The following is a 55,881-nucleotide window of genomic DNA, read 5'->3' on the forward strand; positions in this document are numbered from 1 at the left end:
TCGCCGCCACCATCGTCACCGTGGTCAGCCTGATCGGCTATTCGGCCATGGCTGGCGCCATCGGCGGCGGCGGCCTGGGCGACCTGGCGATCCGTTACGGCTACCAGCGCTTCCAGTCCGACGTGATGGCCGCGGTGGTCATCGTGCTGATCGTGCTGGTGCAGCTGATCCAGAGCCTGGGCGACCGCTACGTGCGCCGCATCTCGCATCGTTGATCACACCGAACATTCTTCTCCTCCTTCCGACATCCGGGAAATTCGCAACATGAGCATCAAGGTTTTGAAGTCGCTGGCCGCGTTCGCCCTCGGCGCCGCCGTATTCGCCCAGCCCGCGCTGGCCCAGGACAAGCCGCTGAAGGTTGGCGTCACCGCCGGCCCGCACGCCCAGATCTTCGACGTGGTCAAGCAGGAAGCCGCCAAGCAGGGCCTGAACATCCAGGTGATCGAGTTCACCGACTACGTGCAGCCCAACGTCGCGCTGGCCTCGGGCGACCTGGATCTGAACAGCTACCAGCACCAGCCGTACCTGGACAACGCCAACGCCGACCGCGGCTACAAGCTGGTCAGCATCGCCAAGACCGTGATCTTCCCGATCGGCATCTACAGCAAGAAGATCAAGTCGCTGTCCGAGCTGAAGGAAGGCGCCCGCATCGCGCTGCCGAACGACCCGACCAACGGCGGCCGCGCCCTGTTGCTGCTGCAGGCCAATGGCCTCATCAAGCTGCGTCCGGAAGCCGGCCTGAAGGCCACCCCGATCGACGTCATCGAGAACCCGAAGAAGCTGCGCTTCATCGAACTGGACGCCGCCCAGCTGCCGCGTTCGCTGGACGACACCGACGCATCCGCCGTGAACACCAACTTCGCGCTGGAAGCGGGCCTGAACCCGGCCACCGACGCCATCGCCCAGGAATCGCCCAACTCGCCGTACGCCAACGTGCTGGTGGTGCGTGAAAAGGACAAGGACCGTCCCGAGTTCGCCAAGCTGGTCAGCATCTATCACAGCCCGGCCGTGAAGCAGTTCATCGAGACCAAGTTCAAGGGCGCGGTGGTGGCTGCCTGGTAATCGAGCCGCGGTTTCCGCCTAGGGAGAGACGGCCGCGCAAGCGGCCGTTTTTTATGCGACTCGTTAAGGGCTCGACCGAGAGTGAGCGCTGGCGCGCCTGGCGGGAGAGGCCCGGATGTTGCGGCATTGAAGCGGACCCCGTCTCTATTTTTTGACAAGGTCTGCGAAATCAGCCATAATTTCTGGCTTCGGTCGGGCTGATAGCTCAGTCGGTAGAGCAGCGGACTTTTAATCCGTTGGTCGCGAGTTCGAGTCTCGCTCAGCCCACCACTCATTTCTGGTTCAGCGTTTGCTGGATCAACCGATGTGCAGATGTGCAAAAAAGCCCCTGGTTGCAAAACCAGGGGCTTTTTGTTTGTGGTGGCGTACCCGGGGGGGACCCAGCCCGGATACGTTCGAATTCGTGGCTGAATCAAAGCGGCAGCAGCGCTGTCGCTTCGATTTCCACCAGCATTCCGTCCAATGCCAGCCGCGGCACCGGGATCAGGGTGCAGGCGGGCGCCAGGTGGATGCCCCAGCGCGACTTGATCTCGTTGGAGAATAGCGCCAGGCGTTCCTGGCTGTGGTCGACCACCAGTACGGTCAACTTGGCGACATCGAACAGGGTGGCGCCGGCCGCCTGCAGGGCGGTCTGGACGTTATCCAGCGCCTGGCGCACCTGGGCCAGGAAGTCGGGTGAAAGCTCGCCCCGGGTGTTTTCGCCGCCCTGGCCGGCGGCGAACACCAGCCGGGCGGGCGTGTCGGCCACGGCGACGTGCGAGTAGCCGTTGGGACGGGGGTCGTACAGGCCGGGCGGGTTGATGAAGGCAAGCGAGGACAGGGCGGGGGTGATGCGGGACGACATGCGAAGGCTCCGTGGACAAGCGTATTGACGAAGCCGCAGTATCGAACCTCAACCATGGTTGAGGTCAAGGCGGCGGCCGCCGCCATCACTGGTCGGCCGGGCCGACGGATCAGGACAGGGTGCGCGGCGGCATCGCCGACAGGTCGGCCAGGCTCAGGCCGCAGCCCCGGGCGCGCTCGGCCAGGGTGGCGCTTTGTTCCAGCGCCCGCTTGCTTTCCAGCAGCAGCACGTCGAGCTGTTCGTCCAGCGATGACGCCATGGCCCAGGCCCGCTCGGTGAATTCGACGGAGAAGGCGTCGACACAGGCCTTGCAGATGGCCGTGCCGTTCCGTTCCAGCAGCGGGGCGCCTTGCGCCAGCGTCGAGAGGCAAAAATGACAGGCGAGGGCGCGGCTCATGCGGGGGGCTCGTGGTCGGGGGAAGGCCGGCCGCAGGGGAGCGGGGCCTGACCTTCTGGACAACGGCCGATCGGGCGCAGTCTTAAATCGGCGCGCCCGCGTCATTGGCCCTTTCAGTTCACGTAGGCCGGCCGCAGCGGCGCGGCGATGGCCTGCGGCGTGACGTCGATCACCGTCCCGGCCGGCAGCTTGAAGAATGCGGCGGTGGCCGCCAGGCGCTTGGCCTGTTCCTCCAGTGACGAGGCCGCCGCCGCCGCTTCCTCGACCAGGGCGGCGTTCTGCTGGGTGACGTCGTCCATCTGGGTCACGGCGCCGTTGATCTGGTCGATGCCGACGGACTGCTCGGTCGAGGCTTCGGTGATTTCCGCCATGATCTGGGTGACGCGCTGCACCGAGGCCACGATTTCCTGCATGGTGTCGCCGGCGGCGCGGACCTGTTCGGCGCCGCTTTCGACGTTGCTGGAGGACTGTTCGATCAGGTCCTTCACTTCGCGGGCGGCCTGGGCGCTGCGCTGGGCCAGCGTGCGCACCTCGCCGGCGACCACCGCGAAGCCCTTGCCCTGCTCGCCGGCGCGGGCGGCCTCGACCGCCGCGTTCAGGGCCAGGATGTTGGTCTGGAAGGCGATGCCGTCGATCACCGAGACGATCTCCGAGATGCGGCGCGAACTTTCCGAGATGCGGGTCATGGTCTGGACCACCTGGCCGACCACCTCGCCGCCCCGCAGGGCGATGCCGCGGCTCTCGGCCGCCAGGGTGTTGGCCTGGTGCGCGTGTTCGGTGTTCTGCTTGACGGCGGTGGCCAGTTCTTCCATGGATGCGGCGGTCTCTTCGAGCGAGGCGGCCTGTTCCTCGGTGCGCGCCGACAGGTTGGTGTTGCCCGAGGCGATTTCGGCCGCGCCGGTGTTGATCTCGGTGACGCTGCGGCGCACTTCGCTGACGGTGCGGGTCAGGCTCTCCTGCATGCGCTTGAGCGCCGTGAACAGCACGCCGATCTCATTGTTGGAATTGACCGTGACGCGCTGGGTCAGGTCGCCGGAGGCGATGCGGTCGAAATGCACCGCGGCGTCCCTGAGCGGTTGCAGCACCTGGCGGCCGATGAAGCGCCAGCAGCCCAGCGCCAGCGCGGCGGCCAGCGCCAGCATGATGATCGTGGACAGCTCGGCCCGTTCGTAGCGCAGGTCGGATGCGGAATTGATCGCGGCGCTGCGGCGCTCGGTGTGCGCCAGGAAGGCGGCCACGCGTTCGGCGAAGCGGGCGTCGGCGCCGCGGGTCTCGACCACGGCGGCGGCATAGCCGTCGGCGGATTGTTTCTGCAGCGCCTGCTCCAGCGCCTCGATGCTGCGCACATAGGCGGTGAAGACGGCGTCCAGTTCGCTGGCCAGCTTCAGGCCGGCCTCGGTGCTCTTGGGCACGCTCTGGTAGATGGCGAAGTGCTTGCGCGCTTCCCGCAGGTGCTGGTTGGCCTGGTCGATGCTGCCCTGGGATTGGCTGCCCTTGCCGGACACGATGTCCAGGTAGGCGGCCACCAGGGTCAGGCGGCTGCGCAGCAGCAGCGTCTGCGTCTCGTACAGCGGCCGGGTCTGTTCGGCGGCGACCGCGTTCAGGTCGTCCACCGCGATGTCGGCGTCCCTGGCATACAGCCAGCCCATGCCGGTGGCGGTTGCCAGCGCCAGGACGAAGATGGCCAGGACGGCCAGCAGGCCGGTGCGGATCTTCAGGTTCTTCAACATGGTGGGAGCTCCTGTGTGTGTCTTGGGGCGACCCGTCAAAGCGTGGTCTCGGAAAATCCGCTTGACTGTAAATTTAGATTACATATTTAACAATTGATCATTTTTCACCGGGGCATTCTGGTTTTGGCAATGCCCGGGTCTAGAACGGTTGCGGCGCGTCGCTGCGGATGAAGCGCAGGAAGCGATGGGCGGCATCCGACAGGGGGCGCGAGGCGTGGGTCTGGAACTGAAGTTGACCCGCGTTGAGCAGCGTGTCGTTGATGGGGCGGCAGATCAGCCGGCCGGTTTCGAGCTGGTCGGCGACGGTCAGGCGGGCGCAGAGGGTGATCGCGTCGCCGGTGAGGACGTAGTGGCAGGCGGCGTCCGGCTGGTTGGACGTGAAGGCGGGCGACAGCGTGATGTTGTACAGGCTGCAGGCCATGTCCAGCACCTGCCGCAAGGCGCTGCCGCCATGGGGCAGCGCAAGGGGATAGGCGGGCAGCTGGGTGATGTGCAGGGACTCGAAGGCGGCGAGGGGGTGGCCCGGACGCATCACCGCGACGATTTCGGCGGGATGCGCATGGATCACCGCGATGTCCTTTTCGGCGGTATGGCTGTAGGTCACGCCGATATCGGCCTGCGCCGAGCGCACGCGCTCGGCCACCAGGCCGGCATCGAGGATGTGCAGGCTGAAGCGGACCGAGGGGTGTTCGGCCTGGAAGGCGGCGAATTTGCGCGGCAGGGCGTAGGCGGCAAAGCCGGGGGCGCCGGCGATTTTCACGGTCTGGGTGTAGCGGCCATTCTGGCCATGGATTTCGGCATAGGTGCGGGCGGCGTCGGCTTCGACGCGGCGCGCGTGGTCGGCCAGGATGCGGCCGACCTCGGTCACCCGCATGCCCTTGGGATGGCGTTCGAACAATTGGTTGTGCAGGCGCTGTTCCAGGCCGGCGATCTGCCGGCTGACGGCGGAACTGACGACGTTGAGGCGCGCGGCGGCGCCATTGACGGATCCAGTGTCGACGACGGTGAGAAAGTAACGAAGCGCGGTGCTGTCGAATTGGAATCGCTTCATTGGTATGAGTGCCGTAAATCGCAGTGTCGAGTCCGGGCGGCGGGCGACCGCCGCAAACGGCGCGGGCGGCGGCGGCCCGGGGGCGGCCGCGTGCCGTGGCGTCTTGTGGACGCCGTGGCCACGGCGTTGGGCCACGGAAGCGAGGGCGGTTTGCGCCGCGGGGGACAGGCGCGCCATCCGGTGGGCCGGTGCGCCGGGATGCCCGCCCCGGGCCTGCGGGACAGGCGATGGGCCAGACGTGGAATTTATTCCAGCAACACCTTTTGCCACAATCGCAAATTTATCAATATTGCATTCTAATTTCGGCAATAAGGCGCGAGGCGGGCCGCTGCGGACGGGCGGGGCGCGGCGGCGAAAAAAAAGCGCGCCGGCAGGCGCGCTCGAGAGCGGAGGGAAACGGCGTCGCGCGGCTCAGTCAACCACGAAGCCGCCGGGCCCGGTCTGGCCGAGCAGTTCGCGCGCGCATTGCACCGCCTCATGGGGCGTGGCCACCGCCAGGAACGGCATGCCGAAGGCGCGCGCCATTTTCTCGCCGCGCTTGCGGATCTTGTCGAGCGCGCCGGCGTCGCGTTCGACGGCGATGAAGGCGCGGCAGCGGGCCTTCAGGCGCGGCATGTTGCTGGTCTGCCATTCGATCATGGCCTTGCGGTCGTCGTGGCTGGCCTCGCTGCGCATGTCCGGCACCACCATGACGAAGGTCTGCGGGTTGTCGACCAGCATTTCCATCTCGCGGATCCAGCTGGCGGAATAGCCTGCCGGGGCGCTGCCATGCCTGGCGGTGACGATGGGGAATTGGGACAGGTCGTGGAAGAAAAACTGATCGCGGTTCATTCGAATTCTCCAATGGAAGGGGCGGGCGTGTCCTTGCGGCAGCCGCAGCCGCCGTAAAGCACCAGACTGTAGGAATCCAGCGCGAAGCCGCTGTCCCTGGCGATCTTGCGCACCAGTTGCGCCATGGCGGTGTCGCTGGACTCCTGGATGCGGCCGCAATGGCGGCAGACCAGGTGGTCGTGGTGTCCCTTGTCGTTCAGTTCGTACACGGTCGAGTGCGAATCGAGCTGAGTACGTTTGAGCAGTCCGGCGTCCTCGAGTTGCGTGATGACGCGATAGACCGTGGCCAGGCCGATGCTGCTGTGTTCCGAGATGAGGTTGCGGTAGATGTCCGCCGCGCTCAGGTGCTGGTCCGCATGCTGGTGGAAGATGTCCAGGATCTTCAGGCGTGGGAAGGTGGCCTTGATGCCGGCCACGCGCAACCGGGTGTGGTCCATGATGATTCTCCATTCCGGGGCTGATGCCCGAATGATGAGAATGATGTACATTTTCAAAAAGCCCCGCTAACGGGAACCCGTCAACCTGTAGCTCAAATCTGCCAACCATGTCCGACATGGTCGTGGTCCACCACGCTCTCCCCGACGTCCTGCTGACGCCTTTCAGCATCCAGCATCCGCGGACGTCCAAAGGCATTTCCGTGCCAGACCATGCCCACGACGAGGGCATGCTGGTGCTGGTGCATGCCGGCCTGGTGCTGGTGCAGGCCGGCAAGCAGGTGTGGACGGTATTGCCCGGCAGCCTGGGCTGGATTCCGCCCGGCGTGCAACACGCCGCCCGCTGGTTCGGCGAGGCGCGCGGCTCGTTCCTGTACGTGCGGGCCGATGCCTGCGCGCGCCTGCCCGATCACTGCCGCTCCTGGCCGTCGTCGCGGCTGATCGACGCCCTGGTCGAACGTTTCACCACGAGTCCGTCCGGGGCGTTGTCGGAGGCTTACCTGGAACAGCTGTTCGATGTCCTGCTGGCCGAGATCGCGCAGCGCGAACACGCTTCCGTACTGCTGCCGATGCCGGCCGATCCGCGCCTGCAGGACCTGGCCAATTCGCTGCTGGGCACGCCGGACGACACCTCGGGCATCGACGAATGGGCCCAACGCCTGAACATGTCGTCGCGCACCCTGATGCGGCGCTTTCGCCAGGAAACCGGCGTCACGCTGGGCCAGTGGCGCCAGCAGGCGCGGCTGCTGCGCGCGCTGGAAATGCTGTGCCGCGGCGGTTCGGTGACCGAAGCCGCGCTGTCGGTGGGCTATGAAAGCACCAGCGCCTTCATCGGCAGCTTCCGCACCACGTTCGGCATGACGCCGACGCGTTACCTGGCCGGTCGCGAGTAAGCACACGCCAGCGCGCCGGCCGGCAGGCAGGCGTGGCGGGTCCCGAAGGACCCGCATCCGGGCCGGCGGAGCGCCTCCCCAGCCTTTACGGATCTTCACTTTTTCCCGACAGATTTGCGGATCTTCCCGCGCGCCCCTTGCCTACCATGGCGCCAGGGTAGGACAGGTCTTCTCGTCCCGCCCTCCATGCATCAAGGGTGTTCCATGACTTGCCAATCATTCCTCGTTCTCCCGCCGGCCGGGAGCGCCGGCGGCGCCGTGGCGCCGGCTCCGGTTATCGCTTTCGCCCAGATCCTGGCGCGCCTGCTGGCGGCCACGCGCAGCGCCTGGCAGCTCGATGCCGTGGCCGGGAGCGCGCCGTGACGACGCCCCGCACCGGTGCGCTGCTGATCCATGGCCTGGGCGGCACCGAATTCGACATGGGCTCGCTGCACAAGGTGCTGGCGCGCGCTGGCGTGGAAACCCATGGCGTGACGCTGCCCGGGCACGCGGGGCGGCCGGAGGACCTGCTGGACGTGCGGGTCGAGGATTGGATGGACGTGGTGACCCGCCGCTACCGCGAGCTGTGCGCGCAGTACGAGGTGGTGCATGTGATCGGCATGTGCCTGGGCGCGCTGCTGGCGGTGGAACTGTGCAAGCGCGAGTCGCACACCCGCGGCGCGCTGGTGTCGCTGTCGGCGCCGGTGTTCCTGGATGGCTGGAGCACGCCCTGGTACCGGGCGCTGCGTTATCTGCTGTACCACGTGCCGGGCGTGCCGCGCCGCATCCGCGTCGAGGAAGAGGATCCCTACGGCGTCAAGAGCGAGCTGGTGCGCGCCTTCATCAAGGCCGGATTCGCGCGCGGCGACGGCTTTCACTACCAATGGGTGCCGCTGGCCTGCGTGCGCCAGGTCGACCGGCTGCGCGGCATGGTCAAGCGCGGGCTGGAGCGCATGCGTTGCCCGACGCTGGTGATGCACGCGGTCGAGGACGAACTGACCAGTCCGCGGTCGGCGCGGCTGCTGGGCGCGCGCATTCCCGGGGCGTCGGTGGTATTGCTGCGGGACAGCTATCACATGATCTGCGTCGACCATGAACGTGAGCGTGTGATGCAGAACGTGCTGGCCTTCCTGGGCAAGGATCCGGGCATCGTGCGGGTACGGCGACGCGTCGGCGAGCCCCGGCGCGAGCGCGGCGAAGCGGCGCCGGTCGAGGCGGACGGCCTGCTCGCGGCCGCCCGCTAGCGCGCGGTCGATCCGGACAGGCGCGGCGGCGCGCCCGTTCAGGCGGCGGCGGGCTGGTCGGGCTGGTTGGGGTGGGACGGGCCCTGCGGGTCGTTTTCGGCGTCTGGGCGCGGCGGCACCGGCGCCAGGCCCAGCGCCAGCCGCAGGCGCTGGCAGTCGGGGTTGGGCGAGCCGTCAGGCTGCCAGATGTCGAATTCGCGGCAGGGCGTGGGGCGGTTTTCGTAGATGGCGCAATGGATGCCCGGCCGGCCCAGTTCGCCGCGCAGCGAGATGCAACGGCCGCCGCCCATCTCGGTGCCTTTCATGCAGGCGCGCAGCGGGCTCATCTGGGTGACCAGATCCAACGGCACCTGGCCGCCGTTTTCTCCGGCCAGTTCACCGATATAGAACGACACCCGGAAATGGGAACAACAGGCGCCGCAGTCCAGGCAGGGATTGGTGGCGGGGTTGTTGTCGCCGGCCAGCAGGGCGGGCGACACGAGGGTCAGGGCGGCTGTCTCGAGCAGGGACATGGCGGTGGATCCGAAAACCCGTCCCGGCCCCGGCTCGGACGCAAAACGGGCTTGCATGCCGCAAGCCCGCCAGGCCGATCCGGGAGGGCGCGCGGACACGGCCGGCGCGGGATCAGGGGTGGAAATAGTAGCTGGATTCGACTTGCGGCCGCTACGACTTTTTTCGGGGACGTTGCTGCGGTAGCATCGGGGACCCGACAGCCGCCAGGACCCATTCCATGACCGCCAACTCCGACTTTTCCGACGGCCTCGCCCGCTGCGGCTGGGTCGACACCTCCCCCGAATACATCGCGTACCACGACACCGAATGGGGATTTCCCCAGGGCGACGACCGCGCCCTGTTCGAGCAGCTGTGCCTGGAGGGATTCCAGTCCGGCCTGAGCTGGCGCACCATCCTGAACAAGCGCGAGGCGTTCCGCCGCGGTTTCGCCGGCTTCGATCCGGCCAAGGTCGCGCGCTTTGACGAAACGCGGATCCAGGCGCTGCTGGCCGACGCCGGCATCGTGCGCCATCGCGGCAAGATCGAGGCCGTCATCAACAACGCCGGGCGCGCGCTCGAGATGATCGAGCGCGAAGGCTCGCTGGGGGCGTTCCTGTGGCGCTTCGAGGCGCCGCCGGGGACGGCGTCCACGCGGGGCGCATCGACCTCGGCGCAATCCGAGGCCTTGTCCAAGGCGCTCAAGAAGCTGGGCTGGAAATTTGTCGGGCCGACCACCGTGTACGCGTTCATGCAGTCGGTGGGCATGGTCAACGACCACCATCCCGATTGCCATTGCCACGGTCCGAGCGAACGGGCCCGCAAGGCATTCCGGCGGCCGGCCTAGAGGCGCCGGACCGGGCCTTGGGCCGGCAGCGTGGCGGCCCCCCGAGGCGCCGCCACGTCGCAGCCTGTCTTAACGGGCGGCCGCCTGCGCGGCCGGCGCCCCTTGCATGACGGAAGCCGCGCCGGGGATGCAGTAGCGGCCTTCGCGATAGGCCCAGCTGGGCCACAGCGCGTGCGCCAGCGCTTCCTCGGCCAGTTCGGGATCCAACGGCGCCGGCGTGTAGTCTTCCGGCGCGGTGTAGCGGTATTGCACCGGCGCCTTGTTCGGCGCCAGCACCAGCAGGTCGTTTTCCTTCAGATAGCCGTAGGTGTTGTCGTACTGCATGATGGCGCGCCCCGGCGCGCTGCGGGTCAGGTCGTGGCCGAGCATCGGGTGTTCGGTGTCGACGCCGATCAGCGACAGCAGCGTCGGCGCCAGGTCGATCTGGCTGATCAGGCGGTCATCGCGCCGCGCTTCGATGCCGGCGCCCAGGATGACGGCCGGAATATGGAAATGGCGCACCGGCACCAGGCTGGCGCCGAACACGCGCGAGTCATGGTCGGCGGCGATCAGGAAAACCGTATTGTCCCAGTAGGGCGCGGTCTTGGCGCGCTCGAAGAAACGGCCCAGCGCCCAGTCGGCGTAGCGCACGGTGTTCTCGACCGTGGCCGGATTGCCCTCGGTCTGGATGCGGCCCGCCGGATATTCCCATGGCGAATGGTTCGAAACGCTGAAGGCCAGCGTGAAGGTGGGCTGGTCGCCGTCCTCGCGCAGCAGGCGGTCGAGCTGGTTGAACATGTCCTCGTCCGACGCGCCCCAGGTGCCGACGAAGGCGGGATCGACGAAGTCCTCGCGGTCGACGATCTGCTTGAAACCGTTGCCCAGGAAGAAGCCCTTCATGTTGTCGAAGTGCGATTCGCCGCCATAGATGAAGCGTGAATGGTAGCCATGGCGGCCCAGCAGGTCGGCCAGCGAGAAGAAACCGCGCTGCGAGCGCGGCAGCTTCAGCACCGCTTGCGCCGGGGTCGGCAGGAAGCCGGTCACCACCGCCTCCAGGCCGCGCACCGAGCGTGTGCCGGTGGCGTAGGCGCGGGTGAAGGTCCAGGCCTCGCGCGCCAGCGCGTCGAGTTCGGGCGTCAGGTCCATGCCGCCCAGGCCGGCGCTGTATTGGGCGCCCAGGCTTTCTTCCAGGATGATCACCAGGTTGAGCGGGCGGGCGGTCTTGCGGCTGGCAGGCTGGCGATGCAGGCTGGGATGGTCGGCGTTGGCCGGCGGGTAAGGCAGGCCCGCTTGCGCCAGCACGCGGCGGTGCATGTCGTCGTCGTCCATGCCGCCGTACACGGCGGAGGCCGACTTTTCGTTCTTCATGCTGTAGACGGCGTAGAACACGTTGTACAGCGAGTTCAGCGCCAGGGTGTTGAGCATGCCGTCGGAGCTGTAGGCGACCGACGACGGATTGATCGGACGGTGGCCCAGCGTGCCGCGGATCGCCATGATGACCACGGCCAGGATCGCCAGGCTGGCCAGCGGCATCTGCCACCAGGCCAGCGGCGCGTCGGGCACGGCATGGCCGAACAGCGTGTAGGCGCCCCAGCCGATCAGCCCCAGGGCGCCGAAACCGCCCAGCAGCGCGCCCTTGTAGCCGCGCCACAGCATGCCGGAGACCTCGCGCGGGTGCTTCAGGTATTCGACGAACAGCCGGTTGGGGCGGGTGTCATATTCGAGAATGAACGGCGGGGTGGCGACTTCCAGGAACGCCAGCAGGATGAAGGCGACCAGATACCAGATGCCGGCGGCGGTGGCGGCGAAGGGCAGGTGGCCGAACCAGGGCGACAGCACCGCCGGCAGCGCCGCCATCACGCCGATCTGGTGGGCGTCGATGCGCAGGCCGCCCAGCAGCAGGGGCACCAGCCCGCCGGCGTTGCGCACGCGCTGCCATTGCCATGCGGCCAGGGCCAGGCGGCTGACGGTCAGCAGCGCAAAGGCCGCCACCACGAAGATCAAGCTTGAATGCCGCATCGGGCCTCCAGGTAGTACTACGATTGCGCGCCCAGGGGGGCGGCGGGTCGATCGCCCCGGGCATTTGAACAGCGCCGGCGTCAAAAATTCGGTATGGATTATTCCTTCCATGCCGGCAAAACCCTCGGTCCGGCCTGGCCGCTTTGTAACTTTTGCCGACGGGTCTCTCTGTGACACGGAAAAATCCGTACACATTATCAGGCCGGCAAGCTTAACCCGCCCGGCGCGGCGCGCTACCCTTGAGGGTAAATAGGGCCGGGACATCCACGCCCCGGTGGCAACGGCAAGGATGATAACGATGACGCGCACAACAAAAATAGCGGTCGGAATCGTCGGAGGGCTGGCCCTCCTGGCGGCGATATTGGTGGTGGTGGTCGCCACGTTCGACTGGAATCGTGCCAGGCCGATGATCAATGAGCGCGTCAGCGCGGCCATCGGGCGGCCCTTTGCCATCAATGGCGATCTCAGCGTCGACTGGGCGCGGGAGCCGGACGAGGGGGGATGGCGCGCCTGGGTGCCATGGCCGCATGTGGTGGCCAATGACATCAGCATCGCCAACCCCGACTGGGCCAAGGCGCCTGAATTCGCCACGCTCAAGCGCGGCGAATTCAGCCTGTCGCCCCTGCCGCTGTTGCGCCAGCGGGTGGTGATCCGGCGCATCCAGCTGACGGAGCCGGCCGCCGACCTGGAGCGCCTGGCCGACGGCCGCGCCAATTGGGTCTTCACCCTGCCCGAGAGCGGCGAGCCTTCGCCCTGGGTGCTGGACATCAACGAGATCGGCTTCGACAAGGGCAGTGTCGGCCTGACCGACGCGATCCTGCAGGCCGACCTGACCGTGCTGGTCGACCCGCTGGGCAAGCCGGTGCCCTTCGCCGACGTGGCCGGGGCGGCCTTCGTGCCGGAGGACGCCGCCGCCGCGTCGCCGCGTGATTACGTATTCGGCTGGAAGGTCAAAGGCAAGTACAAGGGGCTGCCGACCCAGGGCGAGGGCAAGGTGGGCGGCATGCTGGCGCTGCAGGACCCCAGGCAGCCCTTCCCGGTGCAGGCCGACGTGACGATCGGCGGCACCAAGGCGGCCGTGACCGGCACCCTGACCGACCCGGCTAACCTGGGGGCGCTGGACCTGCGCCTGAAGCTGTCGGGCGGCTCGATGGCGCAGCTGTATCCGCTGACCGGCGTGACGCTGCCCGATACGCCGCCATATTCCACCGACGGCCACCTGGTGGCCAAGTTGCGCAATGCCGGCGGCGCGGTGTTCGACTATCGGGATTTCAACGGCCGCGTCGGCAGCAGTGATCTGCATGGCGACCTGTCGTTCTCGCTGGCGGCGCCGCGTCCCAAGCTGACGGGCAAGCTGTCGTCCAAGCAACTGCGCATGGCCGACCTGGGGCCGCTCATCGGGGTGCAGTCGGGCAAATCGGCGCCGGCCCAGGACAAGCCCAAGGACGCGCCGGCCAAGCCGCCCGGCGGCAAGGTGTTGCCGGTCCAGGAGTTCCGCACCGACCGTTGGCGCGACATGGATGCCGACGTGGCGCTGGAGGCGGGCCGCATCGTGCACGACGCCAAGCTGCCGCTGTCCGACCTGTCGGTGCATCTGGTGCTGCAGGACGGCCAATTGACGCTGGACCCGCTGCGCTTCGGCATGGCGGGCGGCAGCATGGCCGCGACGGTGCGGCTGGACGGCTCGAAGGCGCCGTTGACCGGGCGCGTGGAAATGCATGCGCGGCGGCTGCGCCTCAAGCAATTGTTCCCCGCCGCGGAGTCGATGCAGAAGACGCTGGGTGAATTGAACGGCGATCTGGCGCTGGCGGGCACGGGCAATTCGGTGGCCGCGTTGCTGGGATCGGCCGATGGCGATGTGAAGATGCTGGTCAACGATGGCGTGATCAGCCGCAGCCTGATGGAGATCGCCGGGCTGAACGTGGGCAACTACGTCGTCTCCAAGCTGTTCGGCGACGACGAGGTCAAGATCAACTGCGGCGCCGCCGACCTGGAGATGAAGCGCGGCGTCATGACACCCCGCGTGTTCGTGTTCGACACCGAGAACGCGCTGATCAACATCACGGGCACCACCGATTTCAAGAACGAGAAGCTCGACCTGGACATCACGCCCGACAGCAAGGGGTTCCGCATCTTCTCGTTGCGTTCGCCGCTCTACGTGCGCGGGACGTTCGGCAAACCCGATGTGGGCGTGCATGTGGGGCCGCTGGCCGCGCGGGGCGCGGGCATGGTGGCGCTGGGCGTCATCCTGACGCCCGCGGCGGGCCTGTTGGCGCTGATCGCGCCCAGCACGACCGACGACAATTCCTGCGGCACGCTTCTCAAGCAGATGCGCACGCCGCCCAAGGCGCCGGCGCCCAAGGGCAAGTAGCCGGCTTCAGCGCGGCAGCGCCATGCGCGCGCCGTCAGGCGCCTGGTTGTCGGCCACGCAGACGGCATTGCGGCCGTGGTTCTTGGCGTAGTACAGCGCCCGGTCGGCGCGCTGGATGACTTCGTCCAGCGTGGCGCCGTGCTCGGGGTAGCAGGCCACGCCGGCCGACAGCGTCACGGGCGCGGGCAGGCCGTCGTCGGCGCCCAGCCGCGCCAGTTTCTGGCGCAAGCGTTCGGCGGAGGCCACCGCCGCCGCCAGCGGCGCGCCCGGCATCAGCATGACGAATTCCTCGCCGCCGCTGCGGGCCACGGTGTCGCCCTGGCGCGAGCCCTCGGTCAACAGCGTCGCCAGTACCCGCAAGGCCTGGTCGCCGGCGGCGTGGCCGTAGCGGTCGTTGATGTTCTTGAAATGGTCGATGTCCACCGCGACGATGGCCAGCGGCGTTTCGGCGGCCTGCAGCAAGGCCATCGCCTCGTTCAGGCCGCGACGGTTCAGCAGGGCGGTGAGCGTGTCGGTGGTGGAGGCGCGGCGCAGGTCGCGGATCTTGTGCTGGATCGACGTCAGCCCCATCAGCAGCGCGCGCTTGAGTTGCGAGGCCTCGAAATACCAGGAACGCACCTTGCGGATGCGTTCGGCCGAATCGGGGTCCTGCATGCGCCTGGCGATGCCGGCCAGTTCGCCGAGCGGGCGGGCGATCCAGCGCGACAGCAGCCAGAGCAGCACGATGGATAGCAGCAGCAGCGGCAGCGTGTTGCGCGCGGTCGCCATCAACAGGTCGTTCAGCGGCAGCAGCGTGCTGGCCACCGGCCTTTGCGCGATGATGGTCCAGCCGGTGCTGGGCACCGGCGCGTAGCCGGCGAGCAGGGCGGTGCCGCTGGCGTCGGTGAAGCGCAGTTCGCCGGTCTCGCCGCGCAGCGCGCCCGCCAGCGCGCCCTTGTCGGCGGAGGCGTGCCCCAGCCGGCTGCGGTCGGGGTGGTAGATCAAGGTGCCGTCGCGCGACAGCACGTACAGCAGGGAATCATCGCGGTTGAAGTGCTGGCCCAGCAGCCGGTCGAGCACGTTGTCTTCGTGCAGGTAGAGCGTGCCGGCGACATAGCCGAGATAACGATAGTCGCGCGAGAAAATGGGATGGGTGTAGAGGATCAGCCAGCGGCCGTTGCTGGCCTGGAACGGTTCGCTGATGAAGGGGCGGCGCGTGGTCAGCGCGATCCTGGCGGCGTCGCTGGTCATCTGCTGGCCCATCAGTTGCGGATACGAGGTCGACACCGCCAGCACCTTGCCTTGCGGCGACACGACGAAGCTGGAATTGAAGTGTCCCAGTTGCTCCTCCAGGCGGCGGGCTTCCGACGCCATCAGTTGCGGCTGGGTCTCCATGTCGGCCAGCACGTCGGCGCTGTAGGCCAGGTGGCGCCGCAGGTCGCTCAGGAAATACTCGGTGGTGGCGGCCAGCTTGGCGGCGTAGACGCGATTGCTTTCCAGCGCGTTGTGCAGCAGCAGGTCGCGTTGCACCAGGTAGCTGGCGTGCAGCCCCGCCGCCAGCACCAGGAAGATCGACAGCAGGCTGATCCAGAGGATGAGGCGCCGTAGGTCGATGCGGAGCATGGAAGAATCCGTCAGGCGTGGATCCGGCCAGGTGGCGGGCCGGAAGGGGGGGCGTCGCCTGTGAGCGCGTCCCAGGCACACATCGCCTGGCGCGCTACGGCTTGCAGGGTCTTGCGGCTGGCGCCATCGCGCGCCTGGATCGACATTCCGTGAAGGATCGTGGTGTAGAAGGCGGCCAGCCCTTTCAGGTCGGCGCCGGCCGGCAGTTCGCCCGCGGCGGCCGCGGCGGTCAGGCGGGCCAGGATGCGGTTTTGCATCTCGCGGCGGTTGTCGCCCAGAAATGTGCCGACGTCGTCATGGCTTTCGGCGCCCGAGGGGGCGCCCAGCACGATCAGGCAGCCAGGCGGCGCGCCGGGTGTGGTGAAGCGTTCGGCTGCCGCCAGCAGCATGCCGCACACGCCTTCGCGGGCGGTGGCGCCGGCGGCCAGCGCGCGACGCGAGGCGGCGCCGTCGGTGTCGCGGTACAACTGCACCGCTTCGCGAAATAGCCCTTCTTTTGAGCCGAATGCGCCATAGAGACTGGGCGAGTTGATGCCCATCGCAGCCGTCAGATCGGTCAGCGATGCTCCTTCATATCCCTTCGACCAGAAGACTTCCATGGCCTTGCGCAAGGCCTGGGCTCGGTCGAAGTTCCGGGGGCGCCCACGTTCTGCCATATGTCCGCGATTTTACTCGGGACGGATATTTTGTGTTGATCGATAAGAAAATCATTGACGGACGTGCCGCGGCATCGGATGATATTTGTACTGATCACTACAAATTGAGGTTGACCCATGCAGAATCTGAGCGGAAAAGTTGCTTTCGTGACCGGCGGCAGCCGCGGCATCGGCGCGGCAATCGTGCGGCGTCTGGCGGCGGATGGCGCCGACGTTGCCTTCACCTATGTCAGCGCCGCGTCGCGCGACACCGCCGCCGCGCTGGCTCGCGAACTGGAGGCCGGCGGCCGCCGCGCGCGGGCCATCCAGGCCGACTCGGCCGATCCGGCGCAGGTGCGACGGGCGGTCGAGCAGGCCATCGCCGAACTGGGCCCGGTGGACGTGCTGGTGAACAACGCCGGCATCTTCCTGGCCGGCCCGCTGGGCGAGGTCACGCTGGATGACTACGAACGCACGATGAACATCAATGTGCGCGCGCCGTTCGTCGCCATCCAGGCGGCGCAGGCCGCGATGCCGGATGGCGGCCGCATCATCAACATCGGCAGCTGCCTGGCCGAACGCTCGGGGCGCGCCGGCGTGACCTTGTATTCGGCCAGCAAGTCGGCGCTGCTGGGCATGACCCGCGGCCTGGCGCGCGATCTGGGCGCGCGCGGCATCACCGCCAACGTGGTGCACCCGGGGCCGATCGATACCGACATGAATCCGGCCGATGGCGAGCGCGCGGGCGATCTGGTCGCGGTGCTGTCGCTGCCGCACTACGGCGAAGTGCGGGATATCGCCGGCATGGTGGCCTTCCTGGCCGGGCCCGATGGCCGCTACGTGACGGGCGCAAGCCTGGCGGTGGACGGGGGCTACGCAGCCTGAGGGCGACGGTGCAAGCGGCTTGCACCGCGCTCGGACGCCCGCCCTGGGGATCGTGCTGTCGAGGGGGCCGGCGACTTTTTTGTGGATGATTGGCCACCGACTTGCACTTTTAAAAAAAGCTCTCTATAATCTCGCTTCTTCGCTGATCAAACACAACGAAACGCAGCGGAAGCAAGCCAGAGCGCAATGCAAAAGCGATGTTTCCCAGCCGGATTTGTGGATGAACATGCAGGGCTGTTAGCTCAGTTGGTAGAGCAGCGGACTCTTAATCCGTAGGTCGAGTGTTCGAGCCACTCACAGCCCACCAGAATTCTCTAGTAGTATCAAGCGTAAAGCCCACCGGAAACGGTGGGCTTTTTGCGTTTCGTCCCGTTGGACTGCATGACGTCTGGAATCCCTATGTACGACATCATCGGTGACATTCACGGCGAAGACCGGAAACTGGAGGGCCTGCTGCGCCATCTCGGGTATGTGCCGGCAGGGAAGGGCTACAAGGCTCCCCAAGGCCGGCAGGCCGTCTTCCTGGGCGACCTGGTGGATCGAGGCAAAGGGCAGCGGCGGGTCCTGGAAATCGTACGGGCCATGATGGATGACGGCCAGGCCCTTTGCATCATGGGCAACCACGAGTTCAACGCCATCGGCTACGTCATTGAGGATCCGCACCATCCAGGCGAGTGCCTGCGGCCCAATCGTGGCGATTCGGAGAAAAGCCGGAAGAATCGCAAGCAGCACGGTGCCTTTATCAGCCAGATTGGCGAAGGCAGCCCGGAGCATGTTGCCTGGGTTGCCTGGTTCCGCCAATTGCCGCCCTATCTGGACTTGGGCGGCATTCGTGCCGCGCATGCCTGTTGGGACGATGGCGCCGTCAAGACGTTGAACGATGCGGGCTGGCTGCCAGGAAAACCGCTGGATGACGCCCTGCTGGTAGCCACTCACCAAAAGGGCTCGGCGCTGGAGCAGGCGAGAAAGCGGCTCACTTCAGGCGTGGAGCTGGCGTTGCCCGATGGCCGCTACATAGAGGACAAGGAAGGGCACCGCCATTACGAGGTGCGGCTGGCCAATTGGCGCGATTGGGCGAGCGCTTTGCATGAGGTCGCCCTGGTGCCGGCGGGCCAGGAGGCGCAGATCCACGGCTTGGCATTGCCCGGGGACTTCAATCGGACACCCATCACCGGTGCGCCTGTTTTCATCGGCCATCATTGGTTCAAGGGCCCGCCCCGGATCGAGAGTGCGAAGCTGGCCTGTCTGGACTGGTCGGCCGCGGCGGGCGGACCGCTGGTGGCGTACCGATGGGATGGCGAGGCGACCTTGTCCAATGACAAGCTGGTCTGGGAAAGGGGATAGCGTGGCCGCCGCGTCGCAGCGGCCTGTTCCTGCCACTGACACGCCGCCAGGATAGCTCGAGCGCCACCCTTGGGTGGCGCTTGTCATTGCGCGTCCGGTCTCTCGGTTGAGATCGAGAATCGCGAGTCGTGCCTTTGACGTGCCGCCGCGGGCTAGAAATTCCGCGCCATTGCGATCGCCTCGGCCTTGCCCTGTTCGATGGTCGCGGGGGCCAGGGCGTCCCAGGTGTGTTCGACCTGGATGCGCCGAATGTCGGTCACGCCGATGAAGGCCAGCCAGAAATCGAGGTAATCGGCCTGGTGGGTGAACCCGGGATTGTCGTCGCCAGCCGCCTTGTCCTGGCTTTGGCCGCGCACGTGGATGACCAGCGCCCGCGTGATCTGCAATAGCGGGCCGTAGGACTTGCCGTCGAAGCTGAAGAGCAGGTTGCGCTGGCTGACCAGATCGATCAGTTGCTTGAGCTTGTAGGGATAGCCGAAGTTCCACATGGGCACACCGATGACGATGCGGTCGGCTTGCTGGAAGCGTTGCGCCAGCGCGGTGATCCGGTTCCAGGTCGCGGCCTCGACGGAATTCATGGGTTCTCCGGCAACGCGTTTGTATTTCGCGCCGATGGCCTGGCTGTCGAACTCCGGCAGCGCTTCATCCCACACGTTCAAAGTGTCGACTTCCAGCGACGGATGGACGGCGCGGCAGGCGTCGAGGAATGCGTCGGCGATGGCGATCGAGGCGGAGCGGGGCCCCCGGGGGGAGGACACGATGTTGAGTACACGCATGGTGGGAATCCGGAAATGGGAAGGCGGTCCGGCGCCTGCGGCCGCCAGGGGTTGAACATACGATTGCAATTGCAATTATGTGGCCAGGCAATTGTATCGTGGCGCGATGGACTCGCAACCGGGGTGCAGCGGCCGGGGCGATTAAGGCGTGCCTTAATCGTGGTTGCACGCAGGCTGAACCCCGGCGCGGGCCGGCGTCTCTATAGTGGCTGGCACCGAATCCGAAGGAGTATCGCCATGTCTGTCCCGTCCGCCGCTTATCCCCGCGTGGTGCTGTTTGATCTGCTGACCGCGCTGCTGGATTCCTGGACCGTGTGGAACGCCGCGGCGGGATCGGAAGCGCGGGGCCGGGCCTGGCGCGCCGAATACCTGCGCCTGACATACGGCTGCGGCGCCTATCAGCCCTATGAGAAGCTGGTGCAAGCCGCGGCCGAGGCGGTGGGACTGCCGGCCAGCGCGCCCGCGGCGCTGGAGGCGGGCTGGGACGGCCTGCCGGCGTGGGATGGCGCGCGCGACCTGCTGCAGGCGCTGCGACCGCATTGCCGGCTGGGCGTGGTGACCAACTGTTCACGGCGCCTGGGGCATCGCGCGGCCGCCTTGCTGGGCGTGGACTGGGACGTGGTGGTGACCTCGGAAGAGGCCGGTTACTACAAGCCCGACCCGCGGCCATATCAATTGGCGCTGGCGCGCCTGGAAACACCGGCCTCGCAGGCGGCGTTCGTGGCGGGGTCGGGGTATGACCTGTTCGGCACCAGCCAGGTCGGGTTGCGCACGTATTGGCATAACCGCGTCGGCCTGGCCTTGCCGGCCGGAGCGCCGGCGCCCGAGGCGCAGTCGCCGCGGCTGGAGGCGGCGCTGCCATGGCTGGCCGGGTTTGGCGTCGCCGCGCGCTAAGGTGCGCCGCCAGGAGCGCGGTACAAACTGTTGCGCCTTGCCGGCTGACGCGGCGGAGGGGGCAGGGCTTAACATGATCCAGCCGGCATTGTGCCGGCGCACCGACAGGATCGTGGAGGTTGTCATGTACACAAGCACAATGCTCAAGCGTATCGCTGTAGTCGCCGCATCGGGCGCCCTGGTGGTGGGGTGCGCCACCCAGCAGCAGACCAACACCGCCGTGGGAACCGGCGCGGGCGCCGCCGTCGGGGCCGGCATCGGCGCCCTGATCGGCCATGGCACCGGCGCGGCGGTCGGCGCCGGCATCGGCGCGGTGGCCGGGGGCCTCATCGGCTACAACTGGAAGGTGGTGAAGGAGGATGTGCAGCGTTCGGGGGCGACCTCGCTGGGCATCGACGTGGTTGAAATGCCGGACGGCAGCCTGAAGGTCAACATCCCCAGCAACGTGTCTTTCGATACCGACAAGACCGATCTCAAGCCGGCGCTGCTGCCGGTGCTGGACAGCGTGGCGCGGTCCCTCAACCAGCATCCCGAACTGCGCGCCAAGGTGGTGGGCCATACCGACAGCACGGGGTCGCTGGCGCACAACCAGACCCTGTCGGTGAACCGCGCGCGCAGCGTGACCGACTACCTGTCGCGGCAGGGCGTGGCCGCGACGCGCCTGTCGATCGAGGGGCGCGGGCCCAACGATCCGATCGGCGACAATGCCACCGCCGAAGGCCGCGCGCTGAACCGCCGCGTCGAGATCTATCTGTACGCGGTCAAGCAGTAGCGCCGGGCGCCGCGCCGTCCATGCCGGGGCGGGCGGCCCGCGCGCGGCGCGGCGCCATTTTCCAACGGCCCATCCTGGAGTTCGCCATGAGCATGTTTCCCCCCGCGCGTATCGGCACCGACACCGCGGTCGCGGCCCTGTCCGGCTGGCAGGCCGTCGCGATGCGCGACGCCATCGAGAAGCGCTTTCGCTTTCCCAATTTCAATGCCGCGTTCGGCTTCATGGCGCGGGTGGCGATGTTCGCCGAAAAGCTGAACCATCACCCGGAATGGACCAATGTCTACAACCGGGTCGACGTGATGCTGACCACGCACGATGCCGGCGGCGTGACCGAGCTGGATGTGCGCATGGCGCAGTTCATGGACGAGGTGGCCGCGCAACTGGGCGCGACGGCGCCGAAGGCGGCGGGCTAGCGTCCCGGCGGAGCGGGCCGGACATGGCGGGTCAGTCTTCCGATGCGCCGGGATGATTGCGCTGATGCGCGAGCAATCGGTCGAGCATGTCGCCGAGCAGGCGTTGTTCGTCGGCGCTCAGGCAGCCGAAGATCTCCTGATTGCGCCGCGCGATCAGATCGATGATGCGCCGGTATTGCGCCTGGCCGGCGGCGGTCGGCGACAGCACGACGCCACGGCCGTCGGCGGCCGAATCTTTCTTCTCGATCAATCCGCGTTCGACCAGCGCCTGCGCCGAGCGGCTGGCCTGGCCCTTGTTCAAATTGGCGGCGCGCGCCAGGTCGTTGACCGACAGCGGCGCATAGCGGCCGATGGCGGCCAGGCAGCGCGCCTCGCCCAGCGGGATGCCGCAGTCTTCCAGGTAGGCGCGATTCGTGTCCCGGTCGGTGATCTTGTTGATCGCGTGCAGGCGGTACGTCAGGAATCGTTCGAGGGCGGGCGAGGTCACGTCGGGCGGTCGGCGGTGGGGGCGGGATAGTGTGCCACAGGGTCGGCGCAGGCCGCTTCGGCCTGCGCCAGCAGGGCGGTGGCGGCGGATGCGTCCGGCAGGCGCGCCAGCGCGGCCAGGCCCAGGATCGACAGGAACTGCGGCGCCCGCGCCGGTCCCACGCGTGTCAGCGCCTGCGCCATCGAGGTATAGACCTGATCCAGTTCGTCGTGGTTCATGCGCGCGGCTCCTGCGGGGTGGCGGGGATCATCGGGTAGTAGGGCGCCAGGGCGGCGCGCAGGGTGTCGTCGTCGCAAGCATCCCAGCGGCCGAGCACGTAGCCGTCGGGTCGCAGCAGGTACACCGTGCCGGGTTGCGCGCCGTAGCGGTCGCGCAGGTGGCCATGCGGGTCGCGCCAGGCGCGCGCCGCCGGTCCGCCGACGGGCAATACCCGCAGCGGATCGGGCACCGCGCGGGTGGCGGCGGCGAGCGCCTGCAGGCGCCCCTCGGCGGTGGCGTCGGGCGCGCAGGCCAGCAGCACGAAGCCGCTGCCGAAGCAGCTGCTGAGATAGCGTGGCGCCCCCTCGGCGTCGGCCAGCAACAGGTCGGGCGCCGGCTGGCCGGGCGCGGCGGCGGCGGTTTGCGGCGCGGCGCCATCGGCCAGGTTCAGGGGCGAGCCGTCGTAGGCGATGGGCGCCGATTGGCGCGGGTTGATCAGTGGCCGCACCCGCTCGTCCGTCAGCGCCAGCCGCAAGGCCGCTTCGCGCATCAGGCGGAAACCAAAGTCCGGCGGCGCCATGAATTCGGTGCTCTTGGCGCCGTAGGCCAGGTTCTGGCGGGTGGCGTGGACGCGTTCGTCGCTGTAGCTGTCGAGCAGGCGGTCGGAGGCGTGGCCACGCAGTACCCAGGCCAGTTTCCAGGCCAGGTTGCCGGCGTCGTCCAGCCCGGAATTCAGGCCGCGCACGCCGAAGATCGGCACCAGGTGGGCGGCGTCGCCGGCAAACAGCACCCGGCCGTGGCGGTAGCGCTCCAGCGTCAGGCATTTGGCGTTGTAGAGCGAGATCCACAGCGGCTTCCAGGGCGCGGTCTCGCCGATCATGTCCAGGTGGCTCTGGACGCGCGGCAGCACGTTCTCGGGCTTGACCGCCTCGGCCGCGTCCTCGTCGTCGCGGATCTGGTAGTCGACCCGCCAGACGTTGCCGGGCTGGCGATGCATCAGCAGGGTGGAGCCGGGATTGGAGGGCGGGTCGAACCAGGCCAGCCGCTCGACCGGGCGGCTGGAGGCCTGCTCAATGTCGACGATGACATAGCGGCCTTCGTATTGCATGCCTTCCAGCTTCAGGCCCAGCGCCTCGCGCACGCTGCTGCGGCCGCCGTCGCAGGCCACCACCCAGTCGGCCCGCACGCTGTGGCGCCGGCCGCCGATCTCGGCCTCGACGTCGACGCCGTCGGGTCCCGGCCGCACCGCGACGGCGCGGGCGGACCATTGCAGTGTCGCGTGGTCGGGCTGGCGCAGCATGGCCTGGTGGGCGAATTCCTCGACGAAGTACTGCTGGATGTTGACCATCGGCGCGAAGCGCTGGGTCGGGTCGTGCGGCATTTCGAAGTGCAGCACTTCGCGGTCGCGGTAGTAGCTGCGGCCGCCGGTCCAGGGCAGGCCGGTGGCGGTGAGGGCGGCGTCGGCGCCGGCCCAGCCCAGGATTTCCTGCGAACGGCGCGAGATGCAGATGGCGCGGCTGCCGCTGCAGTAGCCGTCGTCGGCCTCCAGCGTGAGCGAGGCGATGCCGTAGTGCGCCAGCAGCGCGGCCAGGGTCAGCCCGACCGGACCGCCGCCGACGATCAGGACGGGCACGCGGGAAGGCAGTGTCATGGTGTCTCCGATATAGTTGTTGGCGCAACTATATCGCGCAGTTGGTTGTGGGCGCAACCAACTCGCGCGCACGAAAAAAAACCCGCCTGTGGGGCGGGTCCTGGGGCGAGGCCGGGTTCAGTTGCGCACGTAGTAGATGCGCATGGCCTGCTGTTTCTGGTTGCCGTCCATGACGCGCAGCACCACGACCTTGGGGGTGAAGCCGTCGGGCAGCTTGAGCTGGCCCAGCGCGTAGTCGTAGCGGTCGACGTTCAGGGCCGGGCCTTCCGGCGTGACGGTGGCGGCGCGGCCATTGGGGTAGCTGCCGTCGATCGAGAAGGTCAGGGTGCCCTTGAACGGCGCGCCGGTGCGCTCTTCGCGCATTACCAGCACCTGATAGTCGAGCAGGCCGGGCTGGCGCTTGAAGGTGGCCGAACGGATGCCCAGGTTGCCGCCGCGGGGATCGGGCGGCATGGCGTCCTGGAACAGCACCAGTTCCTTGTTCTGGGTTTCCAGCTTGGCGCGGGCTTCGGCCAGATCGGCGGTGAGTTTTTCATGGCCGGACTTGTTGGCGTCGCGCTGCTGCGTGGCCTCTTCGAGCTGGCTTTGCAGGCGCTGGTTTTCCAGCTTGGAGGCGCTCAGTTCACTGTGCAGTTGTTCGGATTGCTCGACGGTCAGGCGTTGCGGGCCGTAATTGGTCTGCAGGAAGAGCACGCCGCCCGCGCCCAGGGCAATGCCCACCAGCAGCAGGACGAGCCAGCGCGGCATGCGGCGCGTGCGTTGGCCCGGTTGGTATACGGAGGGCTTGAATACGGCCCGTTGCGATCTTCCAAACATCCCCATTCCTAGAAAACGTCCTGTGTGTTGCCTGGCCGCGCGCCGCGCGCACTGGCCAAAGCGTCAGAGAATACCCGCTTAAGCGGGTGCGATGGGCGCGCGGACAAGCCTGGTTGCGCACCTTGATATTGTGAAATATGTGGGTATCGGGCGGGCTTCAGGCCCGGCCGGAACCCAGCTCGGCGTCGAGGTCGGCCAGCCGTTGCGGGGTGCCGACATCGATCCAGCGGCCGCTGTGGCGCGCGCCGCGGACCCGATCCCGCGCCATGGCCTGCCGCAATAGCGGCGCCAGCCGCGCGGCGCTGCCGCGCGCCACGTCCGCGAACAGCATGGGATGGTAGACGCCGATGCCGGAGAAGGTCAAACGGGGTTCGCCTTCATCGGCGACGCGGCCGTCGCGGCCCAGGACGAAATCGCCGGCCGGATGTTGCGGCGGATTGTCGACCAGCAGCAGCCAGGCGCCGCCCGCCGGCAGGGCGGCCGCCAGCGCGGGGGCGGCCGCCGGATGCCAGTCGCACCAGATGTCGCCGTTGATCACCAGGAACGGATCGGGTCCCAGCAGCGGCAGCGCCTGGGCGATGCCGCCGGCGGTTTCCAGGGCCGTGTCCTCGGGGGAGTACCGGATCCGCAGGCCGAAGGCCGCGCCGTCGCCCAGCGCGCGTTCGATCTCGTGCCCGAGCCAGGCATGGTTGATGACCACTTCGTGGAAGCCGGCCGCGGCCAGCCGTTCGAGATGCCAGGCGATCAGCGGCTTGCCGCCGACCGGCAGCAGGGGCTTGGGCAGCCGGTCGGTCAGCGGGCGCATGCGTTCGCCGCGGCCCGCGGCAAGGATCATGGCGCGCATCAGAAGGTGTATCCGACGCTGACCTGGCGGTCGTCGAGCTTGTCCAGCAGGCGCAGCAGGGGCGTGAAGACGCCGTAGCGCTGCGCCACCTGGCGCACGTAGGCGTTCACGCGCGGCATGTGGGCCAGGTAGTGGGCCTTGCCGTCGCGGTGGTTCAGGCGGGCGAACACCCCCAGGATCCGCAGGTTGCGCTGCAGGCCCATCCATTCGTAGGCGCGGTGGAATTCGGCGAAGTCGGCATCGACCGGCAGGCCGGCCGCGCGCGCCATTTCCCAGTAGCGGATGGCCCAGTCCAGCTGCTGCGGTTCTTCCCAGGTGGTGCGGGCATCCGTCACCAGCGACGCCAGGTCGTAGGTGATGGGGCCGGCCAGGGCGTCCTGGAAGTCGATGACCCCCGGATTGGGGCCGTATTGCGGCTGGTCGCAGAGCATCAGGTTGGGCGAGTGGTAATCGCGGTGCACCAGCACGGTGGGCTGGTTGCCGTTGCTGGCCGAGAGCAGGGCGAAGATCTTGTCCAGGGCCTGCGTGGTCTTGTCATCGAGCGTGGCGCCATGGTGTTTGCGCACGTACCACTCGGGGAACAGCGTCAGTTCGTCGGCCAGTCGCGCGCTGTCGTAGGCGGCCAGGCCGGTGGTCCTGGCCTGTTGCAGGCGCACCAGCGCCGCCAGCGCGTCGCGGTACATCGATTGCAGGCGGGCGTCGTCCACGCCGTCCTGGATGCGCTGGTAATAGGTCTGTTCGCCCAGGTCCGAGAGCAGCAGCAGGCCCTGGCCGAGGTCCTGCTCGATGACGGCGGGCACGTTCAGGCCGGCGTCGCGCAGCAGCTGGCCCACGTGCAGGAAGGGGCGGCAATCTTCGTGCCGGGGCGGGGCGTCCATCACAATCAGGGTACGGCCTGCCGCGTCCAGGCGGAAATAACGGCGGAAACTGGCGTCCGCGGACGCGGGGCGCAGGGTGTCCACCGCCAGGCCCAGGGCGGCGGGCAGGCCTTGCAGCCAGGCGCGGATCTGCTCCAGGCGGGGGTCATGATCGTTTTTCAAGGAAGATCCGTGTCAGAAGGGCAACATTGCGGAAAAATGGGTGGCGCGCACATAAGGCTGGGCGTCTGGCGCGGCTTCTCTATAATACCGGCTCGTTTCCGTTAGCATTGGCCCTTCGCGGGCGCCTCTGCCTGGTTCCCCCATCGTCAAAAAGGGCTGTTTTCACTCGTGCGCAAGGTTCGGTGGTTGATCCTATCTGCTATCAGCGTCGCCGGGGCCGTTCAGGCCCAGGGCAGCCAGGGTTCGGCTCCCTCATCGACGTCGATCACCGCGGCTCCCGAGCTGCGCACGTCTCCCGGCCTGCGGATGCACCGCCTGCCGGACGGCAACATCCCCGCCTATATGGAAGCGGACACCATCGAGGGTGATCCGGATTCCGACCTGACCCTGACCGGCGCGGCCCAGGTGCGCCGCATCGACGGCGTGATCAAGGGCGACCGGATCAACTACCGCAAGGACACCGGCGAAGTCGACGTGCAGGGCAACGCCCGCATGATGCGCGACGGCACGCTGGTCACCGGTCCCAACGCCAAGTTCAACGTCGACAAGTATTCCGGCGAAGTCGAGCAGCCGAGCTTCTGGCTGGGCGCCACCGGCGGTTTTGCCGTGGCCGACAAGGCCGACATCTTCAGCAAGTCGCAGATGCGGCTGCACACGGTCACCTACAGCGGCTGCCCATGTGAGACGCCGTCCTGGTACATCAAGGCCAACACGGTCGATATCGACTTCGACGAAAACGAAGGCGTGGCCCGCAACGGCGTGCTGTATTTCAAGGACGTGCCGATCCTGGCTTCGCCCTACATGACCTTTCCGGTCAAGAAAGAGCGCAAGTCGGGTTTCCTGGTCCCGACCTACGGCACCACCAGCAAGGGCGGTTTCGATTTCTCGCTGCCGTACTACCTGAATCTGGCGCCGAACTACGACGCGACGATCCAGCCGCGCTACTTCTCGAAGCGCGGGATGCAGTTGGGCGGGGAATTCCGTTATCTGGGCAAGAGCTACGGCGGCAGCATCTATGGTGCCTATCTGCCTAACGACCACGTCAGCGGCGATGACCGTTGGATGTACTGGTGGCGCCACCAGCAGCTGTTCGGCAACGGCTTCTATGCCGACTGGGATGTGGCTAAGGTGTCAGACAACGACTACTTCCGCGATATTTCCCAGTTAGGCCTAAACCAGGCGTCGACAACCTATCTGCCCCAGCGCGCGCGCGTAGGCTGGGGGTCGACTTACTGGAGCGCCTACGCTCAAGTCTATAAGTATCAGACGCTGCAGGACCCGAATGCACTGCTGACACCTCCCTATGACAAGGAGCCGGAATTCTATCTGCGCGGCGCCCGCTACGACTGGGGTGGTTTCGACGTGGACTGGACGTCGACGGCGGTACGCTTCAAGCAGCCTTTGCTGCTGGGCAACCGCACGGGCCCTACCGGTGATCGTCTGCAGACCTATCCCACCGTGTCCTATCCGATCGTTCGCCCCGGTTGGTTCGTGGTGCCCAAGGTCGGCGTGAACTACACGCAGTACCAAACCAACTGGTACAGCCGCGACTGGCTCAACCTGAACTCGGGCACGGCTAACGCCGGCACGGATTTTGGCTACCCACGTTCGCAGTCGCGTACGGTGCCGATCATGTCGCTCGATACAGGGCTGATCTTCGAACGGGACACTACGTTGTTCGGCAAGGCGTCGACGCAGACGCTGGAGCCTCGGTTGTATTACCTGCGGGTGCCGTATCGTGACCAATCCAAGATCCCGGTCTATGACACGTCGCTGTCCGACTTCAGCTTCTCGCAGGCCTTTGAGGAGAATATCTACACCGGTGGCTGGGATCGCATTTCCAACGCCAATCAGTTGACCGCCGCGCTGACCACGCGCTGGCTCGATGCTTCCACCGGTTTCGAACGCGCGTCGCTGGCCGTGGCGCAGCGTCTGTATTTTGCCGACCAGCAAGTGACGCTGCCCGGCGAGACGCCGCGCGAGAATGTGCGCTCCGACTTCCTGGTGGGCGCCAGCGCCGCGCTGACCGACACGTTCTCGACCGACGTGGCGGCGCAATACAATCCCTATGACAACCGCTGGTCGCGCGCGCTGCTCAGCGGCCGCTGGTCGCCACAGCGCTTGACGACGGTGGCCCTGGCCTATCGCTACCAGCGTGATCCGCAGACCGGTGTGGCCTATCAGCCGCAAGGGCAGAACCAGATCAGTCTGGCCGTGCAATGGCCATTCACCAAGCGGTGGTACGGCGTGGGCCGCGTCGACTACTCGCTGCGCAATGGTCCGTCGAGCACGGTCAGCGGCACCAACGATTCGCCGCGTATCACCCAGGCCATCGCCGGCCTCGAATACAAGGGTGATTGCTGCTGGGTCGGCCGGATGGTATTCCAGCGCTACGCGGTGTCCGCCACCGACGCCAACACGGCCTTGTTCTTCCAGCTGGAGTTGACCGGATTGGGGGCCCTGGGAACCGATCCGATGAACCTGCTGAACAGAAGTATCCCCGGTTACTCGCGCATTACTCCGCCCGCGCCCACCGGGACCACATTTGAAAGGTATGAATGATGCGTAGGTTGCACTCCTTGCGCCGCTACACCGGCAACGCGCTGTTGCTGGCGGTTTGCGCCGCCTTCTCCGCCGCGCACGCGGCGGAGCCGAATGGCAAGGGCGCCAAGAATGCGCCCGCCGCGCAGAAAAGCGCGCCGGCGCCCGCCGGAGAGCAGTTCGTCGACGGCATCGCGGCCGTGGTCGACAAAGACGTGATCACCTTGCGCGAACTGCGCGACGCCTCGCTGCGCATCGCCGGCGAACTGAAGGCGCGCGGCATCCAGGTACCCGATGACAAGACCTTGCAGCACCAGGTGCTGCAACGCCTGATCATGGAGCGCGTGCAGCGCCACGAGGCCGACCGCCTCGGCATCCGCGTCGACGACGCCCAGGTCGACCAGGCCATCACCACCATTGCCGGACGCAACAAGATCAGCGTGGCGCAACTGCGCCAGGAGATCGAAAAGTCCGGCGTCAGCTGGGATAGCTACCGCAAGTCGCTGAAGGACGAGATCCGCTCGGACCGCCTGCGCCAGCGCGCCGTGGACTCCAACATCGTCATTTCCGATGCCGAGGTCGACGCGTTCCTCAAGGACCAGCGCCGCAACCCGGCATTCGCCGCCGCGACCCAGCCCCAGGCCCAGCCGCAGCCGCAGCCGGAAGCCGCGCCCGAGCAGGCCGCCGCGCCCGCCGGCCCGATGCTCTATGCCGTGGCCCAGATCCTGGTGCGCGTGCCAGAAGGTTCGTCTTCGGAGCAATTGGCCGCGCTGCGCAAGAAGGCCGAGGACCTGCTGGCGCGCGTCAAGCGTGGCGATGACTTCGCCAGCCTGGCCGCCGCCAATTCCGACGGTCCCGAAGCCCTGCAGGGCGGCGTCATGGGCGTGCGTCCGCTGGACGGCTGGCCCGACCTGTTCGCCAAGGCCATCGCCAATCTGCAGAAAGGCCAGGTCAGCGGCCTACTGCAAAGCGGCAATGGTTTCCACATCCTCAAGGTGATGGACCGCGGCACCGCCGCGCCGCCGCCCAGCCGCACCGCGCGCGCCCCGGCGCCGACGCAGGCGCCGCAACCGCGGCCGCAACCGCAGGCGCAGGCGCCTCAGGGCCCCGTGGAAGTGATGCAGACGCATGCGCGCCACATCCTGATCAAGACCTCGACCGTCATGAGCGACGAGCAGGCCCGCCAGCGCCTGGAGCAGGTGCGCCAGCGCCTGGTCGCCGGCGATGCCAAGTTCGACGACATGGCGCGCCAGTATTCGCAGGACGCGACCGCGCCGCAAGGCGGCGACCTGGGGTGGCTCAACCCGGGCGAAACCGTGCCGCCTTTCGAGGCCGCGATGAACGCGCTCAAGCCCGGCGAGATCAGCCAGCCCATCCAGACGCCGTTCGGCTGGCACCTGATCCAGGTCGAAGAGCGCCGCCAGCATGACGCCACCGACGACCTGGCCCGCATGCGCGCCCGCCAGACGCTGTTCGAGCGCCGTGCCCAACCCGCTTTCGAAGATTGGCTGGATCAGTTGCGCGCCCAGGCGTACATCGACAACCGGCTGGAAAAGCAGGACCGTATCAACCAGAACAACCGCTGATCGCAGCCCGGGTTTTTCATGTCTCAACACCAGGCGCGCAAGCGCTTTGGCCAGAACTTCCTGACCGACGAGAGCGTGGTCGAGTCGATCGTGCGCGCGGTCAGTCCCGCTCGCACCGACACCGTGGTCGAGATCGGTCCGGGTCTGTCGGCGCTGACGCGGCCGCTGCTCGAGCGGCTCGATCACCTGACCGCGGTCGAGATCGACCGCGACCTGGCGGCGCGGCTGCGCAAGCAGTTCGACGCGGACCGCCTGACCGTGGTCGAGGCCGATGCGCTGACGGTGGATTTCTCGCAGTTCGGCGCGGGGCTGCGGGTGGTCGGCAACCTGCCGTACAACATCTCCAGCCCGCTGCTGTTCCATCTGATGACCTGGGCCGACCACGTCCGCGACCAGCATTTCATGCTGCAGCGTGAAGTGATCGACCGCATGGTCGCGCAACCTGGCAGCGGCGATTTCAGCCGCCTGTCGGTGATGCTGCAATCGCGCTATCGCATGCACAAGCTGTTCGACGTGCCGCCCGAGGCGTTCGATCCGCCGCCCAAGGTGGTGTCGGCCATCGTGCGCATGGTGCCGCTGCCGGCGGAGCGCCTGCGCCCGGTCAGCGAGCGCGCCTTCGAGACCGTCGTGGCACGCGCCTTCTCGCAGCGCCGCAAGATGCTGCGCCGGGTGCTGGCCGACTGGGCCCCGCAGGTGCCTTGGGAGGCGCTGGACATCGCGCCCACCGCGCGCGCCGAGGATATCTCGGTGGATCGCTACATCCGCCTGTCGGATGCGCTGGTCGAGGCCGGCGTGCTGCAGGGCGGTTGATTGCGCCCTTGCCATGCAAGCAAAAGCCCGCGTCGAGCGGGCTTTTTTTCGTCTTGAGCCGCCTCAGGATGAAAGCGCTCCCTTGAAGGCAGCAAGCCGGGCGCGCGCCTACAGCATGCGCTTCTGCGCCGCCATCCACAATTGCATGACGTCCCGGGCGCGGTCATGCAGCAGGCGTTCGGCGTCGGCCAGCGCCTGCTGCAGCGTGATGGGGCCGGGCGCCAGGCTGAAGGCGGCGCTGATGCCGCCGGCGTGCAGCGCTTCGTAGCCTTCACCAAGCGAGCCGGCCAGCGCCACCACCGGCACGCCGGCCTGGTGTGCAATGCGGGCCACGCCCGCCGGTGTCTTGCCGCGCAGGGTCTGCGCGTCCATGCGGCCTTCGCCGGTGAAGGCGAGCGTGGCGCCTTCCATGGCCTGCGCCAGGCCGCCGAGTTCGGCAACGATCTCGACGCCGGGACGGAAGTGCGCATTCAGGAACGTCTTGGCGGCGAAGCCGAGGCCGCCCGCGGCGCCCGCGCCGGCATCGTGGCGGCGGTCGCTGCCCAACTGGCGCGCGCAGATGTCGGCGAAGTGGCCGAGCATGGCGTCCAGCGTCTGCACCTGTTCGGGCGTGGCGCCTTTCTGCGGACCGAAGACGTGCGAGGCGCCCTGTGGGCCGCACAAGGGATTGTCGACGTCTGAGGCGATGACGATGCTTGTCTTCGCCAGCCGCGGATCGAGGCCGCGCATGTCGATGCTGGCCAGTTGGCCCAATGCGCCGCCGCCCGGCGGCAGGCTGCGGCCGTCCTGGTCGAACAGGCGCAGGCCCAGCGCGGTCAGCATGCCGGCGCCGCCGTCGTTGGTGGCGGAGCCGCCCAGGCCCAGGATGATGCGTTCGGCGCCGGCATCCAGCGCTGCCAGGATCAATTCGCCCACGCCGTGGCTGCTGGCGCGCATCGGATCGCGCTTGGACGGCGCGATCAGTTCGAGGCCGGCGGCCGCGGCCATCTCGATGATGGCGGTGCCGTCGTCGAGCAGGCCCCATACGGCGTCGACCTTGTGACCCAGGGCATCGTTGACCGTGCGCTCGCGCGCCTGGCCGCCGGCCGCCGCCAGCACCGCCTCGACCGTGCCCTCGCCGCCGTCCGCCATCGGAATGCAGACCGTCTGCGCGCCGGGACAGGCGGCCTTGACGCCGCGCGCGATGGCCGCGGCCGCGTCGGGGGCGGAGACGCTTTCCTTGAAGGAGTCGGGTGCGATGACGATTTTCACGAGGTCGGCCACGGTGCGTTGAGGGTCGGGATGTCGATCATGATACCCGCGTGTCCGCCGCCGTCGTACCATAGCGCTTTCGTTGTTCATGTGAGAGTGGATCGCCATGCCTGTATTGCGCCGCACCAAAATTGTCGCCACCCTGGGCCCCTCGACGTCGACGCCGGAACGCATCGATGCCATGATCAAGGCCGGCCTGGATGTGGCGCGGCTGAACTTCTCGCACGGCAGCGCCGACGACCACCGCGAGCGCGCCCGCCTGGTGCGCGAGAGCGCCGCGCGGCAGGGCCGCTTCGTCGCCATCATGGGCGACCTGCAGGGCCCCAAGATCCGCATCGCGCGTTTCACCGACAAGCTGGTGCAGTTGCAGGTGGGCCAGCCGTTCACGCTGTCGCGGGTGCATCCGAAGGACGCCGGCACGGCCAGCATCGTCGGCATCGACTATCCCGAGCTGGTGACGGACTGCCGCGTCGGCGACGAGCTGCTGCTCGATGACGGCCGCGTGGTGCTGGTGGTCGACCGCGTCGAGGGCGACGAAGTCCACACCACCGTCACGGTGGGCGGCCCGCTGTCCAACAACAAGGGCATCAACCGGCGCGGCGGCGGCCTGTCGGCGCCGAGCCTGACCGACAAGGACCGCGTCGATATCAAGCTGGCGGCCGAAATGCAGCTGGACTACGTGGCGGTGTCGTTCCCGCGCTATGGCAGCGACATCGACGAGGCGCGCGAACTGCTGCGCGCCGCCGGCAGCGAAGCCTGGATCATCGCGAAGATCGAGCGCGCCGAAGCGGTGGCCGACGACGAGGCGCTGGACGCGCTGATCCGCGCCAGCGACGGCGTGATGGTGGCGCGCGGCGACCTGGGCGTGGAAGTGGGCGATGCCGAACTGGTCGGCATCCAGAAGCGCATCATCCAGCATGCCCGCACCCTGAACAAGGTGGTGATCACCGCGACCCAGATGATGGAGTCGATGATCTCCAGCCCGATGCCCACGCGCGCCGAAGTCTCGGACGTGGCCAACGCGGTGCTGGACTACACCGATGCGGTGATGCTGTCGGCCGAAAGCGCCTCGGGTTCGTATCCGGTCGAGACGGTGCAAGCCATGGCGCGTGTCTGCCTGGGCGCGGAAAAGCATCCCACCAGCACGCAGTCGCACCATCGCCTGGGCGAGACCTTCACGCGCTGCGACGAAACCATCGCGCTGGCGGCGATGTACGCGGCCAACCATTTCCCGGGCGTCAAGGCCATCATCGCGCTGACCGAAAGCGGCCACACGCCGCTGATCATGTCGCGCATCCGCTCGGGCGTGCCGATCTACTGCTACAGCCCGCACAGCATCACGCAGAACCGCGTGACCATGTTCCGCGGCGTCTACACCATCCCGTTCGCGCCGTCGGACTACGAGCCGGCGGATCTGAGCAACGCCGCCATCGACGAGCTGAAGAAGCGCAACCTGGTGAAAGCGGGTGACTGGGTGATCCTGACCAAGGGCGACTTCTACCGCGACAGCGGCGGCACCAACGGCATGAAGATCCTGCTGGTGGATTGAGCGGTCTCGCGGCGCGCGGCGCCTGTAGGCAGGCCTGGCGCGCCGTCGAGGCAGCGTGGCTGGCGGCCGGCGCCGTTCAGCCGAAGAACCAGTAGCACACGCCGATGGCCGCCAGCACGCCGGCCAGGTCGGCGACCAGCGCGCAACCCACCGCATGGCGCGCGCGCAGGATGCCGACCGAGCCGAAATACACCGCCAGCACGTAGAAGGTGGTTTCGGTGCTGCCTTGCACCACCGCCGCCAGCAGCGCGGGGAAGCTGTCCACGCCGAAGTGCGTCATGGTTTCGAGCATCATGGCGCGCGCCGCGCTGCCCGAGAACGGCTTGACCAGCGCGGTCGGCAGCGCGTCGACGAAGCGCGTGTCCCAGCCGGCATTGGCGGCCAGCCAGCGGATGCCGTCGAGCAGGAAGTCGAGCGCGCCCGAGGCCCGCAACACGCCGACCGCGCACAGCATCGCCACCAGGTAGGGCAGCAGGCTCTTGGCGATGTCGAAGCCTTCCTTGGCGCCTTCGATGAAGGCCTCGTAGACCGGCACCTTCTTGCACGCGCCGACGATGAGAAAGGCCAGCAGGATGCCGAACAGCGCCAGGTTGCCCATCAGCGACGACAGCGCGGCGATGGCGCTGGCCGACATGCTGGCCAGCAGCGCCATGAAGCCGCCCAGCAGCAGCGCCGCGCCGCCCAGCCACAGCATCACGACCGGATCGAGCAGCCGCAGGCGCTGGCACGCCGCCACCGCCAGGAAGCCGGCCAGCGTCGAGGCGCTGGTGGCCAGCAGGATGGGCAGGAACACCAGGGTCGGGTCGGCCGCGCCCTGCTGCGCGCGGAACATGAACAGCGTCACCGGCAGCAGCGTCAGTGACGAGGCGTTGAGCACCAGGAACAGGATCTGGGCGTTGCTGGCGGTGTCGGGCTTGGGATTGAGCGCTTGCAGTTCGCGCATCGCGCGCAAGCCGATGGGCGTGGCGGCATTGTCCAGGCCCAAGCCGTTGGCGGCGAAGTTGAGCGTGATCAAGCCGATCGCGGGGTGGTTGCGCGGCACCTCGGGCATCAGGCGCGCGAACAGCGGCCCCAGCAGCCGCGCCAGCCGTTCCACCAGCCCGGCGCTTTCGGCGATGCGCAGGAATCCCAGCCACAGCGTCAGCGTGCCGAACAGCAACACCATCACCTCGACCGACACTCGCGCCATGTCGAACAGGCTGGCGACCATGGCGCGGAACACGTCCGGATCGCCGATGGCCAGCCAGCGGTACAGCGCGGCCGCGGCGGCAGTCAGGAAGAAGCCCAGCCAGAGTTTGTTCAGCATGCGGTGTGTGCCCGGATAGCGAAGGGAATGCGCACCAGCGCGGGGAGGCCCATTGTCGCAGAGTCAGACCCATGGGGTTTGTCCCCGATGGCCCAATTCTGGTACTTTGCCCTGATATGCCCAGTGGCATCGAACGAGAGAGAGCACATGGATTTCAACGCCTGGCGCCGGCGCCGCATCTCCGAACCCGCATACCGTTGGGCCCGCAACGCGATGCCGCCGCTCTCGGCCACCGAACGCGAGGCCATCGAGGCCGGCGACACCTGGTGGGAAGCCGATCTGTTCACCGGCAATCCCGACTGGCGCAAGCTGCTGGACGTGCCCGCCGCCGCCCTGACGCCGGATGAGCAACGCTTCATCGACGGCCCGGTGGCGCAGCTGTGCGCCATGCTGGACGAATGGGACATCACCTGGCATCGGCGCGACCTGCCGCCCGAGGTCTGGGCCTTCCTGAAGGCGCAGCGCTTCTTCGGCATGATCATCCCCAAACGCCACGGCGGCCTGGGCTTCTCGCCCTACGCCCACTCCGAGGTGGTGCGGCGCATTTCCGCCTATTCCATCACCGCCGGCGTCACGGTCATGGTGCCCAATTCGCTGGGGCCGGGCGAGCTGCTGATGCAGTTCGGCACCCAGGCCCAGCGCGATTACTGGCTGCCGCGCCTGGCCGACGGCCGCGAGGTGCCGTGCTTCGGCCTCACCAGCCCCGAGGCCGGCTCGGATGCCGCGTCCATGGTGGATACCGGCGTGGTCTGTCGCCAGGTGGTGGACGGTCGCGAGCTGATCGGCGTGCGCCTGAACTGGCACAAGCGCTACATCACGCTGGGGCCGGTGGCCACGGTGCTGGGGCTGGCGTTCAAGATGTCGGACCCCGACGGCATCCTGGGCGGCGCGCGCGACATCGGCATTTCGGTGGCGCTGGTGCCGACCGACGCGCCCGGCGTCGAGATCGGCCGCCGCCATCTGCCGGCAATGCAGGTGTTCCAGAACGGACCCAATCGCGGCCGCGACGTGTTCGTGCCGCTGGACGCGCTGATCGGCGGCGTCGAGCGCGCCGGCCACGGCTGGCAGATGCTGATGAGCGCGTTGGCGGCGGGGCGCGGCATTTCCTTGCCGTCGCTGTCGGCGGCGGCGTGCGTGATGAGCGCGCACGCCACCGGCATGTACGCCCGGGTGCGCGAGCAGTTCGGCATTCCCGTTGGCAAGTTCGAGGGCGTGCAGGAAAAGCTGGCCAGCCTGGCGGGCAATGCCTACCTGGTGGAAGCGGCCCGGCGCCTGACCTGCGCCGCGCTGAACCAGGGCGTGAAGCCGGCGGTGGTGTCGGGCATCATGAAATACCACGCCACCGAGCGCATGCGGGTGTCGGTCAACGATGCCATGGACGTGCATGCCGGCCGCGCGGTGATCGACGGGCCCAGCAACTACCTGGGCGCGCTGTACCGGGCGGTGCCCATCGCCATCACGGTCGAGGGCGCCAACATCCTGACGCGCAACCTGATCATCTTCGGCCAGGGCGCGATCCGCGCCCACCCCTACCTGATGCCGGAGATCCTGGCGCTGGGCAATCCCGACGAAGAACGCGGCATGGAAGTGTTCCACGACGTGTTCTGGCGCCACCTGCGCCATACCGGCATGAACACGCTGCGCGCCATCGGCCGCGCCTGGACCGGCGGCCTGCTGGCGCCGTCGCCGGTGTCCGGCCCCACCGCCGGCCACTACCGTCGGCTGGGCCGCTATGCGGCCGGCTTCGCCCTGCTGGCCGACGCCGCGCTGTCGCGCCTGGGCGGCGGCCTCAAGCGCCGCGAGATGATCTCGGCGCGGCTGGGCGACATCCTGGCCGAACTCTATCTGTTGTCGGCGGTGCTCAAGCGCTGGGAAGACGAGGGGCGCAAGCACGACGACCTGCCGCTGGTGCGCTGGTGCATGGCGCAGGGCTATGCCGAGATCGAAAAACGCATGGACCAGGTGCTGTCGAACCTGCCTGGCCGGCCGTTGGCCTGGGCATTGCGCGCCGCCATCCTGCCGTGGCGGCTGGCCAAGGGGCCGGACGACGCGCTCAGCCGCGAATGCGCGGAGCTGCTGCTCAAGCCGTCGCCGACCCATGCGCGGCTGGCGGCCGACCTGCAACGTTCAGCGGGCGGCGCCCAGGGCGATGAGGATCCGCTGGCGCTGCTGACCCGCGCCTTCGCCCTGGTCGACGCGGTGCAACCGATCCGTGACCGGCTGCGCCAGTCTGGCGTGCGCGATTGGCGCGAGGCGCACCGGCACGGCGCCATCACGGCGACGCAGGCGGCGCAGCTGGAAGCGGCCGAGGCGATCGTCTCGCGGGTGCTGCAGGTGGATGATTTCGCGCCGGAAGAATTGTCGCCGGGTGAGGCGGGCGCGGCTGAGGCCGCTGGGCATGGCACGCGGATGGCATCGGCGCCGCGTCCAGCGGCGGTGTCCGAGGCGCGCGGCGAGACCGATCCGAAGCCGGACGCGGGCGCGGATCCGCGCACCGCGCCGCGGGACGATCAATCGTCCTGATTCGGGTCCATGCCCGGGAACAGGATTTCGGTGAAGCCGAACTTCGAGAAATCCTGGATCCGGGAAGGATAGAGCCGGCCGATCAGGTGGTCGCACTCGTGCTGCACCACGCGGGCGTGGAAGCCCTCGGCCTCGCGGTCGATGTCGCGGCCGTAGGGATCCTTGCCCTGGTAGCGGATGTGGCGGTAGCGCGGCACCAGGCCGCGCAGCCCCGGCACCGACAGGCAGCCCTCCCAGCCGTCTTCCATGTCGTCGGACAGCGGCGTGATGACCGGATTGCACAGGATCGTCTGCGGCACCGCCGGCGCGTCGGGATAGCGCTCGTTGCGGTCGAAGCCGAAGATGACCAGTTGCAGGTCCACGCCGATCTGCGGCGCGGCCAGGCCCACCCCTTGCGCCGCCGCCATGGTCTCGAACATGTCTTCGATCAGGGCGTGCAGCTCGGGGGTATCGAAGCGCTCGACCGGCGGCGCGACGCGCAGCAGCCGGGGATCGCCCATTTTGAGGATGGTGTGGATCATGGCGATGGTGGAAAAAAAGTGGTCCGTCGTTAGAAGGGGGCTTTCCCCGCCGGGCCGCCCCAAGGGGAAAGAGCCCCCTCGGGGGGCAGCTAGCCCACGCAGTGGGCGCGGCGTGGGGGCATCAATCCACTCGTCCCTTCTTCTGGATGAACTCGATCTTGTAGCCGTCCGGGTCCTCGACGAAGGCGATCACGGTGGTGCCATGCTTCATCGGGCCGGCCTCGCGGGTGACCTTGCCGCCGCGTTCCTTGACCTTGTCACAGGCTTCGTAGGCGTTGTCGACTTCCAGGGCGATGTGGCCGTAGCCGTTGCCCAGGTCGTACTTGTCGGTGTCCCAATTGTGGGTCAGTTCGATCACCGCGCCTTCCGATTCATCCTGGTAGCCGACGAACGCCAGCGTGAACTTGCCGTCCGGGTAGTCGTTGCGGCGCAGGACGCGCATGCCGAGCACGTTGGTGTAGAAGTCGATGGACTTGTCGAGGTTGCCGACTCGCAGCATGGTGTGGAGCATACGCATGGTGGAATTCCTTAAGCGATGAGGGGTGGCGGGAAGCCGTGGACGTGTCCGGCGGACTCCCGGGTTATGCCGAGGTCTTGCAGCGCGCCGCCCATGGCGTCGACCGCGAGCCGCATCTGGTCGGGCCCGAAGGCGCCGATGCAACCTACCCGGAAAGTGGGCAGTTCGGTGTTGGTGAAATTGCTGAGCACGAAGCCACGCTGCTTGAGCGCGTCCACGAACAGCTGCAGGTTCCAGGTCGGCGCGTCGGGCGCGTGCACGTTGACGACGATCGGGCCCTGCAGCGCGGGCGGCAAGTAGGGGCTGAGCCCCAGGCCGGCCACGCCGTCGTAGAGGGTGCGCATGTTGGCGGTGTAGCGCGCCAGCCGGGCTTCGCGGCCTTCCTGATGATACAGCTCCAGCGCCACGGCCAGCGCCGCCAGCGTCGGCGCCGGCGGGGTGAAGCGCGGGCCGGCGTTGGGCGCCAGGGTGTGCTGGTAGATGTCGGCCAGGTCCAGAGACCAACTGCCGGCGTTGCCGCGCGCGGCCTCCAGGCTGTCGCGGCGGCCCACCACGAAGGCGGCGCCGGGCAGGCCTTCCAGGCATTTGTTGGCCGTCAGCACCACGGCGTCCACGGCCGGCAGGGCGCGCACTGCCAGCGGCAGCGCGCCGAACGCAGACACCGCGTCAACGATGACGCGGCGTCCCAGCGCGTGGGCGATGCGGGCCAGTTCCGGCACGTCGTGGCAGATGCCGCTGCCGGTTTCGCTGTAGACCAGCGCGACGTGCGTCAGGCTCGGGTCCTGCTCCAGCGCCTGTGCCACGGCCTGCGGGTCGACGCGGTCGCGCGCGCCCACGTACAGCGGCACGGCGACGCGGCCGGCCTCGGCGGCCAGCTTCTGCAGGCGGCCGGCGTAGGCGCCGGTGGATGGCACCAGCAGGCGGCCGCCGGGCGGCACCAGGGTGCGGATGGCGGCTTCCACCGCGAAATGGCCACAGCCCGGCAGCGCCAGCGCCACGTGCGTGTCCGCGTCGGCCTCGGCCACGCGCAGCACGTCGGCGCAGACCTGGCGGTACAGCGCGCGGAATTCGTTGTCCCAGGGCGCATAGTCCTGCGCCATGGCGGCCTTCACCCGCGCATCGGTCGTGACCGGGCCGGGAATCAGCAGAAGCATGGTGTGTCTCCGTGGGTGCTCATGCGAGGCTTCTTTTAGTGGGAACTGGCCCCTGGGCCGGTTGCGCGGGCGTCTCGCGCCGACCCTAGAATTGCGGCAGCGAGGCGGGGTCGTGGCGCCGCAGCACGTTCTTGGCTTCCTCGAAGTCGGGCAGGATCTGGCCGACCTCGCGCCAGAAGTCCTGGCTGTGGTTCATTTCGCGCAGGTGCGCCAGTTCGTGCGCGATGACGTAGTCGATGATGGCCGGCGCGAAATGGATCAGGCGCCAGTTCAGCATGATGTTGCCGTCACTGGTGCACGAACCCCAGCGCGTGGCCGCCGACGACAGGCGCCAGCGGCGGATCTTCAGGCCGCTGATCTGCAGGAAGTGCGCCAGCCGGGCGCCGAACCAGGCGCCGGCGCGCTGCTGCAGCCAGGCCTGGGCGGCGTCGCGGATGCGGCCCTGGTCGGCGTCGGCCGGCAGCGCCAGCCACAGCGTGTCGCCGTCGGCCGGGGCGTCGGCATCGCCGGACAGGCGGGTCTGGCGGCTGTCGCCGCCCACGCCCAGCACGATGCGCTTGCCCAGGTAGGGCAGCTCGCCGCCCGCCTGCCAGCGCGTGTGCGCCATGGCCAGCTGCTGCTTGCGGGTGTGCCATTCGCGCAGCTTTGCGACGATCCAGCGGGATTTCTCGCGCACCGCGTCGTCGATCTGCGCCAGCGTGACCCAGTTGGGCGCCGTGACGCGCAGGCCGTCGTCGGTGATGACGAAGCCAATGCTGCGGCGGCGCGAGCGCAGCAGCACGAAGCCGATGGGTTGCGGATCGGTGTCCACCTCGCGCCAGCGCGCGCCGGGCGGCAGCGGATCGGGGCAGGGGGTGGGCACGCGCGCGGCGGCGTTGGGCGACAGCGTCAGCAGCGGTTCGCCGGCCGGCTTGGGCGCGGAGGAGGCAGGAGGGGGAGGGAACAGCGGCGCGGGCGGCGTGGCCACCGGCGCCTTGCGCGGCGCGGGAGACGCGCTCAAGGGCGACGCGTCGGCAGACGCATCGGAGTCTTGCACGTCGAACAGGAGTTCGAGCTGGTCAGTGCTGGGCATACCTTTCTGGATTGAGACGCCGCATTTCCCCTTCGATCCAGTCCTGCACTTTCTGGTTCAGTTCCTCGGGGGAGATTCCCTTCGATTCTATCGCGGGACCGATGGACAGCGTAACCATGCCCGGATATTTGACGAAGGCGTTGCGGCGCCAGCATTCGCCGGCATTGTGCGCCACCGGGATGACCAGCGCGCCGGTGCGCGAGGCCAGCAGCGCGCCGCCCATCTTGAAGCGCGCGGTCTTGCCCGGCGGCACGCGCGTCCCTTCCGGGAACAGCAGCGGCCAGCGGCCTTCGTCCAGCCGGACCTGTCCCTGCTTGACCACCTGCTCGAAGGCGTCGCGGCCCTTGGAACGGTCGATGGCGATCATGCGCAGCAGCGCCAGGCCCCAGCCGAAGAACGGCACCATGTGCAGTTCCTTCTTGTAGACGAAGCACACTTCGCGCGGCATGTAGGCCGGGAAGAACAGCGTTTCCCAGGCCGACTGGTGCTTGGACAGCAGCACCGCCGGGCCGTCAGGCAGGTTTTCCCAGCCCTTCACCTGCCAGCGGATGCCGCAGAACACCTTGGCGCCCCAGATCGCCAGGCGCGGCCAGCCCACCGTGAGCTTGTAGCGCAGGTGCAGCGGCAGCGGCGCCCACAGCACGCAGGCGAAGGCATAGGGGATGACCGTGATGGCCAGGAACAGGAAATAAAGGAGCGAGCGCAGCCGGGCCATCAGTTGTCCTGGAGCAAGGCGTCGACCACGGCCGACAGGTCGTCGCAGACCCGGGTGTTGTCGGGCAGGCCGCCCTTGGCCAGCGTCTTCTTGCCGTTGCCGGTCAGCACCAGCCACGGCGCGCAGCCGGCCGCGGTGGAGGCCTGCAGATCGCGCAGCGAGTCGCCCACGGCCGGCACGCCGGCCAGGTCGACGTCATAGCGGTGGCCGATCTGCTCGAACATGCCGGGACGCGGCTTGCGGCAGGTGCAGTCGTCGTCCGGGCCGTGCGGGCACATGAAGACGGCGTCGACGCTGCCGCCGACGGCGGCCAGCTCGCGCCGCATCTTGGTGTGGATGGCGGTCAGCGTGTCCATGTCGAACAGGCCGCGCGCCAGGCCGGACTGGTTGGTGGCGACCACCACCGTCCAGTCCGCCTGCGTCAGGCGGGCGATGGCCTGCAGGCTGCCGGGCAGGGCGATCCATTCGTCGGGACTTTTGACGAAGGCGTCGCTGTCCTGGTTGATGACGCCGTCGCGGTCGAGGATGATGAGCTTCACTGTGCCAGCCTGGAAATGTCAGCGACCTGGTTCATGAGGGTGTGCAGCTGGCCCAGCAGCGCCAGCCGGTTGGCGCGCACCGCCGGGTCTTCGGCCATGACCATGATGTCGGCGAAGAAAGCGTCCACCGGCTCGCGCGCCTGCGCCAGCGTGCGCAGGTTGGCGGCGAAGTCGCCGGCGGCCAGTTGCGCCTCGGCCTGCGGACGCAGCGCGGCGATGGCGGCGGCCAGCGCCTTTTCGGCGGGCTCGACCAGCGCGGCGTCATTGACCGCGCCGATTTCACCCTCGGCCTTCTTGAGCAGGTTGCCGATGCGCTTGTTGGCGGCGGCCAGGCTGGCGGCCTCGGGCATCTGCGCGAAGGCGGCGGCGGCGCGCACGCGCTCGCCCACCTGGTGCAGCGGCGGCGCCAGGGCGATGACGGCCTCGACCGCGTTGCGGTCGTGCTCGTTGATCAACTGGTTGCGGTAGCGTTCGTAGATGAAGGCGCGCACTTCCGCCAGCGTGTCGGCGGGGATCTTGCCGGCCGGGAAGGTGGCGGCGGTGGCGGCCAGCAGGCCGTCCAGGGACAGCGGGCCGTCCTGGTTGAGCTTGAGCCAGCCGCCGGCGGCCAGTTGCTCGAAGGCGCTGATCAGGCCCAGCGCGGCGCGGCGCAGGCCGAAGGGGTCGCGTTCGCCGGTGGGCGCCAGGCCGATGGCCCAGATGCCGACCAGGGTCTCGGCGCGTTCGGCGATGAACAGCGTGGCGGCGGTCAGGTCGTCCTGCGAGACCGGCGTGTCGTAACGGTTGCGGTACTGGCTGCGCAGCGCCTGCACGACGCTGTCCGGCTCGCCGTCGCCGGCGGCGTAGTAGGCGCCCATGATGCCTTGCAGCTCGGGGAACTCGCCCACCATGTTCGAGCCCAGGTCGGCCTTGGCCAGCAGCGCGGCGCGGTCGGCGGCGGCGACGTCGCCGCCCAGCTTGCCGGCCACGTCGCGGGCGATGGCGCGCACGCGCTCGACGCGTTCGAGCTGGGTGCCCAGCTTGTTGTGGTAGACGATCGAGCCCAGTTGCTCGACGCGCGCGGCCAGCGGCGTCTTGCGGTCGGTCTCGAAGAAGAACTGGGCGTCGGCCAGGCGCGGGCGCACCACGCGCTGGTTGCCTTCGACGATGTTCACCGGGTTGTCCGTGCGCATGTTGCTCACGATCAGGAAGCGGTGCGTCAGGCGGCCGCTGGCCGGGTCGAACAGCGGGAAGTACTTCTGGTTCAGGCGCATGGTCAGGATCAGGCATTCCTGCGGCACTTGCAGGAACTGTTCCTCGAACTCGCCGACGTAGACGGTGGGGTGTTCGACCAGGGCGGTGACTTCATCGAGCAGGGCGGCCACTTCGGGGTCGTCGCCCAGCGTGGCCGACAGGCGGCCGGCGTGGTCCAGCAGCTGGCGCTGGATCTCGTCGCGGCGGCCTTCGAACGAGGCCACCACGCGGCCCTTTTCGGCCAGGGTGGCGGCGTAGGCGTCGGCATCGGCGATGGCGATGGCACCGTTGCTCATGTAGCGGTGGCCCAGCGTCTCGCGGCCGGCGGTCAGGCCGAGGGCGGTCACGGGGACCACGTCGGCGCCGAACAGCGCGATCAGGCCGTGCGCCGGGCGCACGAACTTGACCGTGGTTTCGCCGTCGGCCAACTGGTAGCGCATGACCTTGGGGATCGGCAGGCCGTCGATGGCCGCGTCGATGCCTTCCTGCAGGCCGGCGGCCAGCGCGGCGCCGGGGGCGGTGCCGCGGGCGACCAGGTATTCCTGCTTGCCGTCGGATTCCCGTTCCAGGGTGGCCAGGTCGATGTTTTCCAGGCCCTTGGCGGCCAGCTTCTTTTGCAGCGCCGGAGTGGCCTTGCCGTCTTCGGTCAGGCCGATCTTCACGGGCATCAGCTTTTCGGCGTAGGCCTGGTCGGGCGCCTGGGCCAGCACGGCCGACAGGCGCACCGCCAGGCGGCGCGGCGTGGCGTAGGGCTCGACGGCGCAGCCGTCGGCCAGCAGGCCGTGGCGCGCCAGCGTGGCGCGCACGCCTTCGGCGAAAGCCTGGCCCAGCTTCTGCAGGGCCTTGGGCGGGAGTTCTTCGGTCAGCAGCTCGACCAGCAGGGGGCGGATGTTCGTCGTCATTTATGCAGCCTCCCCGGCGGCCTTGTCGCGGCCCAGCATGGGAAAGCCCAGTCGTTCGCGGGAATCGTAGTAGGCCTGCGCGACGGCGCGCGACAGGTTGCGGATGCGGCCGATATAGGCGGCGCGCTCGGTCACGCTGATCGCGCCGCGCGCGTCCAGCATGTTGAAGGTGTGCGCGGCCTTGAGCGTGGCTTCATAGGCCGGCAGCGCCAGCGGCACGTCCATCAGGCGCTTGGCCTCGGCTTCGTAGTCGTTGAAGTGCGCGAACAGCATCTCGGCCGACGAGTATTCGAAGTTGTAGGTGGATTGTTCCACTTCGTTCTGGTGGAACACGTCGCGGTACAGCACGCGGCGGCCGTTGGCGCCTTCGGTCCAGACCAGGTCGTACACGCTCTGCACGTCCTGCAGGTACATGGCCAGGCGTTCCAGGCCGTAGGTGATCTCGCCCGTGGTCGGGGTGCAATCCAGGCCGCCGACCTGCTGGAAGTAGGTGAACTGGGTTACTTCCATGCCGTTGAGCCACACTTCCCAGCCCAGGCCCCAGGCGCCCAGCGTCGGGTTTTCCCAGTCATCCTCGACAAAACGGATGTCGTGCTGGGTGGGGTCGATGCCCAGCGCCTTGAGCGAGCCGATGTACAGGTCCAGGATTTCCGGGGGGGCGGGTTTCAGCACCACCTGGTACTGGTAGTAGTGCTGCAGGCGGTTGGGGTTCTCGCCGTAACGGCCATCCTTGGGGCGGCGCGAGGGCTGCACGTAGGCCGCGCGCCAGGGCTCCGGGCCGATCGCCCGCAGGAAAGTGGCGGTGTGCGAGGTGCCGGCGCCGACTTCCATGTCGTAGGGCTGCAGCAGGGCGCAACCCTGCTTGTCCCAGTATTCCTGGAGCGTAAGGATGATTTGCTGAAAGGTGAGCATAGGATTCTTGGAATTCGATCGCCGGGCGACGTCTGCCGTGGGCGTGGGAAACCGGGCATTTTAACTGGCCCGGGGCGGCCCCGGGGGCGGACCCCGGGATGGCGGTTACATCCTGGCCGTTACATCTCGGACGGGGCGTGCTCCAGGCGGACACCGGCGGCGCGGCGCCCTGCGGCTGTCCGGCATTGGTCGTATCATTCCAGGTTGACCAGTCTTATATAAAACCAACATCCCCAAACCCCGGAAGGAGCATCCGCATGTCTGACCTGATCAAGGTGGAAGTCGCCGACGGCATCCAGATCATCACCATCAATCGCCCCGAGGCCAAGAACGCCATCAACCTGGAAACCGCCCAGGCCATGGCCGCCGCGCTGGATCAGCTGGACAGCCGCGACGACGTGCGCATCGGCATCCTGACGGGCGCGGGCGGCACGTTCTCGTCGGGCATGGATCTGAAGGCCTTCGCCAAGTCGGGCCAGCGTCCGTACGTCGAAGGCCGCGGTTTCGCCGGCCTGAACGAAGCGCCGCCGAAAAAGCCGCTGATCGCCGCGGTCGAAGGCTACGCCCTGGCCGGCGGCTGCGAAATGGCGCTGGCGTCCGACCTGATCGTGGCCGCCAGCAACGCCAAGTTCGGCCTGCCCGAAGTCAAGCGCGGCCTGGTGGCCGGCGCCGGCGGCATGCTGCGCCTGCCGCGCCGCCTGCCGTACCACATCGCCATGGAAGTGATCCTGACCGGCGACATGCTGGGCGCCGAGCGCGCCTACGGCTTCGGCCTGGTCAACCGCGTGACCGAGCCGGGTGGCGCCCTGGCCGGCGCGCTGGAACTGGCCCGCGCCATCGTCGAGAACGGTCCGCTGTCGGTGCAGACCGCCAAGAGCATCGTGGCGCAGTCCGGCGACTGGACCCAGGAAGAGATGTTCAGCCGCCAGCGTCCGCTGATCGCCCACATCTTCTCGTCGGCCGACGCCAAGGAAGGCGCCACGGCTTTCGCCGAGAAGCGCAAGCCCGTCTGGCAAGGCAAATAGAATAAGCTGCACCCCATCGCGCGCGGCCGGTTCGCCGGCCGCGCTTTCACGTTTCCCTCCGTAACCCGCATATCGCCATGTCCGTCCTCATCAAAGAAGAAGACTTCATCCAGTCGATAGCCGATGGCATCCAGTTCATCAGCTATTACCACCCCGTCGACTACATCCGCCACCTGGCCCGCGCCTACGAGCGCGAGGAAAGCCCGGCCGCGCGCGACGCGATGGCGCAGATCCTGACCAACTCGCGCATGTGCGCCGAAGGCAAGCGCCCGCTGTGCCAGGACACCGGCATCGTCAACGTGTTCCTGAAGGTCGGCATGGGCGTGCGCTTCGACACCAAGCGCACCCTGCAGGAACTGTGCGACGAAGGCGTGCGCCGCGGCTACCTGAACCCGGACAATCCCCTGCGCGCCTCGGTGCTGGACGATCCGCTGTTCGCCCGCAAGAACACTCGCGACAACACGCCCTGTATCCTGCACGTCGAGCTGGTCCCGGGTGACAAGGTCGACGTGCAGCTGGCTTCGAAGGGCGGCGGTTCGGAAAACAAGTCCAAGTTCGCCATGCTCAACCCCAGCGACTCGCTGGTGGACTGGGTGCTCAAGACGGTCCCGACCATGGGCGCCGGCTGGTGCCCGCCGGGCATGCTGGGCATCGGCGTCGGCGGCACCGCCGAAAAGGCCATGCTGATGGCCAAGCAGTCGTTGATGGAAGACATCGACATGTACGAACTGCTGGCCCGCGGCCCGCAGAACAAGCTCGAAGAGCTGCGCATCGAGCTGTACGAAAAGGTCAACGCGCTGGGCATCGGCGCCCAGGGCCTGGGCGGCCTGACCACCGTGCTGGACGTCAAGATCAACACCTTCCCGACGCACGCGGCCTCCAAGCCGGTTGCCATGATCCCGAACTGCGCGGCCACCCGCCACGCCCACTTCGAGCTGGACGGCTCGGGCCCGGCGCGCCTGGACCCGCCGTCGCTGTCGGAATGGCCGGAAGTGCACTGGGCGCCGGACTACAACAAGTCCAAGCAGGTCGACCTGAACACGCTGACCAAGGAAGAGGTCGCCAGCTGGAAGCCGGGCCAGACCCTGCTGCTGTCGGGCAAGATGCTGACCGGCCGCGACGCCGCGCACAAGCGCATCCAGGACATGCTGGCCAAGGGCGAGCCGCTGCCGGTGGACTTCACCAACCGCGTCATCTACTACGTCGGCCCGGTTGATCCGGTGCGCGACGAAGTGGTGGGCCCGGCCGGTCCGACCACCGCCACCCGCATGGACAAGTTCACCGACATGATGCTGGAGCAGACCGGCCTGATCGCGATGATCGGCAAGTCCGAGCGCGGCCCCGTCGCGATCGAGTCGATCAAGAAGCACGGCTCGGCCTACCTGATGGCCGTGGGCGGCGCGGCCTACCTGGTGTCCAAGGCGATCCGCGGCGCCAAGGTGCTGGGTTTCGCCGACCTGGGCATGGAAGCCATCTACGAGTTCGACGTGAAGGACATGCCGGTGACCGTGGCGGTTGACGCCCAGGGCACCTCGGTCCACACCACGGGGCCGAAGGAATGGCAGGCCAGGATCGGCAAGATCCCGGTCGCCGTGGCGTAAGCCGGCAGCGGCAACACACAGCGGGCGCTGATGACGGCGCCCGTTTTTCATTGCCACCGGCAATCGCCGGCGCGTTCGGGCGGGACGCCTTTCGCGCGTCAGCCCTATCGCGCGGGGTCAATAGCGCACGTACTCCAGCGCCGGCTGGGCGGGTGCCCGCTTGCCGGATGCGGCGACCCGCGCGGTGGCTGTTTCGCGGGACGTCACGGGCCTGGCCTGCACGTCATAGGCGCTTTGCAGTTCCTGGGCCGCTTCGGCCGTCATCTGCGTGATGTCCTCGGTAACCTCGACCAGCTTGGCCGATTGCGCCAGCGAGACCTCGACTACTTCACCCATGATCTCGGTGACCCGGCGCGACGAGGTGACGATGTTCTCCATGGTGACGCCGGCGGACTGCACCTGCCCGGCGCCGCTGCTTATCTGTTCGACCGAGGTGGTGATCAGATCCTTGATCTCCTTGGCCGCGGACGCGCTGTTCTGCGCCAAGCTGCGCACTTCCGCCGCCACCACCGCGAAACCCTTGCCGTGCGGGCCGGCGCGCGCCGCCTCGACCGCGGCGTTCAGGGCCAGGATATTGGTCTGGAAGGCGATGCCATCCATGACGCCGATGATTTCCGAGATGCGCCGCGAACTGTCGGTGATGGCGCCCATGGTGGCCACCACGCCGGCCACGGTCTTGCCGCCTTCCTCGGCGACCTGGCAGGCATCGCGCGCCAGCGTGTTGGCCTGGCTGGCGCGTTCGGCGTTCTCGGTCAGGCCCTGCACCGCCACCCGCAGCGTCTGCGCGGCGGTGAAGCGCTTGGTGATGTCGGTGGCGAACTTCACCACCTTGAATGGCCGGCCCTCGGCATCGAAGATCGGGTTGTAGCTGGCTTCGATCCAGACGCGGCGGCCGTTCTTGCCGATGCGCAGGTATTGGCCGGTGTCGTACTCGCCGCCGCGCAGCTTGCGCCAGAATTCCTTGTAGGCCGGGCTGCGCACCTCCTCGGGCAACACCAGCATGCTGTGATGCCGGCCGCGCAACTCGTCTTCGCGATAGCCCATCGCGTCCAGGAACAGGTCGTTGGCGCGGATGATGGCGCCGTCCAGCTCGAACTCGATGATGCCCTGCACCTTGGAGATGGCTTCGAGCTGGCCCTCGGTGTCGGCCTGGCGCCGCTGCTGCTCGGTGACGTCGGTGGCGTACTTGACCACCTTGAAGGGCCGTCCGGACGTGTCGAGGATCGGGTTGTAGCTGGCCTGCAACCAGACATCGCTGCCGTCCTTGTGGATGCGGCGGTAGCGTCCCGCGTCGTACTCGCCGCGCTTGAGCTTGTCCCAGAAGGCTTTGTACTCCGGCGAATCGCGGCGGTCGGGCGCGACGAAGATACGGTGGTGTTGGCCGATCAGTTCGTCGAGTTGGTAGCCCATGGCGTCGAGGAAGTTCTGATTGGCCATCAGCACATGGCCATCGAGGTCGAACTCGATAACCGCCTGCGCCTTGTGGATAGCCGCGATCTGACCGTACAGGTCGGCGCTTCGCGTGTCGCGCTTGCGATGGAACAGACGCTTGAGGGAAAACCAATGCATGTTGAACTCGAACGAAAATGTTCCGCCGCGTCATTGCGGCCGAGGCTTCGGAACCCCTCGGGTCACCGGTGCTGGCGACGCTGCGGGCGAACGTCGCAGCTTCAGGCCCAAGGCAGCGGCGCAAGCGGATAGTCAGTGGATTGGCGTGTGGACAGGACGGCGTCGGCCCGCGGAATCCTTTGTCGGTGGGTGACCGGCATCATACGGTTCAGGGGGTGCAAAACCGCGGCCTTCGTCTCGTTAAACGGTCTGATAAATAGCGGGCCGGCCGCTTCGCGAGGACGCCTGGAAACGATCCGGGCGCGCGCCGCGGGAGCGCGCCCGTGACCCGGTCAGAACGCCCAGCGCCAGCTCAGCGTGGCGCTGTGGTCGCGGTTACCCGCCCCGAGTTGGCCCGCGTAGTCCAGCGCGACCGTCGCATTGCGGCCAGTCTGCGCCTGCAGCCCGGCTTCGAGCAGCGCGGCGTTGCGGGCGATGGGCGCGCCGGTGACGGTAAAGGCGGAGCCGGTATCGAACGCCAGCGTCGAGGTCGGCCGCAGATCGCCGAACGCGCGGCGCCAGCCCGCGCCCGCCGTGACGCTGCCTTGCACCGTACCCAGCTCCAGCGCCTGGCGGGCACGCAACCCCACGGTGGTGGTGGTGGTGTGAGTGGCCTGGCGCGTGCCCGAGAGCGCGGCGCTGCCGCCGCTTTCCTGGAATGCACGGCTGTGCAGGCCGGCCCAGGCCAGGCCGGCGTAGGGTTCGAGCGCCAAGCCGCCTCCGGCGGCCAGGGTGTAGCCCAGTTCGGTGAAGACCTGGGTGGCGCCGGCGCGATAACTGGCGCGCAGCGTCTGGTCCAGGCCGCCGACGGCGACGCGGCGCCGCGTGTCGATGTGGTGCCAGGTATGGGACACGCCCAGCATCAGATTGAGCTTGCCGGGACCGGCCTCGAAGGCCTTGCCGCCGTAGGCGAGCGCGCTGTAGCTGTCGATGCCGCTTCTGGCGGCCGTGCCATCGGTGCGCAACTGGCTGTCGGTGTATCCGAGCGCGCCGCCCAGGCGCCAGCCGGCCCCGACGGCATGATCCGCGCCGACGAAGAGGCCGGTGGTGCGCAGTCGGACGGCGGCCGTGTCATCGGTCGCGTCGTGGCGCTGCCAGTTGCCGATCAGTTGCGCCCAGACCGGTCGGGCGCGGGCGGCGGGCAGCGTGGACGCGGCCGGCGCGGCGTCGCTCAGGCCGGCCGCCGCGGTCGGTTCGCCGGGACGCAGGCCCGCGGACAGATTGGCGCGCAGATGCGCCAGGGGCACGCTGCGGATCGTGGCGTCCAGGCCGGGCAGCGCATGGCGGACGCTGACGTGCAGCTCCCCGGCGAGCGCCGAAAAGTACGCCTGTGGCGCGCCTTCGGGCAGGTTCAGCGCGTGTCGGTAGAGCTCATGCCCGTCGGGTAGACCGTCGATCGCATTGGCGGCGGCGATGGCATTGCGCCCGGCGAGCAGGTCGGCGAAACGAATCGATTCCGATGGGGCGCCGCCGCCCGCTCCCGGCGCGACGGGAGCGGGCACAACGGGAGGCGTCGTATCGACCACGGGCGGGACCGGGCCGGTGGGCGGTGGCGTCGGCGCGGGAGCCGGCACGGCGGGGTCAGTCACAACGGGAGGCGTCGTATCGACCACGGGCGGGACCGGCCCGGGGGACGGCGGCGTCGGCGCGGGAGCCGGCACGGCGGGATCGGTCACGACGGGAGGCGTCGTATCGACCACGGGCGGTATCGGGGCGGGGGACGGCGGCGTCGGCGCGGGAGCCGGCGCGACGGGATCGGTCACGGCGGGAGGCGTCGTATCGACCTCGGGCGGAACCGGCCCGGGGGACGGCGGCGTCGGCGCGGGAGCCGGCACGGCGGGATCGGTCACGGCGGGAGGCGTCGTATCGACCACGGGCGGAACCGGGCCGGTGGGCGGTGGCGTCGGCGTGGGAGCCGGCGCGACGGGATCGGTCACGACGGGAGGCGTCGTATCGACCACGGGCGGAACCGGGGCGGGGGACGGCGGCGTCGGCGCGGGAGCCGGCGCGACGGGATCGGTCACGGCGGGAGGCGTCGTATCGACCACGGGCGGAACCGGCCCGGGGGACGGCGGCGTCGGCGCGGGAGCCGGCGCGACGGGATCGGTCACGACGGGAGGCGTCGCATCGACCACGGGCGGAACCGGCCCGGGGGACGGCGGCGCCGGATCGGGCGGCGGGGGTACGGGTGCCGCCTTGCGCGCCAGCGTCAACAGGACGTCCTGATCGTTGTCCGAGTAGTTGAGTGTGGGCGTGAGGTAGGCCAGGTTGGATGTCACGGTGCCAAAGCGCGTGCCGTTGAAGGTGCCGTCGGCATGCAGGATGGTGTAGGTGGCGTGCTCGGCGTACAGGTCCGATGTCATGGCGTCGACCAGCACGGCCGCGCCGGTGAGTCTGGCGGTTTCCACGACATTCAGGCGATCCGCCGCGGTGGGCGTGACGCGGACGACGTAGACGCCATCGATGCCGAAGTCGAGACGGCCGTCGCTCCAGATCTTCGCCGTGGTGGGCGCGCCGTCGTCGCTGCCCAGCGCGATTTGATTGCGCCGGCCCTCGAACCGGACGCTGCCCAGGATGTCGGAGCCCGACCACATGATCAGCTTGTTGTCGTCGCCTTCGAACACGATGGCGCTACCGCTGCTGCCATTGAAGCGGCGCTTGTTGGTGACGATGGTGTTGGAGCCGGCGCGCAGCGCGGCGCCGACCTTGCCATTGGCGGCGACATTGTCAACCGCGCCCGACGGGCCGCCGCGCACGATGCCATTGTTGACGACGGTGCCCGATCCGATCGATATGCCTGTGCCGCCGTTGCCACTGAACGTCACGGGTTTGCCGTTATAGAGACGCGCGCCGCCTTGGCCGCCGGTGATCGTCGCATTGACGATGATGTCGCCTCGTTCGAGCACCACGGCATCGCCGCCATCGCCCGGATGGCCTGGCGCGTGGCCGCCCGCGCCGCCCGTGACGGCGCCGTTCAGTGTCAGGGTTCCGGACTTGACGGCGATGCCCGCGCCGCCGCCGCCGCCGCCGCCCGCTCGCAGCATGGTGAAATCGGTGCTGATCTCCCCTGCGCTTCCCGGGCCGCCCGCGCCGCCCGCCACTTTTCCGCTCGCAGTGACGGTCACGTTGGTATTTTCACCCCCGAGGATGGCGACCCCTCCGCCCCCCCCGGAGTGATTCGGCCCATCGGGGTTGCAGGGGGACTCGCAGCTTCCATTGCTGCCGACCGTGTTCGTATCGACGACCCGTTCCGTGGCCGAGACAGAGGGGGCGGCGCCGCCCGTGTTCGGGCTGCCTGTGGCGTTGCTCCCCGCGCCGACGATGCCGCCCGCGTGGATGGCTTCCAGTCCGCCGCCTTCGCCGCCTTGGATGAGGGGGTTGGTCACGCCCCAGCTCTTCATGGCGTTTCCCCCCTGGCCGCCGCCCCGCTCGCCGGCCGCGGCAAGCGCCACGTCTGGCAAGGCCATGCCGGCGCCCAGGGCGAACACGAGCAACGCGGCGTAGGTGAGGCGATGGTGGGGAACGGCTTTTTTCGAGAAGACGGAAGCTTGCATGAGCATACCCAACGATTACCGGACGAATGAAAGACGTGGCGGTAAGTGTAGGTATGCGTACTCAGCGCTTTATCACCGAGCGAGAGTTGTTAAGAACCAAGTTGGTTGTCGCATGCTGACTTCTTATTGATTGCGGGAAATGTATGTCGAACGGGGTGGAAATTAAAAGGTTGCCGCAAAAAATAAGACCGTTAGCCCATGAATGCCGCGATGGCCTGCGGTGACTTTCCCAGGACCTCGCGCAGCACTTCCTCGGTGTGCTGGCCCAGCAGCGGCGGGGCGCGCCGATACACCACCGGCGAATCCGAAAAGCGCAGCGGACTGGCGGTGACGGGCGCGACACCGCCCGCCGGATGCGGCAGGTCACGGCGCAGTTGCCGCGCCTGCGCCTGCGGATGGGCAAACGCCTGGGCGATGTTGTTGATCGGCCCGCAGGGCACGCCGACCGCTTCCAGCCTGGCGATCCAGTCGTCCCGCGCGCCTTGGCGCATGATGGCGGCCAGTATCGCCACCAGTTCCTCGCGGTGGGTCACGCGCAGCCGGTTGGTGGCAAAGCGCGGATCGTCCCCCAGCTCCGGCGCGCCGATGGCCTTGCAATAGGCGCGGTACTGCGATTCGTTGCCGGTGGCCACGATCAGATGGCCGTCGCTGGCGGCGAAGACCTGGTAGGGCACCACGTTCTGGTGCGCGTTGCCGGCGCGCGTCGGCGCCACGCCGGAATTGAAATAGTTGGAATTCTGGTTGGCCAGCAGCGCCACGTGGCTGTCGAGCAGCGCGATGTCCAGGTGCTGGCCCAGCCCGCTGCGGTGGCGTTCCTGCAGCGCCGCCAGGATCGCCACCGTCGCATACATGCCGGTGACGATATCGGTGACTGCCACGCCGGCCTTCTGCGGTCCGCCGCCGGGCAGGTCGTCGCGTTCGCCGGTGATGCTCATCAGCCCGCCCATGCCCTGGATCATGAAGTCGTAGCCGGGACGTTGCGCGAACGGACCGTCCTGGCCGAAGCCGGTGACCGAGCAATAGATCAGGCGCGGATTGATGGCCTTCAGGCTGGCGTAGTCCAGGCCATACTTGGCCAGTCCGCCGACCTTGAAGTTCTCGACCAGGATGTCGCTGACCGCCGCCAGCTCGCGGATCAGCGCCGCGCCTTGCGGCGTGGCCATGTCGGCCTCGACCGAGCGCTTGTTGCGGTTGGCGCTGAGGTAGTAGGCGGATTCGTTGGTGTCGACGCCATTGCCGTCCTTCAGGAAGGGCGGGCCCCAGGCGCGGGTGTCGTCGCCGACGCCGGGGCGTTCGATCTTGATGACGTCGGCGCCCAGGTCGGCCAGGTTCTGCGTGCACCAGGGGCCTGCCAGGATGCGCGACAGGTCCAGCACGCGGATGCCGTCCAATGCGGGCGGGCGCGTCATGGTTGCACCTCGGCGGCGCCATGGCTCATCACGACGATGTCGCGCTCGACGGCGCGGGCGATGAAGCGGATCTGGCCATCCGGCATGCGCCACATATCGCATTGCAAGGTCTCGCCCGGATAGACCGGCGCCGAGAAGCGCGCATCCAGCCGGGTCAGGCGGGAGGCATCGTAGTCGCACCAGGTCTTGACCAGCGCGTGCGCGGCGATGCCGTAGGAGCACAGGCCATGCAGGATCGGCTTGGGATAACCCGCCTGATGCGCGACCTCGGGGTCGGCATGCAGCGGATTGCGATCGGCATTCAGGCGGTACAGCAGCGCCGCCTGCGGCGGAATGCGCAGCGCGCAACGGCGTTCCGGTTCGCCTTGCGGCGCGGCGGGCAGCGGCTCAGGGCTGGCGTCGCCCTGGCCGAAGCCGCCGTCGCCACGGCAGAAGGTGCTTTGCCGCAAGGTGGCCAGGTGCGTGCCGGCGCTGTCGTGCAGCGTGCGTTCGGTGACCACGATCGCACCCTTGTCCGCGCCCTTGTCGATTACGTGGGTGACGCGGCTCCTGCCGATCACGGTGCCGGACGTGGGCAGGGGCGCGTGCACCGCCAGCCGCTGCTCGCCATGCACCAGCCGGACCCAGTCGATGCCGGCGCGCGGGTCGCTCATCCAGAAGCCCGGATAGCCCAGCACCACGCTCATGGTGGGAAAGGCGCGCAGGTCTTTCTCGTACACGTAGCGCAGTTGCCGCTCGTCTTCCGGATCCTGCCCCAGGCCGATGCCCAGGGCGTACAGCATCGTGTCCTTGTCGTCGTAGTGCTGGCGCACGTCGTCGAAGCGCCAGTGCTTCACGGTTGCGTAATCGAGTGGCATGGCGGCCTCAGATGGGATCCCAGTCGATCACGTCGGGCGAGCGCTCCAACGCGTAGAAATGCTTGCGCATGGCGGGCACGGCGATCTCGCCGATCAGCTCGGGCGTCCAGCCTTCGCCATGGTGCACGCTGCGCAGCGGCCGCGGCTGGCTCATCAGCATGATCTCGTT

General features: G+C 68.1%; 50 protein-coding genes and 2 tRNA genes (2 of these 52 running past the window's edge). 20 read left to right on the plus strand and 32 right to left on the minus strand.

Annotated features, from left to right (window positions below):
- The 3 genes from ABFG95_RS19095 to ABFG95_RS19105 form a co-directional block, all read left to right on the plus strand.
- Positions 1-215, plus strand: the 3' portion of a protein-coding gene (locus ABFG95_RS19095; RefSeq protein WP_006388812.1) for a methionine ABC transporter permease. 439 nt of this gene lie to the left of the window's left edge; only the last 215 of its 654 coding nucleotides appear in the window; the start codon falls outside the window, past its left edge; its stop codon occupies positions 213-215.
- Between the two features lie 49 nt (positions 216-264).
- Positions 265-1,062 carry a MetQ/NlpA family ABC transporter substrate-binding protein gene (locus ABFG95_RS19100; RefSeq protein WP_049071433.1) on the plus strand — a complete coding sequence of 266 codons (798 nt, stop codon included), beginning with the start codon at positions 265-267 and terminating at the stop codon, positions 1,060-1,062.
- 194 nt (positions 1,063-1,256) lie between these two features.
- Positions 1,257-1,332, plus strand: a tRNA-Lys gene (locus ABFG95_RS19105).
- Positions 1,333-1,474: 142 nt separating this feature from the next.
- Here ABFG95_RS19105 and ABFG95_RS19110 read toward each other — a convergent pair.
- The 6 genes from ABFG95_RS19110 to ABFG95_RS19135 all read right to left on the minus strand — a co-directional run bounded on the left by ABFG95_RS19110 (position 1,475) and on the right by ABFG95_RS19135 (position 6,352).
- Positions 1,475-1,906 carry a RidA family protein gene (locus ABFG95_RS19110; protein ID WP_100502990.1) on the minus strand — a complete coding sequence of 144 codons (432 nt, stop codon included), beginning with the start codon at positions 1,904-1,906 and terminating at the stop codon, positions 1,475-1,477.
- Positions 1,907-2,015: 109 nt separating this feature from the next.
- Positions 2,016-2,303 (minus strand): hypothetical protein, encoded by a 288-nt coding sequence (locus tag ABFG95_RS19115; protein ID WP_054501887.1) that lies wholly within the window; start codon positions 2,301-2,303, stop codon positions 2,016-2,018.
- 113 nt (positions 2,304-2,416) lie between these two features.
- Positions 2,417-4,033 carry a methyl-accepting chemotaxis protein gene (locus ABFG95_RS19120; RefSeq protein WP_100502989.1) on the minus strand — a complete coding sequence of 539 codons (1,617 nt, stop codon included), beginning with the start codon at positions 4,031-4,033 and terminating at the stop codon, positions 2,417-2,419.
- Between the two features lie 139 nt (positions 4,034-4,172).
- Positions 4,173-5,084, minus strand: a complete 912-nt coding sequence (locus ABFG95_RS19125) for a LysR family transcriptional regulator (protein ID WP_278991242.1) — start codon at positions 5,082-5,084, stop codon at positions 4,173-4,175.
- 411 nt (positions 5,085-5,495) lie between these two features.
- Positions 5,496-5,915, minus strand: coding sequence for a hypothetical protein (locus ABFG95_RS19130; RefSeq protein ID WP_049071450.1), 420 nt, complete (start codon positions 5,913-5,915; stop codon positions 5,496-5,498).
- Positions 5,912-6,352: a transcriptional repressor gene (locus ABFG95_RS19135; RefSeq protein ID WP_082707117.1), complete on the minus strand. Its 441-nt coding sequence runs from the start codon at positions 6,350-6,352 to the stop codon at positions 5,912-5,914. Before ABFG95_RS19135 ends, ABFG95_RS19130 begins: the two co-directional genes overlap by 4 nt.
- A 107-nt stretch (positions 6,353-6,459) precedes the next feature.
- Between ABFG95_RS19135 and ABFG95_RS19140 the strand changes: the two genes are divergently transcribed.
- Both ABFG95_RS19140 and ABFG95_RS19145 read left to right on the plus strand, forming a co-directional pair.
- Positions 6,460-7,242 carry an AraC family transcriptional regulator gene (locus tag ABFG95_RS19140; protein ID WP_082707118.1) on the plus strand — a complete coding sequence of 261 codons (783 nt, stop codon included), beginning with the start codon at positions 6,460-6,462 and terminating at the stop codon, positions 7,240-7,242.
- A 359-nt stretch (positions 7,243-7,601) separates the two neighbouring features.
- On the plus strand, positions 7,602-8,465 hold the full coding sequence (locus ABFG95_RS19145) for an alpha/beta fold hydrolase (RefSeq protein WP_278991237.1): 864 nt from the start codon (positions 7,602-7,604) through the stop codon (positions 8,463-8,465).
- Between the two features lie 38 nt (positions 8,466-8,503).
- Here ABFG95_RS19145 and ABFG95_RS19150 read toward each other — a convergent pair whose 3' ends face one another.
- Entirely contained in the window at positions 8,504-8,977 is a 474-nt protein-coding gene (locus ABFG95_RS19150) for a YkgJ family cysteine cluster protein (protein WP_049071453.1), read from the minus strand.
- Between the two features lie 218 nt (positions 8,978-9,195).
- Between ABFG95_RS19150 and ABFG95_RS19155 the strand changes: the two genes are divergently transcribed.
- Positions 9,196-9,801, plus strand: a complete 606-nt coding sequence (locus ABFG95_RS19155) for a DNA-3-methyladenine glycosylase I (RefSeq protein WP_278991234.1) — start codon at positions 9,196-9,198, stop codon at positions 9,799-9,801.
- A gap of 69 nt (positions 9,802-9,870) precedes the next feature.
- Here ABFG95_RS19155 and ABFG95_RS19160 read toward each other — a convergent pair whose 3' ends face one another.
- Positions 9,871-11,799 (minus strand): LTA synthase family protein, encoded by a 1,929-nt coding sequence (locus tag ABFG95_RS19160; protein WP_278991233.1) that lies wholly within the window; start codon positions 11,797-11,799, stop codon positions 9,871-9,873.
- Positions 11,800-12,097: 298 nt separating this feature from the next.
- Here ABFG95_RS19160 and ABFG95_RS19165 point away from each other — a divergent pair, with 298 nt between their 5' ends.
- Positions 12,098-14,170, plus strand: coding sequence for an AsmA family protein (locus tag ABFG95_RS19165; protein WP_054416427.1), 2,073 nt, complete (start codon positions 12,098-12,100; stop codon positions 14,168-14,170).
- Between the two features lie 6 nt (positions 14,171-14,176).
- Here ABFG95_RS19165 and ABFG95_RS19170 read toward each other — a convergent pair whose 3' ends face one another.
- Both ABFG95_RS19170 and ABFG95_RS19175 read right to left on the minus strand, forming a co-directional pair.
- A complete protein-coding gene (locus tag ABFG95_RS19170) occupies positions 14,177-15,772 on the minus strand; it encodes a sensor domain-containing diguanylate cyclase (RefSeq protein ID WP_063583957.1) in 1,596 nt (531 codons plus the stop codon).
- A gap of 11 nt (positions 15,773-15,783) precedes the next feature.
- Positions 15,784-16,428 carry a TetR/AcrR family transcriptional regulator gene (locus ABFG95_RS19175; RefSeq protein ID WP_068980753.1) on the minus strand — a complete coding sequence of 215 codons (645 nt, stop codon included), beginning with the start codon at positions 16,426-16,428 and terminating at the stop codon, positions 15,784-15,786.
- Positions 16,429-16,545: 117 nt separating this feature from the next.
- Here ABFG95_RS19175 and ABFG95_RS19180 point away from each other — a divergent pair, with 117 nt between their 5' ends.
- The 3 genes from ABFG95_RS19180 to ABFG95_RS19190 all read left to right on the plus strand — a co-directional run bounded on the left by ABFG95_RS19180 (position 16,546) and on the right by ABFG95_RS19190 (position 18,636).
- Positions 16,546-17,292, plus strand: a complete 747-nt coding sequence (locus ABFG95_RS19180) for a 3-oxoacyl-ACP reductase family protein (RefSeq protein ID WP_049071460.1) — start codon at positions 16,546-16,548, stop codon at positions 17,290-17,292.
- 231 nt (positions 17,293-17,523) lie between these two features.
- A tRNA-Lys gene (locus ABFG95_RS19185) sits at positions 17,524-17,599 on the plus strand.
- 92 nt (positions 17,600-17,691) lie between these two features.
- Positions 17,692-18,636 carry a metallophosphoesterase gene (locus ABFG95_RS19190; RefSeq protein ID WP_348994838.1) on the plus strand — a complete coding sequence of 315 codons (945 nt, stop codon included), beginning with the start codon at positions 17,692-17,694 and terminating at the stop codon, positions 18,634-18,636.
- A gap of 152 nt (positions 18,637-18,788) precedes the next feature.
- Here ABFG95_RS19190 and ABFG95_RS19195 read toward each other — a convergent pair whose 3' ends face one another.
- Entirely contained in the window at positions 18,789-19,412 is a 624-nt protein-coding gene (locus ABFG95_RS19195) for an NAD(P)H-dependent oxidoreductase (RefSeq protein ID WP_348994839.1), read from the minus strand.
- 237 nt (positions 19,413-19,649) lie between these two features.
- On the opposite strand from ABFG95_RS19195, the gene ABFG95_RS19200 reads away from it, so the two are divergent.
- The 3 genes from ABFG95_RS19200 to ABFG95_RS19210 all read left to right on the plus strand — a co-directional run bounded on the left by ABFG95_RS19200 (position 19,650) and on the right by ABFG95_RS19210 (position 21,491).
- Entirely contained in the window at positions 19,650-20,306 is a 657-nt protein-coding gene (locus tag ABFG95_RS19200) for an HAD-IA family hydrolase (protein ID WP_348994840.1), read from the plus strand.
- A 124-nt stretch (positions 20,307-20,430) separates the two neighbouring features.
- Complete coding sequence (locus ABFG95_RS19205; protein ID WP_054416434.1) at positions 20,431-21,078, plus strand: OmpA family protein; 648 nt, start codon at positions 20,431-20,433, stop codon at positions 21,076-21,078.
- Positions 21,079-21,164: 86 nt separating this feature from the next.
- A complete protein-coding gene (locus ABFG95_RS19210) occupies positions 21,165-21,491 on the plus strand; it encodes a 4a-hydroxytetrahydrobiopterin dehydratase (RefSeq protein ID WP_049071467.1) in 327 nt (108 codons plus the stop codon).
- 31 nt (positions 21,492-21,522) lie between these two features.
- Here ABFG95_RS19210 and ABFG95_RS19215 read toward each other — a convergent pair whose 3' ends face one another.
- The 6 genes from ABFG95_RS19215 to ABFG95_RS19240 form a co-directional block, all read right to left on the minus strand.
- On the minus strand, positions 21,523-21,978 hold the full coding sequence (locus ABFG95_RS19215; RefSeq protein WP_049071468.1) for a MarR family winged helix-turn-helix transcriptional regulator: 456 nt from the start codon (positions 21,976-21,978) through the stop codon (positions 21,523-21,525).
- Positions 21,975-22,196, minus strand: a complete 222-nt coding sequence (locus ABFG95_RS19220) for a hypothetical protein (protein WP_175146303.1) — start codon at positions 22,194-22,196, stop codon at positions 21,975-21,977. The genes ABFG95_RS19215 and ABFG95_RS19220 overlap by 4 nt, the downstream gene beginning before the upstream one ends.
- Positions 22,193-23,827 (minus strand): FAD-dependent monooxygenase, encoded by a 1,635-nt coding sequence (locus tag ABFG95_RS19225; protein WP_348994841.1) that lies wholly within the window; start codon positions 23,825-23,827, stop codon positions 22,193-22,195. Before ABFG95_RS19225 ends, ABFG95_RS19220 begins: the two co-directional genes overlap by 4 nt.
- A gap of 117 nt (positions 23,828-23,944) precedes the next feature.
- A complete protein-coding gene (locus ABFG95_RS19230; protein ID WP_049071473.1) occupies positions 23,945-24,643 on the minus strand; it encodes a DUF6776 family protein in 699 nt (232 codons plus the stop codon).
- 157 nt (positions 24,644-24,800) lie between these two features.
- The gene (gene murU, locus ABFG95_RS19235; protein WP_059269347.1) at positions 24,801-25,487 is read right to left on the minus strand and encodes an N-acetylmuramate alpha-1-phosphate uridylyltransferase MurU; all 687 of its coding nucleotides are present in this window, start codon (positions 25,485-25,487) and stop codon (positions 24,801-24,803) included.
- A complete protein-coding gene (locus ABFG95_RS19240; RefSeq protein WP_059269348.1) occupies positions 25,487-26,527 on the minus strand; it encodes a phosphotransferase in 1,041 nt (346 codons plus the stop codon). Before ABFG95_RS19240 ends, murU begins: the two co-directional genes overlap by 1 nt.
- 168 nt (positions 26,528-26,695) lie before the next feature.
- Here ABFG95_RS19240 and ABFG95_RS19245 point away from each other — a divergent pair, with 168 nt between their 5' ends.
- From ABFG95_RS19245 to rsmA, 3 genes are read left to right on the plus strand one after another with little or no spacing between them, the layout of a single operon-like run.
- A complete protein-coding gene (locus ABFG95_RS19245) occupies positions 26,696-29,089 on the plus strand; it encodes an LPS-assembly protein LptD (RefSeq protein ID WP_278991222.1) in 2,394 nt (797 codons plus the stop codon).
- On the plus strand, positions 29,086-30,654 hold the full coding sequence (locus ABFG95_RS19250; protein WP_049071480.1) for a peptidylprolyl isomerase: 1,569 nt from the start codon (positions 29,086-29,088) through the stop codon (positions 30,652-30,654). The genes ABFG95_RS19245 and ABFG95_RS19250 overlap by 4 nt, the downstream gene beginning before the upstream one ends.
- Positions 30,655-30,672: 18 nt before the next feature.
- Positions 30,673-31,464: a 16S rRNA (adenine(1518)-N(6)/adenine(1519)-N(6))-dimethyltransferase RsmA gene (gene rsmA / locus ABFG95_RS19255; protein ID WP_049071482.1), complete on the plus strand. Its 792-nt coding sequence runs from the start codon at positions 30,673-30,675 to the stop codon at positions 31,462-31,464.
- 108 nt (positions 31,465-31,572) lie between these two features.
- Here rsmA and ABFG95_RS19260 read toward each other — a convergent pair whose 3' ends face one another.
- Positions 31,573-32,715: a glycerate kinase gene (locus tag ABFG95_RS19260; protein ID WP_278991220.1), complete on the minus strand. Its 1,143-nt coding sequence runs from the start codon at positions 32,713-32,715 to the stop codon at positions 31,573-31,575.
- A gap of 106 nt (positions 32,716-32,821) precedes the next feature.
- On the opposite strand from ABFG95_RS19260, the gene pyk reads away from it, so the two are divergent.
- On the plus strand, positions 32,822-34,264 hold the full coding sequence (pyk, locus tag ABFG95_RS19265) for a pyruvate kinase (protein WP_049071484.1): 1,443 nt from the start codon (positions 32,822-32,824) through the stop codon (positions 34,262-34,264).
- 76 nt (positions 34,265-34,340) lie between these two features.
- On the opposite strand, the gene ABFG95_RS19270 is transcribed toward pyk, so the two are convergent.
- Positions 34,341-35,570 (minus strand): spore maturation protein, encoded by a 1,230-nt coding sequence (locus ABFG95_RS19270; protein WP_063583964.1) that lies wholly within the window; start codon positions 35,568-35,570, stop codon positions 34,341-34,343.
- Between the two features lie 147 nt (positions 35,571-35,717).
- Between ABFG95_RS19270 and ABFG95_RS19275 the strand changes: the two genes are divergently transcribed.
- Positions 35,718-38,093 carry an acyl-CoA dehydrogenase gene (locus ABFG95_RS19275; RefSeq protein ID WP_278991218.1) on the plus strand — a complete coding sequence of 792 codons (2,376 nt, stop codon included), beginning with the start codon at positions 35,718-35,720 and terminating at the stop codon, positions 38,091-38,093.
- Here ABFG95_RS19275 and def read toward each other — a convergent pair.
- From def to glyQ, 8 genes are all read right to left on the minus strand, one after another.
- Positions 38,081-38,614, minus strand: a complete 534-nt coding sequence (gene def, locus ABFG95_RS19280) for a peptide deformylase (RefSeq protein ID WP_049071488.1) — start codon at positions 38,612-38,614, stop codon at positions 38,081-38,083. The genes ABFG95_RS19275 and def overlap by 13 nt on opposite strands.
- Before the next feature lie 121 nt (positions 38,615-38,735).
- On the minus strand, positions 38,736-39,131 hold the full coding sequence (gloA, locus tag ABFG95_RS19285; RefSeq protein ID WP_049071490.1) for a lactoylglutathione lyase: 396 nt from the start codon (positions 39,129-39,131) through the stop codon (positions 38,736-38,738).
- An 11-nt stretch (positions 39,132-39,142) separates the two neighbouring features.
- A complete protein-coding gene (locus ABFG95_RS19290; protein WP_238909575.1) occupies positions 39,143-40,285 on the minus strand; it encodes a 2-aminoethylphosphonate--pyruvate transaminase in 1,143 nt (380 codons plus the stop codon).
- 85 nt (positions 40,286-40,370) lie between these two features.
- Positions 40,371-41,357, minus strand: coding sequence for a SprT family zinc-dependent metalloprotease (locus ABFG95_RS19295; protein ID WP_278991216.1), 987 nt, complete (start codon positions 41,355-41,357; stop codon positions 40,371-40,373).
- The gene (locus tag ABFG95_RS19300; protein WP_278991215.1) at positions 41,344-42,072 is read right to left on the minus strand and encodes a lysophospholipid acyltransferase family protein; all 729 of its coding nucleotides are present in this window, start codon (positions 42,070-42,072) and stop codon (positions 41,344-41,346) included. The genes ABFG95_RS19295 and ABFG95_RS19300 overlap by 14 nt, the downstream gene beginning before the upstream one ends.
- The gene (gmhB, locus tag ABFG95_RS19305; protein WP_054416445.1) at positions 42,072-42,611 is read right to left on the minus strand and encodes a D-glycero-beta-D-manno-heptose 1,7-bisphosphate 7-phosphatase; all 540 of its coding nucleotides are present in this window, start codon (positions 42,609-42,611) and stop codon (positions 42,072-42,074) included. Before gmhB ends, ABFG95_RS19300 begins: the two co-directional genes overlap by 1 nt.
- On the minus strand, positions 42,608-44,746 hold the full coding sequence (glyS, locus tag ABFG95_RS19310) for a glycine--tRNA ligase subunit beta (protein WP_278991213.1): 2,139 nt from the start codon (positions 44,744-44,746) through the stop codon (positions 42,608-42,610). Before glyS ends, gmhB begins: the two co-directional genes overlap by 4 nt.
- Positions 44,747-45,658 (minus strand): glycine--tRNA ligase subunit alpha, encoded by a 912-nt coding sequence (gene glyQ, locus ABFG95_RS19315; protein ID WP_006388861.1) that lies wholly within the window; start codon positions 45,656-45,658, stop codon positions 44,747-44,749. It abuts the gene before it with no gap.
- 257 nt (positions 45,659-45,915) lie between these two features.
- On the opposite strand from glyQ, the gene ABFG95_RS19320 reads away from it, so the two are divergent.
- Positions 45,916-46,683, plus strand: a complete 768-nt coding sequence (locus ABFG95_RS19320; RefSeq protein ID WP_100509444.1) for a crotonase/enoyl-CoA hydratase family protein — start codon at positions 45,916-45,918, stop codon at positions 46,681-46,683.
- A 77-nt stretch (positions 46,684-46,760) separates the two neighbouring features.
- On the plus strand, positions 46,761-48,284 hold the full coding sequence (locus tag ABFG95_RS19325; protein ID WP_049071502.1) for a fumarate hydratase: 1,524 nt from the start codon (positions 46,761-46,763) through the stop codon (positions 48,282-48,284).
- 117 nt (positions 48,285-48,401) lie between these two features.
- Here ABFG95_RS19325 and ABFG95_RS19330 read toward each other — a convergent pair whose 3' ends face one another.
- The 5 genes from ABFG95_RS19330 to ABFG95_RS19350 all read right to left on the minus strand — a co-directional run.
- Positions 48,402-49,853, minus strand: a complete 1,452-nt coding sequence (locus ABFG95_RS19330) for a methyl-accepting chemotaxis protein (protein WP_278991210.1) — start codon at positions 49,851-49,853, stop codon at positions 48,402-48,404.
- Between the two features lie 332 nt (positions 49,854-50,185).
- Entirely contained in the window at positions 50,186-53,446 is a 3,261-nt protein-coding gene (locus ABFG95_RS19335) for an autotransporter outer membrane beta-barrel domain-containing protein (RefSeq protein WP_348994842.1), read from the minus strand.
- A 191-nt stretch (positions 53,447-53,637) separates the two neighbouring features.
- Positions 53,638-54,855 carry a CaiB/BaiF CoA-transferase family protein gene (locus ABFG95_RS19340; protein WP_348994843.1) on the minus strand — a complete coding sequence of 406 codons (1,218 nt, stop codon included), beginning with the start codon at positions 54,853-54,855 and terminating at the stop codon, positions 53,638-53,640.
- Positions 54,852-55,712 carry a MaoC/PaaZ C-terminal domain-containing protein gene (locus tag ABFG95_RS19345; RefSeq protein ID WP_063583970.1) on the minus strand — a complete coding sequence of 287 codons (861 nt, stop codon included), beginning with the start codon at positions 55,710-55,712 and terminating at the stop codon, positions 54,852-54,854. The genes ABFG95_RS19340 and ABFG95_RS19345 overlap by 4 nt, the downstream gene beginning before the upstream one ends.
- A 7-nt stretch (positions 55,713-55,719) precedes the next feature.
- Positions 55,720-55,881, minus strand: partial view of an SDR family NAD(P)-dependent oxidoreductase gene (locus tag ABFG95_RS19350; RefSeq protein ID WP_348994844.1) — the final stretch only. 753 nt of this gene lie beyond the right edge of the window; 162 of the gene's 915 nt are visible here — the last part of the coding sequence; its start codon lies beyond the right edge, outside the window; it ends in the stop codon at positions 55,720-55,722.

Source organism: Achromobacter sp. HNDS-1, from assembly GCF_040084795.1.
Classification (GTDB): domain Bacteria; phylum Pseudomonadota; class Gammaproteobacteria; order Burkholderiales; family Burkholderiaceae_B; genus Achromobacter; species Achromobacter ruhlandii.

What these genes read in the sequence shown, in the direction of transcription:
- ABFG95_RS19120 (WP_100502989.1), bottom strand. Translation starts at nt 4,033, where the DNA reads ATGTTGAAGAACCTGAAGATCCGCACCGGCCTGCTGGCCGTCCTGGCC.
- ABFG95_RS19180 (WP_049071460.1), top strand. Translation starts at nt 16,546, where the DNA reads ATGCAGAATCTGAGCGGAAAAGTTGCTTTCGTGACCGGCGGCAGCCGC.
- ABFG95_RS19230 (WP_049071473.1), bottom strand. Translation starts at nt 24,643, where the DNA reads ATGTTTGGAAGATCGCAACGGGCCGTATTCAAGCCCTCCGTATACCAA.
- ABFG95_RS19250 (WP_049071480.1), top strand. Translation starts at nt 29,086, where the DNA reads ATGATGCGTAGGTTGCACTCCTTGCGCCGCTACACCGGCAACGCGCTG.
- gloA (WP_049071490.1), bottom strand. Translation starts at nt 39,131, where the DNA reads ATGCGTATGCTCCACACCATGCTGCGAGTCGGCAACCTCGACAAGTCC.
- ABFG95_RS19300 (WP_278991215.1), bottom strand. Translation starts at nt 42,072, where the DNA reads ATGGCCCGGCTGCGCTCGCTCCTTTATTTCCTGTTCCTGGCCATCACG.
- glyS (WP_278991213.1), bottom strand. Translation starts at nt 44,746, where the DNA reads ATGACGACGAACATCCGCCCCCTGCTGGTCGAGCTGCTGACCGAAGAA.
- ABFG95_RS19115 (WP_054501887.1), bottom strand. Translation starts at nt 2,303, where the DNA reads ATGAGCCGCGCCCTCGCCTGTCATTTTTGCCTCTCGACGCTGGCGCAA.
- ABFG95_RS19200 (WP_348994840.1), top strand. Translation starts at nt 19,650, where the DNA reads ATGTCTGTCCCGTCCGCCGCTTATCCCCGCGTGGTGCTGTTTGATCTG.
- ABFG95_RS19195 (WP_348994839.1), bottom strand. Translation starts at nt 19,412, where the DNA reads ATGCGTGTACTCAACATCGTGTCCTCCCCCCGGGGGCCCCGCTCCGCC.
- glyQ (WP_006388861.1), bottom strand. Translation starts at nt 45,658, where the DNA reads ATGCTCACCTTTCAGCAAATCATCCTTACGCTCCAGGAATACTGGGAC.
- ABFG95_RS19270 (WP_063583964.1), bottom strand. Translation starts at nt 35,570, where the DNA reads ATGCTGAACAAACTCTGGCTGGGCTTCTTCCTGACTGCCGCCGCGGCC.
- ABFG95_RS19210 (WP_049071467.1), top strand. Translation starts at nt 21,165, where the DNA reads ATGAGCATGTTTCCCCCCGCGCGTATCGGCACCGACACCGCGGTCGCG.
- ABFG95_RS19205 (WP_054416434.1), top strand. Translation starts at nt 20,431, where the DNA reads ATGTACACAAGCACAATGCTCAAGCGTATCGCTGTAGTCGCCGCATCG.
- ABFG95_RS19275 (WP_278991218.1), top strand. Translation starts at nt 35,718, where the DNA reads ATGGATTTCAACGCCTGGCGCCGGCGCCGCATCTCCGAACCCGCATAC.
- ABFG95_RS19295 (WP_278991216.1), bottom strand. Translation starts at nt 41,357, where the DNA reads ATGCCCAGCACTGACCAGCTCGAACTCCTGTTCGACGTGCAAGACTCC.
- def (WP_049071488.1), bottom strand. Translation starts at nt 38,614, where the DNA reads ATGATCCACACCATCCTCAAAATGGGCGATCCCCGGCTGCTGCGCGTC.
- ABFG95_RS19100 (WP_049071433.1), top strand. Translation starts at nt 265, where the DNA reads ATGAGCATCAAGGTTTTGAAGTCGCTGGCCGCGTTCGCCCTCGGCGCC.
- ABFG95_RS19225 (WP_348994841.1), bottom strand. Translation starts at nt 23,827, where the DNA reads ATGACACTGCCTTCCCGCGTGCCCGTCCTGATCGTCGGCGGCGGTCCG.
- ABFG95_RS19170 (WP_063583957.1), bottom strand. Translation starts at nt 15,772, where the DNA reads ATGCTCCGCATCGACCTACGGCGCCTCATCCTCTGGATCAGCCTGCTG.
- ABFG95_RS19190 (WP_348994838.1), top strand. Translation starts at nt 17,692, where the DNA reads ATGTACGACATCATCGGTGACATTCACGGCGAAGACCGGAAACTGGAG.
- murU (WP_059269347.1), bottom strand. Translation starts at nt 25,487, where the DNA reads ATGCGCGCCATGATCCTTGCCGCGGGCCGCGGCGAACGCATGCGCCCG.
- ABFG95_RS19155 (WP_278991234.1), top strand. Translation starts at nt 9,196, where the DNA reads ATGACCGCCAACTCCGACTTTTCCGACGGCCTCGCCCGCTGCGGCTGG.
- ABFG95_RS19220 (WP_175146303.1), bottom strand. Translation starts at nt 22,196, where the DNA reads ATGAACCACGACGAACTGGATCAGGTCTATACCTCGATGGCGCAGGCG.
- ABFG95_RS19125 (WP_278991242.1), bottom strand. Translation starts at nt 5,084, where the DNA reads ATGAAGCGATTCCAATTCGACAGCACCGCGCTTCGTTACTTTCTCACC.
- rsmA (WP_049071482.1), top strand. Translation starts at nt 30,673, where the DNA reads ATGTCTCAACACCAGGCGCGCAAGCGCTTTGGCCAGAACTTCCTGACC.
- ABFG95_RS19110 (WP_100502990.1), bottom strand. Translation starts at nt 1,906, where the DNA reads ATGTCGTCCCGCATCACCCCCGCCCTGTCCTCGCTTGCCTTCATCAAC.
- ABFG95_RS19325 (WP_049071502.1), top strand. Translation starts at nt 46,761, where the DNA reads ATGTCCGTCCTCATCAAAGAAGAAGACTTCATCCAGTCGATAGCCGAT.
- ABFG95_RS19330 (WP_278991210.1), bottom strand. Translation starts at nt 49,853, where the DNA reads ATGCATTGGTTTTCCCTCAAGCGTCTGTTCCATCGCAAGCGCGACACG.
- ABFG95_RS19345 (WP_063583970.1), bottom strand. Translation starts at nt 55,712, where the DNA reads ATGCCACTCGATTACGCAACCGTGAAGCACTGGCGCTTCGACGACGTG.
- ABFG95_RS19140 (WP_082707118.1), top strand. Translation starts at nt 6,460, where the DNA reads ATGTCCGACATGGTCGTGGTCCACCACGCTCTCCCCGACGTCCTGCTG.
- ABFG95_RS19335 (WP_348994842.1), bottom strand. Translation starts at nt 53,446, where the DNA reads ATGCAAGCTTCCGTCTTCTCGAAAAAAGCCGTTCCCCACCATCGCCTC.
- pyk (WP_049071484.1), top strand. Translation starts at nt 32,822, where the DNA reads ATGCCTGTATTGCGCCGCACCAAAATTGTCGCCACCCTGGGCCCCTCG.
- ABFG95_RS19175 (WP_068980753.1), bottom strand. Translation starts at nt 16,428, where the DNA reads ATGGCAGAACGTGGGCGCCCCCGGAACTTCGACCGAGCCCAGGCCTTG.
- ABFG95_RS19290 (WP_238909575.1), bottom strand. Translation starts at nt 40,285, where the DNA reads ATGCTTCTGCTGATTCCCGGCCCGGTCACGACCGATGCGCGGGTGAAG.
- ABFG95_RS19160 (WP_278991233.1), bottom strand. Translation starts at nt 11,799, where the DNA reads ATGCGGCATTCAAGCTTGATCTTCGTGGTGGCGGCCTTTGCGCTGCTG.
- ABFG95_RS19340 (WP_348994843.1), bottom strand. Translation starts at nt 54,855, where the DNA reads ATGACGCGCCCGCCCGCATTGGACGGCATCCGCGTGCTGGACCTGTCG.
- ABFG95_RS19130 (WP_049071450.1), bottom strand. Translation starts at nt 5,915, where the DNA reads ATGAACCGCGATCAGTTTTTCTTCCACGACCTGTCCCAATTCCCCATC.
- ABFG95_RS19150 (WP_049071453.1), bottom strand. Translation starts at nt 8,977, where the DNA reads ATGTCCCTGCTCGAGACAGCCGCCCTGACCCTCGTGTCGCCCGCCCTG.
- ABFG95_RS19165 (WP_054416427.1), top strand. Translation starts at nt 12,098, where the DNA reads ATGACGCGCACAACAAAAATAGCGGTCGGAATCGTCGGAGGGCTGGCC.
- ABFG95_RS19320 (WP_100509444.1), top strand. Translation starts at nt 45,916, where the DNA reads ATGTCTGACCTGATCAAGGTGGAAGTCGCCGACGGCATCCAGATCATC.
- ABFG95_RS19135 (WP_082707117.1), bottom strand. Translation starts at nt 6,352, where the DNA reads ATGGACCACACCCGGTTGCGCGTGGCCGGCATCAAGGCCACCTTCCCA.